Source organism: Pseudomonas sp. FW305-96 (genome assembly GCF_058783825.1).
On the sequence record NZ_JBYSYW010000019.1, the window covers coordinates 57,476 to 108,390 of the forward strand.

General features: G+C 64.0%; 41 protein-coding genes (1 of these 41 cut by a window edge). 23 read left to right on the forward strand and 18 right to left on the reverse strand.

Features of this window, described 5'->3' with window-relative positions; translation table 11 throughout:
* Together AC3WL2_RS15750 and rpoS are read left to right on the forward strand one after the other, a co-directional pair.
* A protein-coding gene (locus tag AC3WL2_RS15750) for a peptidoglycan DD-metalloendopeptidase family protein (protein WP_102684066.1) crosses the window boundary here: on the forward strand, positions 1–806 show its 3' portion. 49 nt of this gene lie to the left of the window's left edge; 806 of the gene's 855 nt are visible here — the last part of the coding sequence; the start codon falls outside the window, past its left edge; its stop codon occupies positions 804–806.
* Positions 807–911: 105 nt separating this feature from the next.
* On the forward strand, positions 912–1,919 hold the full coding sequence (rpoS, locus tag AC3WL2_RS15755) for an RNA polymerase sigma factor RpoS (protein WP_102684067.1): 1,008 nt from the start codon (positions 912–914) through the stop codon (positions 1,917–1,919).
* 124 nt (positions 1,920–2,043) lie between these two features.
* Here the strand turns inward: rpoS and lptF are convergent, their stop codons facing one another.
* The 3 genes from lptF to AC3WL2_RS15770 form a co-directional block, all read right to left on the reverse strand.
* The gene (lptF, locus tag AC3WL2_RS15760; protein WP_102684068.1) at positions 2,044–2,832 is read right to left on the reverse strand and encodes a lipotoxin F family OmpA-related lipoprotein LptF; all 789 of its coding nucleotides are present in this window, start codon (positions 2,830–2,832) and stop codon (positions 2,044–2,046) included.
* 49 nt (positions 2,833–2,881) lie between these two features.
* The gene (locus tag AC3WL2_RS15765) at positions 2,882–3,295 is read right to left on the reverse strand and encodes a DUF4398 domain-containing protein (RefSeq protein WP_102684069.1); all 414 of its coding nucleotides are present in this window, start codon (positions 3,293–3,295) and stop codon (positions 2,882–2,884) included.
* 255 nt (positions 3,296–3,550) lie between these two features.
* Complete coding sequence (locus AC3WL2_RS15770; RefSeq protein ID WP_102684070.1) at positions 3,551–3,895, reverse strand: pilin assembly protein; 345 nt, start codon at positions 3,893–3,895, stop codon at positions 3,551–3,553.
* Positions 3,896–4,038: 143 nt separating this feature from the next.
* Here AC3WL2_RS15770 and ppc point away from each other — a divergent pair, with 143 nt between their 5' ends.
* The 7 genes from ppc (at position 4,039) to AC3WL2_RS15805 (ending at position 11,185) form a co-directional block, all read left to right on the forward strand.
* Entirely contained in the window at positions 4,039–6,666 is a 2,628-nt protein-coding gene (ppc, locus tag AC3WL2_RS15775; protein WP_102684071.1) for a phosphoenolpyruvate carboxylase, read from the forward strand.
* Positions 6,667–6,924: 258 nt separating this feature from the next.
* Positions 6,925–7,575: an adenylate kinase gene (gene adk, locus AC3WL2_RS15780; RefSeq protein WP_102684072.1), complete on the forward strand. Its 651-nt coding sequence runs from the start codon at positions 6,925–6,927 to the stop codon at positions 7,573–7,575.
* Positions 7,576–7,664: 89 nt separating this feature from the next.
* On the forward strand, positions 7,665–8,339 hold the full coding sequence (gene tsaB / locus AC3WL2_RS15785) for a tRNA (adenosine(37)-N6)-threonylcarbamoyltransferase complex dimerization subunit type 1 TsaB (protein WP_102684073.1): 675 nt from the start codon (positions 7,665–7,667) through the stop codon (positions 8,337–8,339).
* A gap of 132 nt (positions 8,340–8,471) precedes the next feature.
* The gene (locus tag AC3WL2_RS15790) at positions 8,472–8,762 is read left to right on the forward strand and encodes a hypothetical protein (RefSeq protein WP_038707592.1); all 291 of its coding nucleotides are present in this window, start codon (positions 8,472–8,474) and stop codon (positions 8,760–8,762) included.
* Positions 8,763–8,765: 3 nt separating this feature from the next.
* Positions 8,766–9,635, forward strand: coding sequence for a DUF72 domain-containing protein (locus AC3WL2_RS15795; protein WP_102684074.1), 870 nt, complete (start codon positions 8,766–8,768; stop codon positions 9,633–9,635).
* Between the two features lie 23 nt (positions 9,636–9,658).
* The gene (locus AC3WL2_RS15800; protein WP_102684075.1) at positions 9,659–10,489 is read left to right on the forward strand and encodes an isocitrate lyase/PEP mutase family protein; all 831 of its coding nucleotides are present in this window, start codon (positions 9,659–9,661) and stop codon (positions 10,487–10,489) included.
* A gap of 6 nt (positions 10,490–10,495) precedes the next feature.
* Positions 10,496–11,185 carry an extensin-like domain-containing protein gene (locus tag AC3WL2_RS15805; protein WP_102684076.1) on the forward strand — a complete coding sequence of 230 codons (690 nt, stop codon included), beginning with the start codon at positions 10,496–10,498 and terminating at the stop codon, positions 11,183–11,185.
* Between the two features lie 3 nt (positions 11,186–11,188).
* On the opposite strand, the gene AC3WL2_RS15810 is transcribed toward AC3WL2_RS15805, so the two are convergent.
* Positions 11,189–11,809 carry a hypothetical protein gene (locus AC3WL2_RS15810; protein WP_046854420.1) on the reverse strand — a complete coding sequence of 207 codons (621 nt, stop codon included), beginning with the start codon at positions 11,807–11,809 and terminating at the stop codon, positions 11,189–11,191.
* Positions 11,810–11,905: 96 nt separating this feature from the next.
* Here AC3WL2_RS15810 and AC3WL2_RS15815 point away from each other — a divergent pair, with 96 nt between their 5' ends.
* The 8 genes from AC3WL2_RS15815 to AC3WL2_RS15850 all read left to right on the forward strand — a co-directional run bounded on the left by AC3WL2_RS15815 (position 11,906) and on the right by AC3WL2_RS15850 (position 19,636).
* Positions 11,906–12,688 carry a class I SAM-dependent methyltransferase gene (locus AC3WL2_RS15815; RefSeq protein WP_102684077.1) on the forward strand — a complete coding sequence of 261 codons (783 nt, stop codon included), beginning with the start codon at positions 11,906–11,908 and terminating at the stop codon, positions 12,686–12,688.
* A 137-nt stretch (positions 12,689–12,825) separates the two neighbouring features.
* Positions 12,826–13,921, forward strand: a protein-coding gene (prfB, locus tag AC3WL2_RS15820; RefSeq protein WP_102684078.1) for a peptide chain release factor 2 whose coding sequence is annotated in 2 segments (ribosomal slippage) — positions 12,826–12,897 and positions 12,899–13,921 — 1,095 coding nt in all. Because the reading frame shifts where the segments join, the coding sequence is not laid out codon by codon here.
* 93 nt (positions 13,922–14,014) lie between these two features.
* Entirely contained in the window at positions 14,015–15,517 is a 1,503-nt protein-coding gene (gene lysS, locus AC3WL2_RS15825; RefSeq protein ID WP_023630948.1) for a lysine--tRNA ligase, read from the forward strand.
* A 192-nt stretch (positions 15,518–15,709) separates the two neighbouring features.
* Positions 15,710–16,414 carry a TetR/AcrR family transcriptional regulator gene (locus AC3WL2_RS15830; RefSeq protein ID WP_102685168.1) on the forward strand — a complete coding sequence of 235 codons (705 nt, stop codon included), beginning with the start codon at positions 15,710–15,712 and terminating at the stop codon, positions 16,412–16,414.
* A 29-nt stretch (positions 16,415–16,443) separates the two neighbouring features.
* Positions 16,444–16,992: a LolA-like protein gene (locus tag AC3WL2_RS15835; RefSeq protein WP_102685169.1), complete on the forward strand. Its 549-nt coding sequence runs from the start codon at positions 16,444–16,446 to the stop codon at positions 16,990–16,992.
* A 145-nt stretch (positions 16,993–17,137) separates the two neighbouring features.
* Positions 17,138–18,415, forward strand: a complete 1,278-nt coding sequence (locus tag AC3WL2_RS15840; RefSeq protein ID WP_023632436.1) for a flavohemoglobin expression-modulating QEGLA motif protein — start codon at positions 17,138–17,140, stop codon at positions 18,413–18,415.
* Positions 18,387–19,310, forward strand: a complete 924-nt coding sequence (locus AC3WL2_RS15845) for an alpha/beta hydrolase (RefSeq protein ID WP_102685170.1) — start codon at positions 18,387–18,389, stop codon at positions 19,308–19,310. Before AC3WL2_RS15840 ends, AC3WL2_RS15845 begins: the two co-directional genes overlap by 29 nt.
* Positions 19,307–19,636 carry a PA3694 family proteiin gene (locus tag AC3WL2_RS15850; protein ID WP_023632434.1) on the forward strand — a complete coding sequence of 110 codons (330 nt, stop codon included), beginning with the start codon at positions 19,307–19,309 and terminating at the stop codon, positions 19,634–19,636. The genes AC3WL2_RS15845 and AC3WL2_RS15850 overlap by 4 nt, the downstream gene beginning before the upstream one ends.
* 64 nt (positions 19,637–19,700) lie before the next feature.
* On the opposite strand, the gene AC3WL2_RS15855 is transcribed toward AC3WL2_RS15850, so the two are convergent.
* From AC3WL2_RS15855 to AC3WL2_RS15865, 3 genes are all read right to left on the reverse strand, one after another.
* The gene (locus tag AC3WL2_RS15855; RefSeq protein ID WP_102685171.1) at positions 19,701–20,462 is read right to left on the reverse strand and encodes a siderophore-interacting protein; all 762 of its coding nucleotides are present in this window, start codon (positions 20,460–20,462) and stop codon (positions 19,701–19,703) included.
* Complete coding sequence (locus AC3WL2_RS15860) at positions 20,459–20,992, reverse strand: PadR family transcriptional regulator (RefSeq protein WP_102685172.1); 534 nt, start codon at positions 20,990–20,992, stop codon at positions 20,459–20,461. Before AC3WL2_RS15860 ends, AC3WL2_RS15855 begins: the two co-directional genes overlap by 4 nt.
* 103 nt (positions 20,993–21,095) lie before the next feature.
* Entirely contained in the window at positions 21,096–24,215 is a 3,120-nt protein-coding gene (locus AC3WL2_RS15865) for a biosynthetic peptidoglycan transglycosylase (RefSeq protein ID WP_102685173.1), read from the reverse strand.
* Positions 24,216–24,641: 426 nt separating this feature from the next.
* On the opposite strand from AC3WL2_RS15865, the gene AC3WL2_RS15870 reads away from it, so the two are divergent.
* Both AC3WL2_RS15870 and AC3WL2_RS15875 read left to right on the forward strand, forming a co-directional pair.
* Positions 24,642–26,060 carry an amino acid permease gene (locus AC3WL2_RS15870; RefSeq protein WP_102685174.1) on the forward strand — a complete coding sequence of 473 codons (1,419 nt, stop codon included), beginning with the start codon at positions 24,642–24,644 and terminating at the stop codon, positions 26,058–26,060.
* Positions 26,061–26,270: 210 nt separating this feature from the next.
* Entirely contained in the window at positions 26,271–27,779 is a 1,509-nt protein-coding gene (locus AC3WL2_RS15875; RefSeq protein WP_102685175.1) for a glycosyltransferase family 39 protein, read from the forward strand.
* Between the two features lie 13 nt (positions 27,780–27,792).
* Here AC3WL2_RS15875 and AC3WL2_RS15880 read toward each other — a convergent pair whose 3' ends face one another.
* A complete protein-coding gene (locus AC3WL2_RS15880) occupies positions 27,793–29,403 on the reverse strand; it encodes an FMN-binding glutamate synthase family protein (RefSeq protein WP_102685176.1) in 1,611 nt (536 codons plus the stop codon).
* 181 nt (positions 29,404–29,584) lie between these two features.
* On the opposite strand from AC3WL2_RS15880, the gene AC3WL2_RS15885 reads away from it, so the two are divergent.
* Positions 29,585–29,842 (forward strand): type B 50S ribosomal protein L31, encoded by a 258-nt coding sequence (locus AC3WL2_RS15885; RefSeq protein ID WP_102685177.1) that lies wholly within the window; start codon positions 29,585–29,587, stop codon positions 29,840–29,842.
* A gap of 11 nt (positions 29,843–29,853) precedes the next feature.
* On the opposite strand, the gene AC3WL2_RS15890 is transcribed toward AC3WL2_RS15885, so the two are convergent.
* Entirely contained in the window at positions 29,854–34,137 is a 4,284-nt protein-coding gene (locus AC3WL2_RS15890) for a DEAD/DEAH box helicase (RefSeq protein ID WP_102685178.1), read from the reverse strand.
* Positions 34,138–34,300: 163 nt separating this feature from the next.
* Between AC3WL2_RS15890 and AC3WL2_RS15895 the strand changes: the two genes are divergently transcribed.
* Positions 34,301–34,714, forward strand: a complete 414-nt coding sequence (locus AC3WL2_RS15895; RefSeq protein WP_102685179.1) for an NUDIX hydrolase — start codon at positions 34,301–34,303, stop codon at positions 34,712–34,714.
* Here the strand turns inward: AC3WL2_RS15895 and metR are convergent.
* Positions 34,698–35,615: a transcriptional regulator MetR gene (gene metR / locus AC3WL2_RS15900; RefSeq protein ID WP_102685180.1), complete on the reverse strand. Its 918-nt coding sequence runs from the start codon at positions 35,613–35,615 to the stop codon at positions 34,698–34,700. The two genes, AC3WL2_RS15895 and metR, sit on opposite strands and share 17 nt — an antisense overlap.
* A gap of 117 nt (positions 35,616–35,732) precedes the next feature.
* Positions 35,733–41,123 (reverse strand): DUF6543 domain-containing protein, encoded by a 5,391-nt coding sequence (locus AC3WL2_RS15905; protein WP_146022611.1) that lies wholly within the window; start codon positions 41,121–41,123, stop codon positions 35,733–35,735.
* A gap of 197 nt (positions 41,124–41,320) precedes the next feature.
* Between AC3WL2_RS15905 and AC3WL2_RS15910 the strand changes: the two genes are divergently transcribed.
* Positions 41,321–42,310, forward strand: a complete 990-nt coding sequence (locus AC3WL2_RS15910; protein WP_102685428.1) for an alpha/beta fold hydrolase — start codon at positions 41,321–41,323, stop codon at positions 42,308–42,310.
* Between the two features lie 17 nt (positions 42,311–42,327).
* On the opposite strand, the gene AC3WL2_RS15915 is transcribed toward AC3WL2_RS15910, so the two are convergent.
* The 7 genes from AC3WL2_RS15915 to AC3WL2_RS15945 all read right to left on the reverse strand — a co-directional run bounded on the left by AC3WL2_RS15915 (position 42,328) and on the right by AC3WL2_RS15945 (position 49,203).
* Positions 42,328–42,663, reverse strand: coding sequence for a GlpM family protein (locus AC3WL2_RS15915; RefSeq protein WP_102685429.1), 336 nt, complete (start codon positions 42,661–42,663; stop codon positions 42,328–42,330).
* A 27-nt stretch (positions 42,664–42,690) separates the two neighbouring features.
* A complete protein-coding gene (aauR, locus tag AC3WL2_RS15920; RefSeq protein ID WP_102685430.1) occupies positions 42,691–44,019 on the reverse strand; it encodes a two-component response regulator AauR in 1,329 nt (442 codons plus the stop codon).
* Complete coding sequence (gene aauS / locus AC3WL2_RS15925; RefSeq protein WP_102685431.1) at positions 44,016–45,920, reverse strand: two-component sensor histidine kinase AauS; 1,905 nt, start codon at positions 45,918–45,920, stop codon at positions 44,016–44,018. The genes aauR and aauS overlap by 4 nt, the downstream gene beginning before the upstream one ends.
* A gap of 68 nt (positions 45,921–45,988) precedes the next feature.
* Complete coding sequence (locus tag AC3WL2_RS15930; protein WP_038706667.1) at positions 45,989–46,723, reverse strand: amino acid ABC transporter ATP-binding protein; 735 nt, start codon at positions 46,721–46,723, stop codon at positions 45,989–45,991.
* A complete protein-coding gene (locus tag AC3WL2_RS15935; RefSeq protein ID WP_023629013.1) occupies positions 46,720–47,391 on the reverse strand; it encodes an amino acid ABC transporter permease in 672 nt (223 codons plus the stop codon). Before AC3WL2_RS15935 ends, AC3WL2_RS15930 begins: the two co-directional genes overlap by 4 nt.
* Positions 47,392–48,138 (reverse strand): amino acid ABC transporter permease, encoded by a 747-nt coding sequence (locus AC3WL2_RS15940; protein WP_102685432.1) that lies wholly within the window; start codon positions 48,136–48,138, stop codon positions 47,392–47,394.
* 147 nt (positions 48,139–48,285) lie between these two features.
* On the reverse strand, positions 48,286–49,203 hold the full coding sequence (locus AC3WL2_RS15945; RefSeq protein ID WP_102685433.1) for a glutamate/aspartate ABC transporter substrate-binding protein: 918 nt from the start codon (positions 49,201–49,203) through the stop codon (positions 48,286–48,288).
* Positions 49,204–49,542: 339 nt separating this feature from the next.
* Between AC3WL2_RS15945 and AC3WL2_RS15950 the strand changes: the two genes are divergently transcribed.
* Positions 49,543–50,915, forward strand: a 1,373-nt coding sequence (locus AC3WL2_RS15950; protein ID WP_368731135.1) for a dermonecrotic toxin domain-containing protein, incomplete at its 3' end; no start/stop codon positions are given.

Sequence of the window (50,915 nt, forward strand, 5' to 3'; positions counted from 1 at the left end):
TTCTGGTGATCGCGCTGGCCATGGGGACCCTGCTGGCTGGCTGTTCCAGCACCAGCTCGAACGGCGCCCGCGTGGTCGACCGCAACAACGCCGCGCCCAAGCGCCCGACCGTCACCTCGGGGCAGTACATCGTCAAACCCGGCGACACGCTGTTCTCCATTGCCTTCCGCTACGGTTGGGACTACAAGGAGCTGGCGGCACGCAACAATATTCCCGCCCCCTACACCATCCGCCCGGGCCAGCCGATCCGTTTCAGCAGCGGCGCGGGGGGCAGCACGACGGTCGTCGGCAGCGCTTCTTCATCGAGCCGGACCACCGTGATCCGCCGGCCGGTTGCCACTACGGCGCCGGCAACCAGCAATGGCAAAAGTGCCACAACTGCCCCTTCCACCACCTCGCAAACGGTTGCCCAGGTGCCCGCCGCAGAGCGCGCGGTTGGCGGTTGGACGTGGCCGGCGAACGGCGTGCTGATTGGAAAATTCGCTTCAAACGGTAGTTTGAATAAAGGCATTGATATCGCCGGTGATTTGGGACAGCCTGTTTTTGCTGCGTCTGATGGAGCGGTGGTCTACGCCGGCAGTGGCTTGAGGGGCTATGGCGAGCTCATCATCATCAAACACAGCGATACCTACGTCAGTGCCTACGGTCACAACCGCAGGCTTTTGGTTCGGGAGGGGCAGCAGGTCAAGGCAGGGCAGACGATCGCAGAAATGGGGTCCACGGGCACTGATCGGGTGAAGCTGCATTTCGAGATTCGCCGCCAGGGCAAACCCGTCGATCCTCTCCAGTTCCTGCCACGCCGTTGATCATTGTCCCGGCCTGTTCCTTGGATGTAGAGGGGACAGGCTCCAGCGCTGCCATGGAAGGGTGACGCTCGAGTCTGAGTTCGAACTCAGCAAAGGACTATAACAATGGCTCTCAGTAAAGAAGTGCCGGAGTTTGACATCGACGATGACCTGCTTCTGATGGAGACGGGCATCGTTTTGGAAACGGATGTGGTGTCAGACGAACCTGCTGTACCTTCGGTTCGGACCAAGTCGAAACAGGGCGCGTCGCTCAAGCAGCACAAGTACATCGACTACAGTCGGGCACTTGACGCGACCCAACTGTATCTCAACGAAATCGGCTTCTCGCCTCTGCTTTCGCCAGAGGAAGAAGTGCATTTCGCGCGCCTGTCGCAAAAAGGCGACCCTGCCGGGCGCAAGCGCATGATCGAAAGCAACCTGCGCCTGGTGGTCAAGATTGCCCGCCGTTACGTCAATCGTGGCCTGTCGCTGCTCGACCTGATCGAGGAAGGCAACCTGGGCCTGATCCGTGCGGTGGAGAAGTTCGATCCTGAACGCGGTTTCCGCTTCTCGACCTACGCGACCTGGTGGATCCGCCAGACCATCGAGCGGGCGATCATGAACCAGACCCGCACCATCCGCCTGCCCATTCACGTGGTCAAGGAACTCAACGTCTACCTGCGCGCCGCGCGTGAACTGACACAGAAGCTCGACCACGAGCCGTCGCCTGAGGAGATCGCCAGCCTGCTGGAGAAACCGGTGTCCGAGGTCAAGCGCATGCTTGGCCTGAACGAGCGGGTGTCCTCGGTGGATGTCTCGCTGGGGCCGGACTCCGACAAGACGCTGCTCGACACCCTCACCGACGATCGTCCTACCGATCCATGCGAACTGCTTCAGGATGACGACCTGTCGCAGAGTATCGACCAGTGGTTGGGCGAGTTGACCGACAAGCAGCGTGAGGTGGTGGTACGGCGTTTCGGCCTGCGTGGGCATGAAAGCAGTACCCTGGAGGATGTCGGGCTGGAGATCGGCCTGACCCGTGAGCGGGTGCGGCAGATCCAGGTCGAAGGCCTGAAGCGCCTGCGCGAGATTCTCGAGAAGAATGGCCTGTCCAGCGAGTCGCTGTTCCAGTAGTCACTGACGTGCGCCAGGCAAACGCCCCGACATGTTCGGGGCGTTTGCTTGAGTGGCTTGCATGATCGACAGGAATGAAAAAGCCCCGCCATCAAGGCGGGGCTTTCCGTTCAGATGGCAAGCGTTACTGGATCTGGCTGACCGAGCGTGGCGCCACCGGCTGGTTGTCGTTGGAGATGGTCACTTCCACCCGACGGTTCTGCGCACGGCCCGAGTTGCTGCCGTTGTCCGCTACCGGATACTCCTTGCCATAACCCTGGGCGACGATGCGCGCAGGGTCCACGCCGGCACGCACCAGTGCCATGCGCACCGCGGCGGCGCGACGTTCGGACAGGGTCTGGTTGTAGTTGGCCGAACCGACGCTGTCGGTGTAGCCCTCGACGATCACCTTGCGCTCAGGGTTCTCCTGGAGGAACTGGGCCAGCTTGGTGACATCCGGATAGGCGCTGCTCTTGAGTTCGGCCTTGTTGAAGTCGAACAGTACATCGCCGAAGGTCACCAGGGTGCCACGGTCGGTTTGCTTGGCGTTGAGGCTGTCCTGCAGTTTCTTGATCTGCGCATCGCGGGCGTCAAGTTTGGCCTGGGCGCGTTGTGCCGCGGCGTTTTTCAGTTCACCTTCCGCGGTGCGCAGCGCGATGGTCTGTTTGGCCACTTCGACGCGTTGATTGGTGAGGTAGGCGAGCTGGTCGACCTTCTTCTCATCCTCGCGATCCATGTAGGCCTTGTCGGCCTTGTTCAGCCAGTCCTGTGCGTCCTTGGTCTCGAGCGCGGCCACCTTGCTCGACTGCGGATCGCTCTGCAGGGCGGAGAAATTGGTGCGGGCCGACTCGAGGTTGGCGTTCGGGTCGTGGGAGCAGGCGGCAAGGCCGACGCTCAGGGCCAGCAGGGCGGGAATCATGACGTAGTTGCGCATAATGTTCATCCTTTGATCTTTAAACGAAGGCTATAGAGGCAGGGCAGGCTTATTCAGCGCTGCGCAGGCCTTCCTCACGTACGTCCCGGACGCCCTGGCGGGCATCCTGCACGGCCTTCTGGGCCTTGGCAGCCTGGGCTTTGCGCTCGGCAAGGCGGGCGTCCCATTCGGCCTGCTCGGCCAGCAGCTTGGCATCGTCATACTTCTTGTCGTGCATGGCGATTTCGGCCTTCTTGAACTTGTCCTGGGCAGCTTTCATTTCCACTGCTGCGAACTCGGTGCCACCGGCGCTGACCGCCGAGTTGACCGCCGATTGGGTCACGGCGTACTGCTCGGTAGGCGGCTTGCCCGCGCAGCCGGCCAGCACCAGGCTGCTGCCCAGGGCCAGCGCGGCCAGCTTGAGCCCGCGCAGATGAGTGGAGGAAGGTTGTGCGATGCGGGTCTTCATGGTGGTCAACTCCATTGGGTCACTCCTGTTAAACGACGATGCCACGCAGTGACAATCGCTGTTCCCCTGTTGCCAGCGTCGGGCGCAAAGGCCCGTGTTTACAGGGTTTTGCCGTGATGGCTATTGGCTGTGACCGAAGCGGTTTTTGAATAGTTCAGAAAAATTTGCACGCTAAAGGTATTTTTTTCTGACTAATCAGTCAGCGGATTTCGCCTGGAACTTCCGCTGCGAATGACGGTATGCCGGGCGGTGCCCGGCACCCGCAAGGGCTCAGTGCGAGGGGTCTTTCCGTACCCGGCCAAGGGCCTGCAGATGGCGCCTGGAAAGGGCCAGGAAGCGCGGCGTAGGGCCGATGTCCTCGTACAACGGGTCGCCTTCCTCGTCGGTGGCGATCACCTGCTGGCCCTTGACGTAGGGGAAGCTGGCCTCGAGCTCTTCCAGTGCCGCCGCCACCAGCTCGCCCAGGAGTTCCTCGGGGCTGCGCTTGGGGTACATGTCGATCAGCGCGGCCAGGCGCGCTTCTGCTTCCATGTCCAGGTGCAGGACATGGCCGGTGGGGCTCAGGCGGCCGGCGGCGTTCTGTTCCCAGTGCTGGGCGAGTTGGCGAATTTTCATGATGACCTCTGTCAAAGCCTGGAGTGGCATTGCTTCGGATGACCTGTGTTTACTTTAGTTGCTTTGGCGGCTCGCGGCTTGCCAGGGGCGGGCGCGAGTGGGCACTCTTGGGCGCATGCGGTTTCCTGGAGTGGAGAAGGCTGATGAGTGATATCGATCTGCGCTTGCGCGAGGATGTGCACCTTTTGGGAGAACTGCTTGGCGAGACCATCCGCCAGCAGCATGGCGAGGCGTTCCTGCAGAAGATCGAGGACATCCGCCACAGCGCCAAGGCCGACCGGCGCGAGGCGGGCGAGCAACTGAGCTCGACCTTGGGCGATCTGGCCGAGGAGGACCTGCTGCCGGTGGCGCGGGCGTTCAACCAGTTCCTCAACCTGGCCAACATCGCCGAGCAGTACCAGCTGATCCGCCGCCGTGACGCCGGCCAGCCCGAACCGTTCGAGGCCCGCGTGCTCCCCGAATTGCTGGCGCGCCTGAAGGCGGCTGGCCATGGCAACGATGAGCTGGCCCGGCAACTGGGCAAGTTGCACATCGAGCTGGTGCTTACCGCGCACCCCACCGAGGTGGCCCGGCGTACGTTGATCCAGAAGTACGACGCCATTGCCGCGCAGCTGGCCGCGCAGGACCACCGCGACCTCATCCCCGCCGAGCGCCAGCAGGTGCGCGAGCGCCTGCGTCGGTTGATCGCCGAGTCCTGGCACACCGAGGAAATCCGCAGGACCCGGCCGACGCCGGTGGACGAGGCCAAGTGGGGCTTCGCGGTGATCGAGCATTCATTGTGGCAGGCGGTGCCCAACCACCTGCGCAAGGTCGACACGGCACTGTTCGAGGCGACCGGGCTGCACCTGCCACTGGAGGCGGCGCCGGTTCGCTTTGCTTCCTGGATGGGCGGTGATCGTGACGGCAACCCCAATGTCACGGCGGCGGTAACCCGCGAAGTGCTGCTGCTGGCGCGCTGGATGGCTGCCGACCTGTTCCTGCGTGATATCGACTACCTGGCTGCCGAGCTGTCCATGCAGCAGGCCAGCGCCGCACTCAAGGAAAAGGTCGGGGACAGCGCCGAACCTTACCGGGCGCTGCTCAAGCAGTTGCGCGACCGCCTGCGTGCCACCCGCGCCTGGGCCCACGCCTCGTTGGCCGCGACGCAGCCGGCCAGCGCGGCGGTGCTGGTGGACAATCGCGACCTTATCGCGCCGTTGGAGCTGTGCTACCAGTCGCTGCATGAGTGCGGCATGGGCGTGATTGCCGACGGCCCGTTGCTCGACTGCCTGCGCCGGGCGGTGACGTTTGGTCTGTTCCTGGTGCGCCTGGATGTGCGTCAGGACGCTGCCCGCCATCGCGATGCGCTGTCGGAAATCACCGACTACCTCGGGCTCGGCCGCTATGCCGAGTGGGACGAAGAGCGACGCATCACCTTCCTCCAGACCGAGCTGAAGAATCGCCGCCCGTTGCTGCCGGCGCACTTCCAGCCCCAGGCCGATACCGCCGAAGTACTCGCCACCTGCCGCGAAATCGCCGCGGCCCCGGCGGCGTCGCTGGGTTCGTACGTGATATCCATGGCCGGCACGGCGTCCGACGTGCTGGCGGTGCAGCTGTTGCTCAAAGAGGCCGGGTTGACCCGGTCGATGCGCGTGGTACCCCTGTTCGAGACCCTGGCCGACCTGGACAACGCAGGCCCGGTCATGGAGCGCCTGCTCGGGCTGCCGGGCTATCGCGCCGGGCTGCAGGGCCCGCAAGAGGTGATGATCGGCTATTCCGACTCGGCCAAGGATGCCGGCACCACGGCGGCGGCCTGGGCCCAGTACCGTGCTCAGGAAAACCTGGTGCGCATCTGCCGTGAACACCAGGTCGAGCTGCTGCTGTTCCATGGCCGCGGTGGCACGGTGGGACGTGGCGGTGGCCCTGCTCACGCGGCGATCCTGTCGCAGCCGCCGGGCTCGGTGGGCGGGCGTTTTCGCACCACCGAACAGGGCGAGATGATCCGTTTCAAGTTCGGTCTGCCGGGCATCGCCGAACAGAACCTCAATCTCTACCTGGCCGCGGTGCTGGAGGCGACCCTGTTGCCACCGCCGCCGCCTGAGCCGGCCTGGCGCGCACTGATGGACCAGCTGGCCGCCGACGGCGTCAAGGCCTACCGCGCCGTGGTGCGCGAGAATCCGGACTTCGTCGAGTACTTCCGCCAGTCCACCCCCGAGCAGGAGCTTGGCCGGCTGCCGCTGGGCAGCCGCCCGGCCAAGCGCCGCGCCGGTGGCATCGAAAGCCTGAGGGCGATCCCTTGGATCTTCGGCTGGACCCAGACACGGCTGATGCTGCCGGCCTGGCTCGGTTGGGAGACCGCGCTGAACAATGCCCTGGCACGCGGGCAGGGGACGCTGCTGGCGCAGATGCGCGAACAATGGCCGTTCTTCCGTACCCGCATCGACATGCTGGAGATGGTCCTGGCCAAGGCCGATGCGCAGATCGCCGAGGCCTACGACGAACGTCTGGTGCAACCCGAACTGCTGCCGTTGGGCGCGCACCTGCGCGACCTATTGTCGCAGTCGTGCCAAGTGGTACTGGGGCTGACCGGGCAGTCGGTGCTACTGGCGCACAGCCCGGAAACCCTGGAATTCATCCGCCTGCGCAACACCTACCTGGACCCGTTGCACCGCCTGCAAGCCGAGTTGCTGGCACGCTCGCGCAGCCGTGAAGCCGCTCTGGACAGCCCGTTGGAACAGGCCTTGCTGGTGACGGTGGCCGGGATCGCGGCCGGGTTGCGCAACACCGGCTGAGTTAGGCCGAGGGTAGGCGCGGTGAGTGGCAGGGCTGGCCGTGGCCGCTCCTTCCATGGCCGGTTGCGCCCGGCGCAACCTGTCCCCCGGCAAGCTGCAAGTGGCGCATTCCTGCCACTTTGGGACGCTTGTCGGGGGGGCGGGCGCTGTGTATCTTGAGCAGCCTTTTGACCGATTTTGCGGTCTCGACCGATTTTTCCGGAGTTGGCCTTGTGCGCCGAATCCGTTGATTTGCATAAAAAATATGAGGAGCACAAGATGCGCGTAATTCTGCTGGGAGCTCCCGGGGCCGGTAAAGGTACTCAGGCAAAGTTCATCACCGAGAAGTTCGGTATTCCCCAGATCTCCACCGGTGACATGCTGCGTGCCGCCGTCAAGGCCGGTACCCCACTGGGCCTGGAGCTGAAAAAGGTCATGGATGCCGGCCAGCTGGTCTCCGACGAGCTGATCATCAGCCTGGTCAAGGAGCGCATCGCGCAGGCTGACTGCGCCAACGGCTGCCTGTTCGACGGCTTCCCGCGCACCATCCCGCAGGCTGAAGCCATGGTCGCTGCTGGCGTCGACATCGACGCCGTGGTCGAAATCGCCGTGGACGACGAAGAAATCGTCGGCCGCATGGCTGGCCGCCGCGTGCACCTGGCATCCGGCCGCACCTACCACATCCAGTACAACCCACCGAAAGTGGAAGGCAAGGACGACGTCACCGGCGAAGACCTGATCCAGCGCGATGACGACAAGGAAGAAACCGTGCGTCACCGCCTGTCGGTCTACCACAGCCAGACCAAGCCGCTGGTGCACTTCTACCAGAAGCTGTCGGCCGCCAACGCCGGCAAGCCGAAGTACAGCCACATCGAAGGCGTCGGTTCGGTCGAATCGATCACCGCCAAGGTACTGGCAGCCCTGAGCTGATCCGTCACCGTGCGTCACGACGGCCCGCTTGCGGGCCGTTGTCGTTTATACTGCCGCTCTTTTCCCCTGTCGCCTGGATACCTCGCTCGATGACCACCCTGCTGGCCCTGGATACCGCTACCGAAGCCTGTTCCGTCGCCCTGTTGCATGACGGCAAGGTGACCAGCCATTACGAGGTCATCCCGCGCATGCACGCGCAGAAACTGCTGCCGATGATCAAGCAGTTGCTGGCCGAATCGGGCGTGGCGCTGAGCGCGCTGGATGCCATCGCCTTTGGCCGTGGCCCGGGCGCTTTCACTGGCGTGCGTATCGCCATCGGCGTGGTCCAGGGCCTGGCTTTCGCCCTCGAACGCCCGGTACTGCCAACGTCCAACCTGGCGGCCCTGGCGCAGGGCGCCTTGCGTGAGCGTGGCGTGCAGCAGGTGGCCGCGGCCATCGACGCGCGCATGGACGAGGTGTACTGGGGTTGCTACCGCGCCGAACAGGGCGAGATGCGCCTGATCGGCCAGGAGGCGGTACTGCCGCCAGAGCGCGTGGCCCTGCCGCAAGGCCCGGGCGAGGCATGGTTCGGTGCCGGTACCGGCTGGGGCTACGCCGAGCGCCTGGCCGTGCAGGTTTCTGCCAGCGATGCGGCCGCGTTGCCTAGCGCCCTGGATATCCTCACCCTGGCCGGCTTCGCCTGGGCACGGGGCGAGGCGGTGGTCGCCGAACAGGCGCAACCGGTCTACCTGCGCGATAATGTGGCTACGCCCAAGGCGCGTTGAAGGCATTTCGTCGGCTATCGCCATTCACGATAAAACCTTTTGCGCGAACTGTGGTCCAGTTATCAGTTCGGGCATTAGCGAAGGATTCCTGATGCTGCTAAATTGCCATCATTGATCCTGAGTGCCTTTGTCATGCGTATCGACGGCTTCTCCTCACAGAGCTACCCCATCAAGCGTGCGCCACGCAAGGCGCCAGCGCGTGACGAAGCCATCGACGAAGCCGATGCCGAGATCATCGAGGACATCGACGCGCAGATCAGCCGCGCCAGCCGTCGCGGCGAGAACCTGCCCGCCCGCCAGCAGGACCTGATCTTCCCCCGCGCCCGCAACCGCCGAACCTCCACCGCCCTGGCCAGCTACCTGACCACCGCCGGCTTCACCGACTGGGAGATGGAAGTGCTGGGGCTGGACCTGTACATTTGATGGATGACGCCATCACCCCTCCCTTATTTCCTCGGTTGCCCGTCCTGGGCTGAAAACGCCTGGCGCGAGTACCTCTATCCCGCCGACGCCCGTAGCGGCGAGTTCCTCGGGCTCTACAGCCAGGTATTCAACGCCGTTGAAGGCAATACCACCTTCTATGCCCGTCCCGCGCCGGCGACCGTCGAGCGTTGGGCGCAGATCATGCCGTCGGGGTTTCGCTTCACGGCCAAGTTTCCGGGCGATGTAAGCCATGCCGGCGACCTGCGCGAACAACTCGATGCGGCCGTCGATTTCACCCGGCTGATGGCGCCCCTGGGCGAGCGCGTTGCGCCGTACTGGCTGCAGTTGCCGGCAATGTTCGGCCCGTCGCGCCTGGGCGAGCTGGCGTATTTTCTTGATGAGATCGGCGTGCCCCTGGCGGTGGAGGTGCGCAACGATGCCTTCTTCGCCCGGGGCGAGGAGGAGCGTCAGCTCAATCGCCTGCTGCATGAACGTGGAGTCGAGCGTATCTGCCTGGATCCGCGTGCGTTGTTCAGTTGCACCTCGCGCGAGCCCGCGGTGCTCCATGCCCAGGCCAAGAAGCCCAAGGTGCCGCCGCGCCCAGCGGCCTTCAGCCAGTCTCCGCAGGTGCGTTTCATCGGTCACCCGCAGCTCGAGGCCAACGAGACCTTCCTCACTCCTTGGATCGACAAGGTCGCTGCATGGATCGAAGAGGGCCGCAGCCCCTACGTGTTCCTGCATACTTCCGACAATCGCCTGGCGGCGGCGCTGGCCCAGCGTTTTCACCAGCGGCTTATGGCTCGCCTGCCGGGCCTTGCAGCGCTGCCTGAATTGCCCCGCGCCCCTGAGGTCGAACAACTGGGGTTACTTTGATCTGATTGCCGGGAGGTTGAACCATGGATGTGCAAACCCTGCGAGCCGAAGCCTTCAAGGCGCTGCATGAGCAAGATGGCGCGTTCGTCATCCCCAACCCGTGGGATGCCGGCTCCGCCCGGCTGTTGGCCAGCCTGGGATATGAAGCGCTGGCCACGACCAGCGCGGGGCTGGCGTTCAGCCTCGGGCGGCCGGATGCCGAGGGCGCGCTGACGCTCGAGGAAACCCTGGGCAACGCCCAGGCGATCGTCGATGCCACCCCATTGCCGGTGGCGGCGGACCTGGAAAACGGCTTCGGCGATTTGCCCGAGGACTGCGCACAGACCCTTCTGCGCGCCGCCGAGGCGGGGCTGGTGGGTGGTTCGATCGAAGATGCCAGCGGCCGCGCCGAAGCGCCGATCTACGACTTCGACCTGTCCGTGGCGCGTGTACGCGCCGCCGTGCAGGCTGCCCGCAGCCTGCCGTTCCCCTTCACCCTTTGCGCGCGCGCCGAGAACCTGCTGCACGGGCGTCTCGACCTGGATGACACCATTCGCAGGCTGCAAGCCTATGCCGAGGCCGGCGCCGATGTGCTGTATGCCCCGGGGCTGCGCAGCGTCGATGAGATCCGTGCGGTGGTGCAGGCCGTGGCGCCAAGGCCGGTGAACGTGCTGATGGGCATGGCGGGCGTGCCCTTGAGCGTGAACCAGTTGCAAGACCTGGGCGTCAAGCGCATCAGTGTCGGCTCATCGCTGGCGCGTGCCGCCCTGGGCGCTCTGCAGCGGGCCGCGCTGGAGATCCACGAGCAGGGTACTTTCAGTTATGGCGAGCAGGCATTGCCATTCGCTCAGCTCAATGACCTCTTCCGTCGCTGAGGCCGCATGGGCAAGACGTTGACCGTACTGGCCAGTCTGCTGCTGGCCGTGCTTGTTGCCTGGTGGCTCGGTTGGCGCCCGGCGGATGCCTGGAACCCGTGGGCGGTGCTGGATGTGCGGCAGCCGCCGAACCTGCTGACACCCTACAAGTTGTCGCGCCTGCGCGCCGACCCCGAGCTGTGCCGTCAGGCGTTGCAGACCTCGTCATTGCGCTATCGGCAGCAAAGCGACAGCCCGGTGACGGCCAACTGCCCGTTGCGCAACGTCTGGCGCGTCGAAGGCGGTCAGGCGCGGCTCAGCAGCAGCTTCCTCGCCAGTTGCCCGCTGGCCGTGGCCTATGCGCTGTTCGAGGTGCATGGGTTGCAACCGGCGGCGCAGCGGGTGTTCGGCCAGCCAGTGACCCAGGTTGATCACCTGGGCAGCTTTGCCTGCCGCAACGTCTACCATCGCAAGCAAGGGCGGCTCAGCCAGCATGCCAGCGCCAATGCCCTGGATATCAGTGGTTTTCGCCTGCAGGACGGCCAGCGTATCGTGTTGGCGCGGGACTGGCAGGGAGATGGGCGCAAGGCGGACTTCCTGCGCCAGGTGCAGGAGGCGGCGTGCGCAAGCTTCAGCACGGTGCTGGGGCCGGACTACAACGCCGCCCACCACAATCACTTCCATGCGGACATGGGCTTCTGGCAGATCTGCCGCTGAGGTTCAGGCGTGCAGGCGCACGTTGTTCAGCACTACCGGGCGGGCCCAGTGGATATCGAACTCCAGGTCGTTCTGCTGCTTGGCCAGCGTGCTGTCGTCGAAGGGCTCGGGCGCAGGGTCGAGCAGGCCGGTCTCGAACTCGGCGATGGGCAGGAACAGCGGGCGTGGCGTTGGGCCAGGGCCGGGCTCGGCGATGGGGTGGCCCTGGCTCATGACCACTGGACGCACCCAGCTGTTGTCGATGTCGAGCTGGCGTTGCTGCTCGATCAACTCGACGGTGTCGAAGGGCTCAGGGGCAGGGGGCAGCAGTTTGGCCTCGAGTTCCGCCTTGGGCAGGAACAGCGGCTCGGGTGGTGCCACCTCGGTGTCGTGTACCGGCAGGGCGCGCTGGGCATCGATCAGGGCCAGGGCACGGGCGCCGCCGATCGGTTCGCCGCTCTCCTGGTCGCACTGCATCAGCGCCTGGCTGAAACCGTCGACTTCGCCTTCCTGTTGCTCTGCCATGGCGCGGGCAAAGAAATCCTGCCACAGGTGGCTGACGCCACCCAGTGCCTGGGTATTCTGTCGACCGTAGTTGCCGACGGGCGACAAGTAGGTCAAGCCAATGGGAAGAGTGTCTGACATGGCAGTCGCGGGCGTTGTGCTCTGGCAGAATAGCGGGATATTGCCTGTATCGGCTCTGGCCGGGGTTACATTAATTTTTTTCGAGTGCGCGAATCGATGTTAGAGCAACAACAGGCGGCGGGTATCAGGGTCGAGGCGTTGGCCGCGCAATTCCAGGCGCAGGCCGAGGCATGGGCGCAGCGACTGGGCTTGCCGCTGGTTGACGAGGCGGCGGAGTTTGCCGTGCAACTGGGCGCCGAGGGCTTGCAGATCCAGCAACTGGGGCCGCAGGCGCCCGGGCCTGTGCGGGTGGATTTCGTCGAGGGGCAGGCGGCGCATCGAAGGCTGTACGGCGGTGGCAACGGGCAGATGATCGCCAAGGCGGTCGGCATCGCCCAAGGCGTGCGGCCGCGGGTGCTCGATGCCACGGCGGGGCTGGGCAAGGACGCGTTCGTGCTGGCCAGCCTGGGCTGCGAGATGACCCTGATCGAGCGCCAGCCGTTGATTGCCGCGCTGCTGGAAGACGGTTTGGCGCGGGCGCGGGGGGATGCCGAAATCGGCCCGATCGTCGCGCGCATGCAACTGCTGACGGGCAATGCCATCGAGCGCATGCGTGCGTGGGAGGGGGAGGCGCCGCAGGTGATCTACCTTGATCCGATGTTCCCGCATCGCGACAAGAGCGCGCTGGTGAAGAAGGAGATGCGGGTGTTCAGGCCGCTGGTCGGCGATGACCTCGATGCGCCTGCCCTGCTCGAGGCCGCCCTGGCGCTGGCCAGCCACCGGGTGGTGGTCAAGCGGCCGCGCAAGGCGCCGATCATCGAGGGGGGCAAGCCTTCTCACAGCCTCGAGGGCAAATCCAGCCGGTACGATATCTATCCCAAGAAGGCGCTGAAGGGGTGAAGGTCGGTCGTTGATTCAATCAGTGGGCAGTGACGGCTCCTGCGCCCGGCGATACCGCCCGGCGGGTCTGCCGCCGTGGCGCAGACTCGGTTATACTCGCGGGCTTTTCACCGAATTCGCACGAGAGCTGCCCGCCCATGGAAATCCAACCGATCCTGAACACCATCAAGGACCTCACCGAGCGTTCCCAGTCTATTCGGGGGTATCTTTGACTACGATCACAAACATGATCGTCTGGTCGAAGTAAACCGCGAGCTGGAAGACGCCGCTGTCTGGAACAAGCCAGAGTACGCCCAGGCCCTGGGCCGTGAGCGCGCGATGCTGGCGCAGGTGGTCGAGACGCTTGATAAGCTGGCCAACGGTCTGGCCGACTGCAAGGACCTGCTCGACATGGCTGTCGAAGAGGGCGATGAAGGCGCTGTCGGCGATGTCGAGACCGAGCTGCAAGGGCTGGAGGAATCCCTCGCCCTGCTCGAGTTCCGTCGCATGTTCAGCGGCGAGATGGACCCGAACAACGCCTACCTGGACATCCAGGCCGGCTCCGGCGGCACCGAGGCCCAGGACTGGGCCAACATCCTGCTGCGCATGTACCTGCGCTGGGCCGACAAGCGCGGCTTCGACGCCACCATCATCGAACTCTCCGAAGGTGAAGTCGCCGGCATCAAGGGCGCCACCGTGCACATCAAGGGTGAGTACGCCTTCGGCTGGCTGCGCACCGAGATCGGCGTGCACCGCCTGGTGCGCAAGAGCCCGTTCGACTCCGGCGCCCGTCGCCACACCTCGTTCTCGGCGGTGTTCGTCTCGCCCGAGATCGACGACAAGGTCGAGATCGAGATCAACCCGTCCGACCTGCGCATCGACACCTACCGCTCCTCCGGCGCCGGTGGCCAGCACGTCAACACCACCGACTCGGCGGTGCGTATCACCCACGTGCCGACCAACACCGTGGTGGCCTGCCAGAACGAACGTTCCCAGCACGCCAACAAGGACACCGCCATGAAAATGCTGCGGGCCAAGTTGTACGAGCTGGAAATGCAGAAGCGCAACGCCGCCTCGCAAGCCCTGGAAGACAGCAAGTCGGACATCGGCTGGGGTCACCAGATCCGCTCCTATGTACTCGATGACTCGCGCATCAAGGACCTGCGTACCGGTGTCGAGCGCAGCGACTGCCAGAAGGTGCTCGACGGCGACCTCGACGAGTACCTGGAAGCGAGCCTCAAGCAGGGGCTGTAAACCGCACACCACCGCCGCAATACCGGGCCTTTGCCCGGTTTTGCGTGCCCTGCCCGACAGGGGCAACGAATACCTGATGGAAAGAATGACGACATGAGCGACCTCAAGACCGAAGCGCAAGACCTGCAACAGGAAGAAAACACCCTGATCGCGCTGCGCAAGGAAAAACTTGCCGCCGAGCGCGCCAAGGGCAACGCCTTCCCCAACGACTTCCGTCGCGACAGCTACTGCAACGACCTGCAGAAACAGTACGCGGACAAGACCAAGGAAGAGCTGGAAGCAGCCGCCATTCCGGTCAAGGTTGCTGGTCGCATCATGCTCAACCGTGGCTCGTTCATGGTCATCCAGGACATGACCGGCCGCATCCAGGTCTACGTCAACCGCAAGACCCTGCCGGAAGAGACCCTGGCGGCGGTCAAGACCTGGGACCTGGGCGACATCATCAGCGCCGAAGGCACCCTGGCCCGTTCCGGCAAGGGCGACCTGTACGTCGAGATGACCAACGTGCGCCTGCTGACCAAGTCGCTGCGCCCGCTGCCGGACAAGCACCACGGCCTGACCGACACCGAGCAGCGCTACCGCCAGCGCTACGTCGACCTGATGGTCAACGAGGAAACCCGCCACACCTTCCGTGTGCGTTCGCAGGTGATCTCGCACATCCGCAAGTTCCTCATCGAGCGCGACTTCCTCGAAGTGGAAACCCCGATGCTGCAGACCATCCCCGGCGGCGCCGCGGCCAAGCCGTTCGAAACCCACCACAACGCGCTGGACATGGCCATGTTCCTGCGTATCGCCCCGGAGCTGTACCTCAAGCGCCTGGTGGTCGGTGGTTTCGAGAAAGTGTTCGAGATCAACCGCAACTTCCGTAACGAAGGCGTTTCGACTCGTCACAACCCAGAATTCACCATGCTCGAGTTCTACCAGGCCTACGCCGACTACCGCGACAACATGGACCTCACCGAGGAACTGTTCCGCGAGCTGGCGCAGCTGGTGCTGGGCAGCACCGACGTGCCGTACGGCGACAAGGTGTTCCACTTCGGCGAGCCGTTCGTGCGCCTGTCGGTGTTCGACTCGATCCTCAAGTACAACCCGGAGCTCACCGCTGCCGACCTGCAGGACGTCGACCGCGCCCGCGAGATCGCCAAGAAGGCCGGCGCCAAGGTGCTGGGCCATGAAGGCCTGGGCAAGTTGCAGGTGATGATTTTCGAAGAGCTGGTCGAGCACAAGCTGGAGCAGCCGCACTTCATCACCGAGTACCCGTTCGAAGTCTCGCCGCTGGCCCGTCGCAACGACGACAACCCGGCCGTGACCGACCGCTTCGAACTGTTCATCGGTGGCCGCGAGATCGCCAACGCCTACTCCGAGCTCAACGATGCCGAAGACCAGGCCGAGCGCTTCCTGGCTCAGGTGGCCGAGAAGGACGCCGGTGACGACGAAGCCATGCACTACGACGCCGATTTCGTCCGTGCCCTGGAGTACGGCATGCCGCCGACCGCCGGTGAAGGCATCGGCATCGACCGCCTGGTGATGCTGCTGACCAACTCGCCGTCGATCCGCGACGTGATCCTGTTCCCGCACATGCGTCCGCAGGCCTGAGTGATCTGAACAAGCCGCCTTTCGAGGCGGCTTTTTCTTGCCTGAAGCTTTATGTTGTCAGTACCGGCCCTATCGCGGCTGAAGCCGCTCCTACAGGTATCCGCTGTCCTGTAGGAGCGGCTTCAGCCGCGATAGGGCCGGTACAGGCAGCAGATGACTCGAACTATGAGGTACCGCCCCGTGACCCCCGCCATGCCCCACCAGGGCGCCGCCGGCATCGCCACCGCCGTCGCCGAAAGCGTGCAGTACCAAGGTCGCAAGACCGCCCGACAGGGCAGCGAGCAACGCCGTCAGCAGATCCTCGACGCTGCCATGCGCATCGTCGTGCGCGATGGCGTGCGCGGCGTGCGCCACCGCGCCGTGGCCGCCGAGGCCAGCGTGCCGTTGTCGGCCACCACCTACTATTTCAAGGATATCCAGGACCTGCTGGCCGACACCTTCGCCCAGTACGTCGAGCGCAGCGCGGCCTACATGGCCAAGCTCTGGACCAACACCGAAGGCGTGCTGCGCCAGTTGCTGGCCCAGGGCGACGGCAGCCACGAGGCGCGGGCGCACCTGGCCGATGAAGTGGCGCGCATGCTGGCCGACTACGTGCTGCGCCAACTGAACAACCGCCGCGACTTCCTCATGGCCGAACAGGCCTTCCGCCAGGAGGCGCTGCTGTGCCCGCGCCTGGCCGAACTGGTGCAGGCCCACGAGCAGATCCTGCTGCATGGCGCGCGCCAGATACTGCAGGTGGTCGGCTCGCGCCAGCCGGAGCAGGATGCCCAGATGTTGACGGCGATTATCGAGCAGATGGAATATCAGGGCCTGCTCAAGGATGCGAATGCGCAGGCCGATGAGCAGATGCTCGCTATCCTTGTCCGATACCTGCAGATGGTGCTGGCCTCGGCCTGAGTGGCGAACGATTTTTCAAGGAGAACCTGATGAAAGCCTGGCGTGTGGTGTTGTTGACCTTGTCATTCCTCCTGCTGGGCGGTTGTCTGGTGACCTTCGACGAACCGCTGCCGGCCAACCAGGCGGCGCCTAAAGCCTTGCTCGGCCAGTGGAGCAGCAAGGATGCCTGGGGCCAGCCACTCAAGCTGAGTATCAGCCGCGCCGGTGGCAATGCCTACAAGGCAGTGGCCCGTGCTCAGGGCAAGGCGCCCGAAGAGTACGTCTTCACCGTGGCCCGGCACGGCAACCGCTGGTACCTGTCGGCGGGCGTGCCCAAGCGGCTGGGCGGCAACTTCCTGATTGGCGGCTTCGAGGTGATCGACGGCAAGCAGCTGGTGGTCTACAACCTCGATGTCGAGCAGGTCCAGCAGGCAGTGGACGAGAAGGAGTTAAGCGGGCGCAGTACTGAAGTGCCGGAAGATAACGGCCAGGGCATTCTTATCGACAGCCCGACCGAGCGGGTTCTGGCCTATCTGGACGACCCGGCCAATTCGGACCTGTTTGTTGAAGTGGCGCGGTTCCAGCGTTCCGGTAAGTAGCGTGGACTGCGTTGGCTTCATCGCCGGCAAGCCGGCTCCCACATGTTGTGCAGCGTTTTCTGTGGGATCCGGCTTGCCGGCGAAAGGGCCGCAAGGCGGCCCCGGCTACGTTGGTTGCAAGGCATTTCGATTCAAGGAGTCCCCGGTGGACGAATACCAGCAAACTATCCGCAGCCTGTCCGATCGCATTGTCGCCACGCAGACGCCGATCCGCGTGCTCGACGCGGTGAAATGGGACGACGGCATCCGCCAGGGCTTCCTCAAGGCCAAGGGCAAGGAGCCGCCTGCGGTAGATCGCGCCTATTACCAGAACCGGCCGTTGTCGTTCGACTCCAGTGCGGTGAAAGCCGAGTTCCAGAGCATCGAGCGCGACATCACCCGACAACTGGGCCAGTTCAACCCGGTCGGGCAGATCATGCGGCGCATGTGCAAGGAGTACCGCATGGTGGTGCGCATGCTTGAGGCGCGAGGCACCGAGGATTTCGGCCTGATTTCCCAAGAGCTCTACGGCGCCGCCTCCGATGCCTTCCACGCCGGTGACCCGACCCTGGCCGACCTGGGCCTGATGCTCTCGGACTACCTGAACAACATCGACGGCCGCGGCGACTTGAAGGACGAGCCGAAGAACCTCACCGCCAAGGAAGCGGTGGAGATTCTCCAGCGTCGCCTGAACAAGGTGTTCGGCGAAGCCGAGGAAACCATCCGCGTGTTCGAGTCCGACGGTATCGTCGCCGACGCCGCGGCCGGCGCCGACTACATCAAGGTGCGCGCCGACGCCATGTTCAACAGCCGCGACGTACGAGCTCTGGAGGTGCACGAAGGGCTGGTGCATGTCGGCACCACCCTCAATGGCCTGAACCAGCCGATCTGCACCTTCCTGGCCAAAGGACCGCCCTCGTCGACGGTGACCCAGGAGGGCCTGGCGATTCTCATGGAAGTGATCGCCTTCGCCTCCTACCCCAGCCGCCTGCGCAAGCTCACCAACCGCACCCGGGCCATCCACATGGTCGAGGAAGGGGCGGACTTCCTGCAGGTCTTCGAGTTCTTCCGTGGCCAGGGCTTCGAGATGGGCCAGAGCTACAGCAACGCCAGCCGGGTGTTCCGTGGTTCGGTGCCCAACGGCCTGCCGTTCACCAAGGACTTGTCCTACCTCAAGGGCTTCATCATGGTTTACAACTACATTCAGTTGGCCGTGAAGAAGGGCAAGCTCGAGCAGATCCCGCTGCTGTTCTGCGGCAAGACCACCCTGGAAGACATGCGCACGCTGCGTCAGCTGGTCGAAGAGGGGCTGGTGGAGCCGCCCAAGTACCTGCCGGAACAGTTCCGTGACCTCAACGCGCTGTCGGCGTGGATGTGCTTCTCCAACTTCCTCAACCACCTGAGCCTGGACCGTATTGAAGCCGACTACGCGAACATTCTCTGACGCCTGCCGTCACCTCGCCTTCGGCCTCGGTTTGCTGCTGCTGGGGGGCTGCAGCAACCTGCTGTTCTACCCCGAGCCGGGCCAGCCGTTCACCCCGGCACAGGCACATTTGCAGTATCAGGACGTGAGCCTCACCGCCGCCGACGGCACGCGCCTGCACGGCTGGTGGATCCCGGTGCCGCAGGGTGTCGAGGTCAAGGGCACCGTGCTGCACCTGCATGGCAACGGCGGTAACCTGGCCTGGCATCTGGGCGGCAGCTACTGGCTGCCGAAAGAGGGCTACCAGGTGCTGATGCTCGACTATCGCGGGTACGGCCTGTCCCAGGGCAAGCCGACCCTGCCCGAGGTGTATGGCGACATCGGCGCGGCGCTGGACTGGCTGCGCACCGCTCCCCAGGTGCAAGGCAAGCCGCTGGTGCTGCTGGGCCAGAGCCTCGGCGGGGCGATGGCCATTCACTACCTCGCACAGTACCCTGAGCAGCGTCGCCGTTTCAGCGCTCTGGTTTTCGACGGTGTGCCGGCCAGCTACCGGGCCGTGGGACGTTACGCCCTGAGTACCTCGTGGATGACCTGGCCGTTGCAGGTACCGCTGTCGTGGCTGGTGCCCGACGGCGACAGCGCGATCCACTCGATCGAGCGCCTGGACAGTCCGCCAAAGCTGTTCTTCCACAGCATCGACGACAACCTGGTGCCGCTGGACAACGGCCTGCGCCTGTACCGGCATGCACCGCCGCCGCGGGTGCTGCAACTGACCCGTGGCGATCATGTGCAGACCTTCGCCGACCCGACCTGGCGCCAGGTGATGCTGCGCTTTTTGGACGACCCCTCGCACTTCAACGGCCTGCGCCGTCTGGCCGAAGTCCCCAACTACCCTGACGAGAAGAACAAGCAATGAGTGAAGAACGCAACGCCATCCCGCTGATCCTGACCGGTGTCGGCAGCATCATCGTGACGGTGGGAGCCCTCTGGTACTACGGCTACCTGCATTTCGCCAAGCCTGAGGACGCCCTGTTGCTGCAGGACTTCACCATGCTCAAGACCATTCCCGGCGAGGACTACAAGCTCTCGCTGACCCCGGCGCCGCAGGTGGCGCAATGCATCGACGGCGTGCTGGTGCTGTTCGATACCCAGCAGAAAGGGCTGACCGGCGTGCTGGTGGACAACCGCAAGCGTGCGGTGCGCTGCGCCGGACAGGAGACGCCGCAGCAGGAGCTGCAGTAACAGAAGGTACAGTAGCGGCACCCCCTGGCAACGGGCTTGCCCGCTGCCACAGGCCCGGCCGGCGTCATTCGTCGTCGGCAGTGCCGTCGGCCCGCCAGTAGGCGGCAGCCTTGAGGGCGTCTTCCTGCACGCCCTTTTCCAGCAGCAGCGCCTTGGCCTGCCGGGTCAGTGCCTTCTCCAGCGCCACCCAGCCATACAGCCGGCCCTGGGGCAGCGCCAGGCGCTTGATCTGCTCCAGCAGGTCTTCTGCATGCCGGCGCACCCAGATCACCTCGACCTGCGCCTTGCTGGCCAGTGCCTGGCGCTCATGCTCATCCTCGATCTGGATCACCGCCAGCACCTGGCGCCCCGCCGGCAATTCTTCAAGGCGCCGGGCGATGGCCGGGATTGCGGTTTCGTCACCGATCAGCAGGTAGCTGTCGAAGATGTCCGGTACCACCATCGAGGCGCGTGGGCCGGCAATGTCCAGGGTCTGCCCTGGCGCCGCCTGCGCGGCCCAGGTGGAGGCGGGGCCGTCGCCATGCAGGACGAAGTCGATATCCAGTTCAAGGTTCGCCAGGTCGATGCGCCGTGGCGTGTACTCGCGCATGGTCGGTCGGGCGCCGCCGTCGCGACCGAGGTTGCGGGCGTCGATGGCCTGCTGCTCTTCGGGCGTGCAGGCGAACAGCAGCTTGATGTGGTCGTCGCTGCCGACGCTGGCGAAGCCCGCCAGCTCCGCGCCACCCAGGGTGATGCGGCGCATGCGCGGGGTCAGGTCGGTGACCCGCAGCACGTCTAGGCGGCGTTGGCGGATCTCGTGGTTGACGCGATGGATCGTGGCACTCATGGGGTGTTCTCCGTAACAGGGATGGCCGGCCCGGAGGCGATGGCCTTGGCGGTGTCGTTGAGCAGGTCGCGCACCCGCTCGATCTCTTCGGCGCTCCAGCGGCCGCTGTGCATGTGCAGGGCATGGCGCAGGTTGCCGACGGCTTCATGGATTTCTGCGGGGCGGTCATGGCCGCGCAAGGCACGCTTGCTCACCTCGATGCGCATGCGCACGCCGTCGAGGGCGACGGCCTGTTCTGCCAGGGCGCTGCGACCGGCGTCGGTGATGGCGTAAAGGCGCTTGCTGCCCTGGATGGCGCCGGTGACCAGCTCGGCTTCCTCGAGGTAGCTGAGGGTCGGGTAGATCACCCCGGGGCTGGGGCTGTAGCTGCCGTCGAAGAGGCTCTCGATCTGACGGATCAGGTCGTAGCCGTGCCCCGGTTGCTCGGCCAGCATCGACAGCATCAGCAGTTTCAGGTCGCCCGGGGCGAATACCCGTGGGCCACGTTCGCCGCGGCCGGGGCGGCGTTCGAAGGGATCATGGTCACGCATGGAGAGGGCTCCGTCTGTTTAGATATATCGCAAGATATTACTCAAGATATATCTAAAGACAAGCCTTCAAATGCAGATGATTATCATCTGGTTTTTTGATGATTCACGACTGGCCCGCCACCTGTGGCGCCTTGCAGGCGGTTGGGTTGCCTGGTTCCAGGTACGGCATGAGGATCGGCGCCATGCCCTTGAGAACCTGCACCGGCAGTGCCGAGGTGAAGGTGAAGGCCTCGGCCGTGCGCCCCGGAACGAACGCGGTGAGGGTGCCGAAGTGGTTGTCGCCGAGGAAGAACACGAAGGTGGCGGTGCGGTTCAGCGAGCGCGAGCCGATCAGCCGGCCGCCGGCGCCGAAGCTTTCGATGCGGTTGTCGCCGGTGCCGGTCTTGCCGCCCATCACCAGTGGCGTGCCGTCGTGCAGTTTGAAGCTGCCGGAGATACGACGCGCGGTGCCGGCATCGACCACTTGCGACATCGCGCCCTTGAGCGCCCGGGCGACCTCGACGGGCAAGATCCGCTGACCGCGGTCCGGGTCGCTGATCAGTTGCGTCTCGTACGGGGTGTTCTGGGCGAAGTGCAAGGTGTCGATGCGCAGGGTCGGCAGGCGCACGCCATCGTTCTGGATGATCCCGACCAGTTCGGAGAGGGCGGCCGGCCGGTCGCCGGAGCTGCCGATGGCGGTGGCCAGCGACGGCACCAGGTGGTCGAACGGATAACCCACGCGCTTCCAGCGCTGGTGGATGTCGGTGAACGCCTCGATCTCGACCATGGTGCGGATGCGGCTGTCGCGGGCGCCCTGGTGGCGGCTCTTGAACAGCCAGCTGTAGACCTCCTGGCGTTCGAAGCGGCTGGCGTTGAGAGCGTCCTTGAGCGAGGCGCCCGGGTTTTTCAGCAGGTAGCCGAGCAGCCACAGGTCCAACGGGTGGACCTTGGCGATGTAGCCCTGGTCGGGCAGGTCGTACTTGCCTGGGCCATAGGCCTCGTACATCTCCACCAGGCGGCCGTCGGTGAGCTTGGCCATGGCCTTCTTGTCGTCCTTGCTGTGGGCGCGGACGAAGGCGTTGAAGGTTTCCTGGCCGGCCTCGGGGAACAGGTAGCGGTGCACCGCGGCCAGGCGCTGGGGGGTCACGCGCATGCTGTCGAGGAAGGTGTCCAGGCGCTGCTGCGAGGTCTTGCGCTGGTATTTCTTCCAGAAGCGCATGGTGTAGTTGGAGCCTTCGCGGTCGGCGAAACGCGCCAGGTATTCCTGGCGGCGCGGGTCGCTGTCGTCCCTTAGCAGCGGTTCGCGGTTGAACGGCTGCTGGTAGGTGACGTAGCGCACGATGTCGCGCATCAGGCGGATGAACGGCAGGTTGATCGATTCGCGCAGGGCGTCCTTTAGGGTCGGGTTACGGTTGTTGTCTTCCTTGCGGAAGTTGTTGAACACATGCATGCCGCCACCGGTGAAGAAGGCTTCGCCGGTGTTGGCCGAGTACTTGCGCTCAAGGGCTGCGTCGAGCATGGCGTCCAGGCTCTGGTTCTTGCCGTTCTGCATCAGCCATTCCAGTGACCACTGGCTGATGCGGTCGAGTTCGGCCACCGGGACTTTCTTCAGTTCGGCAGCGGGTTTGCCGGCGTACTTGTCGTGCAGCTCGGCAACGATTTCCAGGTAGGTGGTAAGCACCCGCAGCTTGGCGGTGGAGCCCAGTTCGAGCTTGCTGCCTTCGTTGATGTCGAAGGGCTGGTTGGTGCTGTCGGTCTGCACCCGCACCCGCGAGCCGTCGGCGGTGCGTTCGAACAGGGTGAAGCTGTAGCTGACCTGGTCGGTGGTCTTGCTGGTCAGCAGGCGTTCGCCGATCAGGCCGAGCTGTGCGGCGAACGCCGGGTCGGCGAGGTTCTTCAGGTACTGACTGACCTGCACCTGCAGGTCGGCCTGCAGGGTGCTGGTGGCCGACAGGTCGAGGCGGTCGAGGTCGTACAGCGGCCGGTTGAGCATCGCCGCCAGGCGGTTGCGGGCCAGGCTGATGCCCTTGTTGGTGATAATCGGCACGATGGTCGGTTGGGCTACCCAGTCGCGGTACACCGCCTTGCTGGCCAGGGCGGCGTCGGCCAGTGGACGGTCGATGACAGCGTTGGCGGCGAGTACCCGGATGTGCGAATCAGTCAGTTCCGCCAGTTCGATGCGGCCCTTGGACAGGTAATGCGAAGGGCGGCGCTGGGCGATCATCAGCGACAGCACCTGGCGCAGGGCCAGGCCGCGCTCGGCCATGCTCTTGTCATCGGTGGCCGTGGAGGTGAGCGCCTGGTTGACCTGATCGAAGTCGGCGCCGTACCACACCCGCAGGCCTTCGGCCATGCCGTGCACCTCACCGTGGCCAGGGACCGCCGACAGCGGCACGCTGTTGAGGTAGTCGCGCACGATGCGTTCGCGGGCCTCGGTGGTGTCGGGGCCGCCCTGGTAGGCGCGCACGCTGGCGGAGATCATCTGGCGGATTTTCTCGGCGCCGGAGACGGTCAGCCCGTCCGGCGAGTGGCGATATTTTTCCAGCTGGGTGGCAAGGGTGCTGCCACCGGCCGACTGGCCGGGCAGGGCCAGGTACTTGGCCACCTGGCTGTAGGCCGCCTTGGCGAAGCGTGGCCAGTCCACCGCCGGGTTGTTTTGCGGGTCCTTCGGGTCGAGCAGGTCGCGGTTCTCGATGAACAGCAGGCTGTTGACCATCACCGGCGGGATCGCTGCGAAGTTCGGGTACAGGTGCTGCGGGTAGTTGTACTGGTAGAGCATGTCGCCGCGGCAGTCGGTGATCGACAGGCCGGCCTGGATTTTTTCCACGTATGGCACGAACAGGCCGTGATCGACGTAGTTCATCAACGCCGGGGAAAAGCGCGCCTGCTGGTTGATCAGGTAGTCGCGCTTGAGCAGCCGTGGCAGGAACTCGCCCAGGGCGCTGTAGCCCAGGCGTTTGTCGAACGGGCCGTCGCCCGGGTAGACGATGGCATCGCTCGGGCCGGGCTCCAGGGCATAGGTCAGGGTACCGGCCAGGCGGCTGAATTCACGGGACTGCAGGCGCGAGGTCTGGAATTCGTCGTAGGCGGCCATACCTATCGCCACCAGTGCCACCAGCAGGATAAGCAGGATCAGGCGCCACCACAGACGGCGCTGACGTGGGGTCTTGGACAAGGGGGCTTCAGCCTGAGCTTCTTTGGGTGCTTCCGTTCTGGTTGGTTCCGATTGCCACAGTGCGCCCATAGTCTTGAGTCCGGCCAGGTGTTTTCGCGTTGCTTGTCTGAAGCTTAGACGGTGGCCGAGTTTGGTGAAAAATTTGTAAGAAGCTTCGGGGAATCACGCATGAACATGCGCCTTTGGTGCGGCTTCCATTCTTCGGCAATGTTGCTAAGGTAGCTGCCCCATTCCTGTGCATGGGCGGAGCGAGGCTAGGATGCCCCTCCGGTAAAGGCTATCTGGCCGAGAATTCTCGCCAAATTTCCTGCTGTATATAGTGAAAAGCCCTGCAAGCGGCTTCCTATACTGCTCGCCCCCTTCGACCCGTCGGCGCCCTTGGCCCCGGTGGACAGGCCGGTCCACAAGGCCGCCTGGCAAGACGACGCCCCGCCTATCGGCAGGGCCGGTGCTGCACGAAGGTCAAATCCAATAACAAAATGAGGTTGTATTGCTATGCCAGTCGGCAACCACCCTGCCCAAGGCGAGTCCGCCCAGGGCGGCCCGCTCAAGCGCGAGCTGGGCGAACGGCACATCCGTCTGATGGCCCTCGGCGCCTGTATCGGCGTCGGCCTGTTCCTCGGTTCGGCCAAGGCCATCGAAATGGCCGGCCCCGCCATCATGCTCTCCTACATCATCGGTGGCCTGGCCATCCTGGTGATCATGCGCGCCCTTGGCGAGATGGCCGTGCACAACCCGGTCGCCGGGTCGTTCAGCCGCTACGCCCAAGACTACCTCGGCCCGCTGGCGGGCTTTCTGACCGGCTGGAACTACTGGTTCCTGTGGCTGGTGACCTGCGTCGCCGAGATCACCGCGGTGGCCATCTACATGGGCATCTGGTTCCCCGATGTGCCACGTTGGATCTGGGCGTTGATGGCCCTGGGCAGCATGGGCGCGATCAACCTGATCGCGGTCAAGGCGTTTGGCGAGTTCGAGTTCTGGTTCGCCCTGATCAAGATCGTCACCATCATCGCCATGGTGCTCGGCGGCATCGGCATCATCGCCTTCGGCTTCGGCAACGACGGTGTGGCCATGGGCGTCTCCAACCTGTGGAGCAACGGCGGTTTCATGCCCAACGGCGTGACTGGCGTGCTGATGTCGCTGCAGATGGTGATGTTCGCCTACCTGGGCGTGGAGATGATCGGCCTGACCGCCGGCGAAGCGCGCAACCCGCAGAAGACCATCCCCCAGGCCATTGGCTCGGTGTTCTGGCGCATCCTGTTGTTCTACGTGGGCGCGCTGTTCGTGATCCTGTCGATCTACCCGTGGAACGAGATCGGCAGCCAGGGCAGCCCGTTCGTGATGACCTTCGAGCGCCTCGGCATCAAGACTGCCGCCGGCATCATCAACTTCGTGGTGATTACCGCGGCGCTGTCGTCATGCAACGGCGGCATTTTCAGCACCGGGCGCATGCTCTACAGCCTGGCGCAGAACGGCCAGGCCCCGGCCACCTTTGCCCGCACGTCGAAGAACGGCGTGCCGCGCAATGCGCTGCTGCTGTCCATCGCCGCGCTGCTGCTGGGTGTCCTGGCCAACTACCTGGTGCCGGAGAAAGTGTTCGTCTGGGTGACCTCCATCGCCACCTTCGGCGCGATCTGGACCTGGGTGATGATCCTCTTGGCGCAGTTGAAGTTCCGCGCCGGGCTCACCACCGCCGAGCGCAATGCGCTGAAGTACCGCATGTGGCTGTGGCCGCTGAGCTCGTACCTGGCGCTGGCGTTCCTGGTGCTGGTGGTGGGCCTGATGGCGTACTTCCCGGACACCCGCGTGGCCCTGTACATCGGCCCGGCGTTCCTGGTGCTGCTGACGGCGCTGTACTACACCTTCCGCCTGGCGCCTAAAGAGGCCGAGGGCGCGGTGAGTACCGCCTCCTGATGAACGAAGCCCCGGCCAGTGCCGGGGCTTCGTTTTTGTGGGCATCGCCGGGCAGGCTGTGCGTCAACTGGCATTTTTACCAGCAGAATAGTTTCCAGGTCCTGGCTAAGGTATCGGTCACGCTAGGTATACCCAACCTGTAGCGGGCGTGACCTGATGCCCCAGGCATGGTCAGCCTGAGCGGGGCCTGAAAGCGGGCAAGGACGAACAATGACTGTTTCGCTACGTTGGCACGGTGCTGCAAAGATCTGTGTGGTGCTGGCGATTCTGCTGATAGGTACGGCGGTACGGCTGCATCAGCTTACGTTGCCGGTTATCTGGCTGGATGAAGCGTTCAGTGTGTTACTCAGCCGCTTGTCACCTGGGCAGATTCTGTTTCACACCGCCCGGGATGTTCACCCACCTTTCTATTATCTGATTCTGCACTACTGGATGCACTGGTTCGGCAGTGAACCACTGGCGGTGCGTAGTCTCAGCGTTTGCGCGGGCGTCGCTACGGTCGGTATCGGCATGCTGCTAACCCGGCAGTTGGCGTCTTGGCGGGCCTCGGTGATCGCCGGATTGCTGTTGGCGCTGTTTCCGATAGGGGTGCGTTACAGCCAGGAAGTGCGGATGTACGCGTTACTTGGCCTGCTGCTGCTAACGGCCCTGTACATGTTGTGGCAATGGGTAAGCAGGCAGAAGAACATCTACCTGGTGGCCTACTGCTTGTTAATGGTCGCCGCCATGTACACCCATTATTTTTCAGCGTTGTGTGCGTTGGCCAACTGGCTTTATCTGTCGTTGAGCAAGGACGCGCAGGGACGGACGCTCGTATTGTCCCGCGTATGGTGGCTGGGACATTTGCTGATGGTCATTGCTTATCTGCCCTGGCTGCCGGTGTTGTATCAGCAACTGGGACATCGCGAGCTGGTAGGTTGGATCGTCAATTACCCCACCTCGGTAATCAGCATTCCGCAATCGTTCTGGAGAGCTTTCACCCTCAGTGTCGTCACTCGATACTCCGATGTTTTCAGCGTCGTGCTGGCGTTTTTCATTGTTCTGGCTTCGCTGCGTGTCCTGCGCCGTGTCGTGGCGCCCGGTCAGCCGAGTGTCCTGCTGCTCAGTTACTGCTTTGTCCCCATTTTCGTGCTGTGGCTGGCCTCGTATGTGATGCCGCTGTACATCAATCGCTATCTGTTTTTCGCCTTTTTGGGGCTGCCCCTGGTCATGGCTATCGCCATGGACATCGGGCCCAAGCCAATAGTGTCGTTGGCGCTTGTGGGGTGTCTGTTCGTTGAGTTCGTCGGGTTGGCCAATCTGTACAATTACCAGGCCAAGCCAGGCGGCGATCTGGGCGCCATCATGGCTCAGGTGAATGAGCGGTGGCGCCCTGGTGATGCAGTGATGGGGGACCGTAAAAGGGCTTATTTGTCTATCGATTACTACAACGCTACGGGGCAGCCCACTTTTTTCTTCACCCCTGTTGAACCCGATCCAAGCGGGCAGGCCGCAACGACGTTCGGTACGTTGACGTTGTTCTATCAACGTTCAAATGAGCTTTACATCGCCAAGCCACAGGATCTGCTACACCACTTCAAGCGCCTTTGGCTGATTACCCAGCCTGGGGCTGTGAATACGACACAGTTGCCGATTGATGAGTGGGTGAAAACGGATGAGATCGTCGAAGGTTCGTTCAGGGCACTGCTGTTCGTAGCGCCTGAACGAGCCAATCGCTAACCATTAAGCGGCGTCAGGCTGCTTGTGGTTCGAAACTGTCGGCCCGCGCCATCTGCCACATCCGCGAATAGAACTGTCCGTTGACCTCGCCGGTGAGCAACTCCCCCGGTTTGAGGAACACATGCATCTGCGAGAACAGCTTGATCTCGGTAGCCGAGATGCGCCGCACCAGGTGCTTGGCCTCCAGTTGCGCGGGGTGCTCCAGCCCCGCGGCGGCGAGCATTTCGGCCAGGGCGCGCAGGGTGTTGTGATGGAAGTTGAACACCCGCTGGGCCTTGTCCGGCACCACCAATGCGCGCTGGCGCAGGGCGTCCTGGGTGGCCACGCCGGTCGGGCATTTGTTGGTGTGGCAGCTTTGCGACTGGATGCAGCCGATGGCGAACATGAAGCCGCGCGCCGAGTTGGCCCAGTCGGCGCCGATGGCCAGCACGCTGGCGATGTCGAACGCGCTGACGATCTTGCCGCTGGCGCCGAGCTTGATCTTGTCGCGCAGGTTCAGGCCCACCAGGGTGTTGTGCACGAACAGCAGGCCTTCGCGCAGCGGCACGCCGATATGGTCGGTGAACTCCACCGGGGCGGCGCCGGTGCCGCCTTCCTTGCCGTCGACGACGATGAAGTCGGGCAGGATGCCGGTTTCCAGCATGGCCTTGGCAATGCCCATGAACTCCCACGGGTGGCCGAGGCAGAACTTGAAGCCCACCGGCTTGCCACAGGACAGTTCACGCAACTGGGCGATGAACTGCATCATTTCGACCGGCGTGGAAAAGGCGCTGTGACGCGACGGCGAAATGCAGTCCTCACCCATGAGGATGCCGCGGGTCTCGGCGATCTCCTGGGTCACCTTGTGCTTGGGCAGGATGCCGCCGTGGCCGGGCTTGGCGCCCTGGCTCATCTTGATCTCGATCATCCGTACCTGCGGGCTCTGCGCCTGGGCAGCGAAGCGCTCGGGGTCGAAACGGCCATCCGCGGTGCGGCAGCCGAAGTAGCCACTGCCCAGCTCCCAGACCAGGTCGCCGCCGTGTTCGCGGTGGTAGGGGCTGATGCTGCCTTCGCCGGTGTCGTGGTGGAAGTTGCCCAGCTTGGCGCCCTGGTTCAGGGCCCGGATGGCGTTGGCGCTGAGCGAGCCGAAGCTCATGGCCGAGATGTTGAAGATCGACGCGGAGTACGGCTGGGTGCATTGCGGGCCGCCGACCACGACGCGAAAGGCGGCCGGGTCGGCCAGCGGCGCGGGGCGCATGGAATGGCCGATGAACTCGAAGCCCGACTCGTACACATCGATCAAGGTACCGAAGGGTTTGTCCGAGGCCTCGTTCTTGGCCCGGGCATACACCAGCGAGCGCTGGGCCCGGGAGAAGGGCAGCGCATCGCTGTCGGACTCCAGCAGGTACTGGCGGATCTCCGGGCGGATGCCCTCGACCAGGTAGCGGATATTGCCGAGGATCGGATAGTTGCGGCGTACCGCGTGGCGCTGCTGCAGCAGGTCGAACACGCCGATCAGGCTCAGTACGCCGGTGGTCAGGGCGAACGGCCACAGCCAGTCGTGGGCGAGGAAGGGCAGGCTGGCGAAGGTGAACAGCACGCAGGCGGCGAAGAAGGCGTAACGGCTGAGAAGTGACAGGCTCATACGGGGTCCTTGCGGATGGCTCGGTCAGGCTCAGGGGCCTGGGCAAAGGCCGACCATAGCCCGGTTGGGCGGCGTTTTGCCAGCGTACCGGGCGGCACAAAAATGAAAATTCGGGTATCGAAAATCATTCGCGTTATGATATGTTATAAAGTATCTAATGTGCTTCCCAGGAGATTGCGTCATGAAAGCTGGCATTCATCCCGATTATCGCCCGGTGCTGTTCCACGACACGGCTGCCGATGTGTACTTCCTGATCGGCTCTACGGTGAATACCGACCGCACCCAGGTGCACAGCGATGGCCAGACCTACCCCTACGTCGCGCTGGATGTGTCCAGCGCTTCGCATCCGGTGTACACCGGGCAGCAGCGCAAGACCACGGTGGAAGGGCGGGTGGCCGGGTTCAACAAGCGCTTCGCCGGTTTTCAGGCCAAGGGCTGAACCGCCGCTCCCTAGGTTGCTGCATCGCGCAACAGAAGCTGGTGCCAATGGTCCTGTTCGCTGGCCGATGCTTCGACCGCAAACAGGTACTTCCCTGCCACGCGACTGGCGACTGGCACCCCATCGCGGTACAGCAGCCGATTGCCCGCCACTGCCGGCACTTTCGTTCCCGGCAACAGTGTGCCGACCAGGTTAAGGGGATCGCAGCCGCTGACCACCACCAGTTCCCCGCCCAGCGCGCGGTTGCGCACCTGGCGCAGCAATCCTACCGCTTCGGGCAGGGCGAACTGCTCGCCCGCCAGCCCGGCAATGAAGCGCCCCCCGCGGATCTCGCCTCGTGCCTCGAGACGCTGATAGCAGCGCAGCAGTGCGCGCCAAGCGGGCAGCACATCGCTCTCGCGCTCCAGCAGGCGCCAGCACACCACGCCATAGCGGCGCAGCAGGCTGCGGGCCACATGTTCCAGGCGCTGGTCGCTGTCGACCGTGGTGGCCGAGCGGCGCAGCAAGGCCCAGCGCCCGGCATGGACCATGCTGCTCGACAGCGCAGGGTGCCCGCGCCGGCTGGTGCGCGGTCTGCGCCTGGCCGCTGGGCTGATGAGGCTGCGCAGGCCGCTGAAACCGTCGGCGCTGGCCAGGCCCGAGCCCACCAGTTCCTGCAGCGCCGACTCTAGCTCGCTGGGCAACAGGCGGGCTTCATGGACCAGTTCGTCGAAGAACAGCGCGCCTTGCTCCTGCAAGGCTTGCAGGACTCGCTGCGCGCGGGCGCCCAGCTGTTCGAGGTCGGGCGCGGGGGTGAGGCTGCGCCACAACCCCAGGTGCTCGCGCGGCAGCAGCACCAGGGGCGTGCTGGCCAGGGTGCTGGCCGCCAGCGTCGCCGCCAGCCGACTCCAGGCCCACTGGCCGCTGCGACAGGCGTCATCGAGCCAGTGGGGGCTGTAGTCCTTGATCCGCGCCGGCAGCAGGTCGCTTTCCCAGGCCCCGGCGGCGGCGGGAAAGCCTTGCAACTGGGCGAGCACCTCGGGCACCGCCTGCGGCCCACGCAGGCGGGCTTCGCCGCTCACGTGCTGCCAGTCGAACAGGAAGCGCAGGTAGTCCTGCAGGCTGACCGGTTCGATCTCCTGGCGCAGGCGTTTGACCGTGTAGCGATGAATGCGCGCCAGCAGGTGCCGTTCGCACCATTGCAGGCGCGTCTGGCCGGGGCTGAAATGGCCACGCATCACGAGGCCCTGGCCCTCCAGGCGGGCCAGGGCCTGTTCGCAGTCGCCGGCCTTCAGCGCCAGAGGTGTCGCGATCTGCTCCAGCGTCATCGGGCCAAAGCCATCGAGGCGGCAGCGCAGCAGTTCCGTGAGGGCGGTATCGCTGTCGACGGGCACGTCATAGCCCGGCAATAGCGGCATGTCCGGTTCCAGGCGAGCATCCGGGTACAGCGTCAACAGGGCCTGCTGGCGCTCGCGGGCCAGCCACAGACGGTGTTCGCCCGTATCCAGCTGACAAGCCCGGCCCGCCTTGGCCAATTGCTGCAACAGGTCGCGCCAGGCGTCATTGGCATCTACTTCGTCCTCGGTCACGGCCCCCAGGCTCATCAGCGCCTCATGCATTTCGTCGGCGTTGCCGGCACGCGGCCAGGCTTCGGCCCGCACCGCGGCAATGGCGTCGGCGTCCAGCGCGCCCAGGTCGTCGGCGTTGTGCACGTCGCTCCAGCGTCGGTTGAGCACCGCCTGGGTGCGCCGTTCTTCCAGCGGCGCATCGTCGAGGAAGGTGTAGGGGCGGGCATTGAGAATCGCCGAGGCCAGCGGCGAGGGGGCTGGCAGGTCGCGGCTGAGCAGGTCTACTTCTCCGCGCTCCATGCGCCGCAGCAGCGCCAGCCAGCCTTCGCTGTCCATGGCCTCGTGCAGGCAGTCGTCGAGGGTCTGCTCGACCAATGGATGATCGGGGATCTGCCGCTCGCCGACGATGTTCTCCAGGCAGGCGAGCTGGTCGGGGAACACCGAGGCCACCAGGTCCTCGCTTTTCATGCGCTGGATCTGCGGCGCCACCTTGCGACCGCCCACGTAACGCGGCAGGGCCATGGCCACGGCGGCATTCCAGCGCCAGCGCACGCCGAACAGCGGGGCGTCGAGCAATGCCTGGATCAGGATCGCTTCGGCACTGCGGCTGTTCAGGTAGCGCCACACCTCGTCCAGGTCGAAACTGTGGCTGGTGGACAGTGACAGCACGATGGCGTCCTCGCTGGCCGCCGCCTGCAGTTCGAAGTTGAAGGTGCGGCAGAAGCGCTTGCGCAGGGCCAGCCCCCAGGCGCGGTTGATACGGCTGCCAAAGGGTGAGTGGATGATCAGTTGGGTACCGCCGGACTCGTCGAAAAAGCGCTCCATCACCAGTGTCTGCTGCGAGGGCAGGGCGCCGAGCACCTGCCAGGTGCGGCCGAGGTAGTCCAGCAGTTGGCTGGCGCAGGCTTCGTCCAGTTCATAAGTTGCCTGGAGCCAGGCCAGCACCTGTTTAGCGTCGCCGGCCTGCAATTGCTGGTCGATGCGCTGCTGCAGCCGGGCCACCGCGGCGGACAGCTCGTCGCTGCGCCCGGGCGCCTCGCCGAGCCAGAACGGGATGGTCGGCGGCAAGCCGTGGGCATCCTCGACCCGCACCCGCCCAGGCTCGACGCGCAGGATGCGGTACGATGCGTTGCCCAGCTGGAAGATATCGCCGGCAATGCTCTCGACGGCGAAATCCTCGTTAACGCTGCCGATGTTCAACGCCTGGGGTTCGAGCAGCACGGTGTAGTCAGCGGTTTCGGGGATGGTGCCGCCGCTGGTCAGCGCGGTCAGCTGGCTGCCGCGACGCCCACGCAGGGTGCCGTTCACCGCATCGCGGTGCAGGTAGGCGCCGCGCACCCCCTGGCGGCCGTTGTAGCCCTCGGCGAGCATGCGCAGCAAGGCCAGGTAATGGCTCTCGTCCAGCTCGGTATAAGGTGTGGCCTGGCGCAGCAGGTCGAACAAGGCGCGCTCGGCCCACGGCTGGTTGCTGACTTCGGCGACGATCTGCTGGGCCAGCACGTCCAGTGGCGCGTGGGGAATGTGCAGTGCGTCCAGCTCGCCCTGGCGCACGCAGTCGAGCAACGCCACGCATTCGATCAGGTCATCCCGCGAGGTGGGGAACAGGCGGCCTTTGGGGATGCCCTCGACCTGGTGGCCGGAGCGTCCGACCCGCTGCAGGAACGCGGCAATCGAGCCGGGCGAGGCGATCTGGCAGACCAGGTCGACATCGCCGATATCGATGCCCAGCTCCAGCGACGCGGTGGCCACCAGCACCTGCAGTTCGCCGGCCTTGAGCCGCTGCTCGGCAGCCAGGCGATGCTCCTTGGCCAGGCTGCCATGATGGGCGGCGACCGCGTCGTTGCCCAGGCGTTCACCCAGGTGGCGCGTCAGGCGCTCGGCCAGGCGTCGGGTGTTGACGAACACCAGCGTGGTGCGGTGCTCGCGGGCGAGGACCGCGAGGCGGTCGTGGACCAGGCTCCAGACATCGGTGGCCATCACCGCGCCCAGTGGCACGGGCGGCACTTCCAGAGCCAGGTCGCGTTTGCGGACATGGCCGATATCGACAATGGCGCAGGGCCGTTCGTGGCCAACTAGAAACTGCGCCACGCGCTCCACAGGCCGCTGGGTCGCTGACAGGCCGATACGTCTCAAAGGTCGGCCAGCGAGGGCTTGCAGGCGTTCCAGGGTCAGCGCCAGGTGGCAGCCACGCTTGTTGCCGGCCAGGGCGTGGATCTCGTCGACGATCACCGTGTGCACACTGGCCAGCCCCTGGCGGCCGGAGGCCGAGCCCATCAGCACATACAGTGATTCCGGCGTGGTCACCAGGATGTGCGGTGCCAGCTTGCGCATGGCGGCGCGGTCTTTCTGGGGAGTGTCGCCGGTGCGCACGGCGGTGGTGATGCGCGGGGCCTGGAGACCGAGCTGTGCGAACTGGTGGCTAATGCCCGTGAGCGGGGCGTCGAGGTTGAGGCGAATGTCATTGGACAGCGCCTTGAGCGGCGACACATAGACCACCTGGGTTTGCGCGGGTAGCGCGCCGCCGTGTTCCAACCCTTGGCGGAACAACTCGTCGAGCACCGCGAGGAAGGCGCTGAGGGTCTTGCCCGAGCCGGTCGGCGCGGCCAGCAGCATCGATTGGCCGGCATGGATCAGCGGCCAGGCGCCGGCCTGGGCCTCGGTGACCGTGGCAAAGCGCTGGCGGAACCAGGTGGCGACGGCGGGGTGGAACAGGTCGAGCACCGGGTGGAGCTGGGCGGGCAGGTTCATGGGTTGGTTATGGCGGGTAAGCAGAGGAATGACAAGGGGCCGTTCGTCTGCCTGTTCTGGCCCTGTCGAGTACTCGTGGGAGCAGCGGTTCGCCGCTGCGACTTGCCCCGCGACAGGGCCCTGTCAGGTATCCTGCGCAACCTCAGTAAACCGAGTGTCCAGCATGCCCAAGACCATTCGAATCGCCGCCGCCCTGCTCATCGACCCCCAAGGGCGGACGCTGCTGGTACGCAAGCGCGACACCCTGGCCTTCATGCAGCCGGGTGGCAAGATCGACCCGGGCGAGTCGCCGGCGCAGGCGCTGGTGCGTGAGCTGCACGAGGAACTGGGGTTGCATGTCGATCCCGCCCAGGCCATCCACCTGGGCCGCTTCAGCGCCCCGGCCGCCAACGAACCGGGATTTGAGGTCCAGGCCGAACTGTTCCGTGTCGAGTGCCGCGAGGCGGTGGCTCCGGCGGCGGAAATCGAAGAGGTCATCTGGCTGGCCCTCGACCAGACGAACACGCTGAACCTGGCGCCGCTGACCCGCGACCTGATCCTGCCGCTGTGGCGCGCAGGCCTCAACGCACCGCGCTGACCCCGTCGAGGGTGGCGAACGAGGTGTCCTTGGCGGTCAGCAGGAAGTCACGCATGTACGGCGCATCGAGCATGTCGGTGCGCACCGCTGCATAAAGCGTGGCAAACAACCCTTTGTCGCCCAGTCGCTTGCCCTTCACATAACCCCGCGAGCTGTACTCGTGCAGGGCCCAGTGCGGCATGCCGCATACGCCACGACCGCTGGCCACCAGTTGCATCATCATCACCGTCAGCTCCGAGGTGCGCACCGCGGCCGGCTCGATGTCGGCCGGCTCCAGGAAGCGGGTGAAGATGTCCAGGCGGTCGCGTTCCACCGGGTAGGTGATCAGGGTCTGGTCGAGCAGGTCCTCGGGCACGATGTAGGGCTTGCCGGACAACGGGTGCTGGTTGGCCACGGCGAGCATGGCTTCGTAGGTGAACAATGGCACGTAGGTGATGCCGGCCAGGTCCACCGGATCGGACGTCACCACCAGGTCGAGGTCGCCACGGGCCAGGGCCGGCAAGGGGGCGAAAGCAAAGCCCGAGGCCAGGTCCAGCTCCACTTCCGGCCAGGCGTCGCGGAACTGGTCGATGGTCGGCATCAGCCACTGGAAGCAGCTGTGGCACTCGATTGCCATGTGCAGGCGCCCGGCGGTGCCGCCGGCCAGGCGGGCGATATCACGCTCGGCGCCACGTAGCAGGGGCAGGGTGGCGTCGGCCAGTTGCAGCAGGCGCAGGCCGGCGCTGGTGAAGCGGATCGGCTTGGTCTTGCGCGCGAACAGGGGCAGGCCCAGGCGTTCCTCCAGTTCCTTGAACTGGTGGGAGAGCGCCGATTGCGTCAGGTGCAACCGTTCAGCGGCCTCCACCAGACTGTCAGCTTCGCGCAGGGCGTGAAGGGTTTTCAAGTGACGTATTTCCAGCACGGTGAAACTCCAACGATATTCGGGCGCAGACAGCTCAGAAATGTTGAGTTTCCCTCATGTTGATGGTGTCTGTCGATGTATGGCGCGAGGGGCCTGGGCCGGGCCCCTCGCGGTCGATCAGAACAATGCCGTGAAGTGCTTGCGAGCGATGACACGCGTCAGTTCACCGCGCCAGATCTGCTCGACGTGGCTGTTCTGCCATTCCCGCCCAAGGCGCCGTTGAGGGACGGTCTTCAAGTGCGCCTTGACGAAATCGTCGAAGGAGGGATTGGCCTTGTTGAAATGGAAGTGGGCATACCACAGTGGACGTGGCGGGATTTCACGGGTATCGAGTACCACGAACTCCTGCAGGAAGTCCCTGCGGCCCTCGCTGGTCTTGCGCAGCTCTACCAGTGCGCCCTCCCTCTCGATCCGGATCAGGCCCGCTTCGTGCAAATAATCAAGCTGCCCGCCATTCGGTTGGTGAGTACCCATGATGTAGCCGACGCGCAGTGCCTTGCCATGCCGCGTCGACTCTCGTGCCATGTCGCGCAACTGCTGTACCAGGCTGTCGTCATTTGCCTGCCCGGCGATTCGCGAGGCCAGGTTTTCCAGGTCGGTAGCCTTGAACTGCATGAGATCGTCTAGGCTCGCACCGTCCATGCCTTGGTTGGCGTACTGCTGCACCTTGCCTCGATACGCTTGCAGTTCGTCCAGCTGACGCCTGGCCTCGGCACGCAGCTCCTTCAGGGATACGGTACGGCCAACGCTGGGAGCGGTGTCCGGGTTGGTCAGGGTGAATTTTCCCGAGCGATCCTGAAGATAGATTTCGGTCCGCCCGTTGACCCCGGTGATGCGGTACACGTTGGGGCTATGCTGGTCTGGCTCACCGACAAGCAAGCGGTTGTCGATGGTCTCGAATACGCGGGGCTGGCGGGTACCCTTTTTGCTGGCCAGCGCTGCGGGCTTGGTTTTACTGAGCAGCAGCGCCTTGAAATGCGCTTCATAAGCTGTCAGTGACGATTCCAGGCGCTGCGCGGCAGCGGGGTCGATGTACGCCGCGTAGCTGCCCAGCCAGTATTTCAATTGATGACGAAAACGTTCGGAATGCTGTATCGACGCAGTCATGATAGTGGCACGTTGCGTGGCCGAGGCTTTTGTTTCGCCCAGCTGATGCAAGGCATACAGTGCGCGGTCCAGTGTTGTTCGCGGTTCTTTCATCAAGAATTGCAGGTGGATGCCGGTGCCGCTCATCGCCTGGCCCGGTTTGAGCAGCAGCGCCGTCAGTTGGCCGACAGCCATGTAGTTCAGGACGGGATCGCTGAAAGTCTTCAAGGTGCTGTCGATGGTTTCAAACAAATCCTTATGTTCGCCAATCTGCCGTACTTGCTTGCGCCAAGACCGAAGGTGGGCAACTTGCTCGCGGATATCATCCACAGCCGCCAGTGCATTTTGTCGGGCTAGGTTCATGCTGGCCCTCAGCGTGGACAATTGCTCGACGATGACCTGGAGCTGCCTCTCGTCAAGGTCCGACGAGAGTTCGGTGGATTTTTGCTGAAGACGTTGTTTGAGGCTCTCTATTTCATCCATCACGAGTGTGAGTTGGGTACGGCCTTCGCCGCTGAGGCGCTGACGACCATTGCAAATGAGTATGGCCAGGTCGTTCGCCTGATCCTGCGCCCTTTTGCGAATCCGCCCGGCGGCAACCTGCTGGAATGCTTCACAATCACGGTGAATGCGCTCTGCGTCGGCGATGGTGCTTTTCAGCGAAGCCTTCAGTGATGGGTCAAGCTTTCCCTGTTGTTCCAGAGCGCGCTTCATCTGCTGATTGAGCTCGTTGGCACGAGGTTGCAGTAACACTAGGTCGCGGCTAATGCTGTCGCGCAAGCGGTTGTGCTGGCGATATGCGTGGTCTCGCCACCAGCGTGGCAAGCGTTCGCGTATCGCCGCGGGCCAGAGTGGCTCGAGCGTATCGGCGACACGCCCAAGGGCTTGTCCGCCACCGACGCCTGCCCCCTGGCGGTGTACACCATAGAGCGCGAAGTGCGTATCCCAATGGCCGTGCTCGTCTTGCGCGATGGCGCGTTTCCACTTGTGGCGGGTGTTGCCATCCAGCTGCCAGGTGTGGGCGGTCGTGTCCCAGCTCACTTTGTAGGTTTGCTTGCCGACCAGGATGAAGTTGCCTTCGGTATGCCGATAGATGCCTCGATACTTGCCATGGGGGGCCGGTTGAAGTCCCTCCAGCAACAGTGGCTGCTCATACTCCAGCCCGGTGAAGCGGTCGAGGCTGCGTTGGGGCGATGAATCCTGGCGCAGGTGTACGGTCCCTTCACCCTGTCCACGGATACGACGCATCCTGGCCGCTCGACGCAGGGACGCGGTATTGAGGCCAATACCGACACCGAGAGCGTCCATTGCGACATCGACCAGCGAGACGATCAAGTCGTTGATAGCTTGCAGGACGTCACTGGACGAGCCTTTGGAAAGTGCTTTCACCACCTCGGTGGCACTGACGAATGCGTCGTAGGCGCTGATCGGCAGCCCCAGGAACGGGATCGCCCCCAGGGCGATCTTGAACCCTATCAGCACGCCAGCGCTCTGCCCGGCCAAATGCTCGAAGAACAGGTCCAGGTTGGAGCGCGACGTCGCGCGATGTTCCATCACCAGGCGCCCTCGATGGGCCTCGAGCAGGTGGGCGGCCAGTGAGGTGGTGGCGGGCCAGGCGGTACCTACACCTATCATGCGGTCGAAATGGCGAATGCGCGCTTCGCGCAGCCGTGTGCGATGGGCGCCAGGGTTTCCGATAAGTGCCCGGCTGACGAGGTAGTCGTCGCGCTCATCGAACAGCGCCAGCCGCGCCTGTTCGAGACTGTCGTACTGGCGCAGCCCGCGGGTCGGGTGATCGGGACGATAGAGCAAGGTGACCTTGCTGGCTCGGTCCTCGATGAACGTCACCCCCGACAGTGTCGTGGGTTGTTCGTCGGTATCCTTGCCGCCAGCCGTCAGCTGGGCGGGCAACAATTGAATGTCATGGCCGACGGCCTGGAAGGCCGATCGGCTGTCGGCATCGATTGCCACGCCAAGGATCGCGTGGCCGACGCTATCCAAGTCCCCTCGCTGGTGATACAGCAGGTTTTGCAACTTCAGCATCAAACGGTGAGGAGCTATCAGGCATTCTCGGCGATAGGCATGGGCATATTCTGACTCAGTGGGGTCGCTGAAGACGGCATGGAGCGCCGATTCGTAGCGCCCGGCAAGGTCCAGGCGGCGTGCCAGGTCGTGCAAGTAGGCGCGATCAAGGCCTTTCTCGATGGCCTGCCCTGGCGGCTGCCCATCGGCGCGCTTGGGTTTGACGAAATTCAGGCGTTCCAGCAGGGTGCTGTCGATGTTTTGCAACAGCAGGCTTTCCAGCGTGACCTCCTCGGTCTCAAGGCTTGCGGTCAGCACTGGCCGGGTCGGTGTTCCTGGAGCGCCACTGCCGACGACCGGATGATTGCGCCAGCTTGTCGATAGCGGGAGTTGCAGAAGAATCCGGCCACCGTCGAAACCATCGAAATCCTGTATCAGGGTTTTCGACACCCATTTCTGGCAGAACGCCTCGCGCTCCGGCAGGTCGCGATCCATCAGCGCCTGGCTGTCGCGCAAGGCTGCCAAGTAGTCATTGGCCATGGTCTTGAAAGAGGTGCGCACCTCTTCGGTCATCTTGGCGAAGGCGGTGGGTGAGCTGCCTAACCTGCTTGTAAGCTGTTGCTCCTCTTTCAGGTGGGAGAGCGCCGCCTCCCGCGTGCCCTGCCAGGAGACCTGCAGGTGTTGGCCCAGGGTCTGTCTTGCCTGCGGTAGTTCAGCGGCCGCGGCGTCGAGCCCTTTCTCGTTCTGCAGTGTCTGCCAGGCTTGGCGCGCATGCGTCAGTTGCGTGTCGAGTGCGTAGGCAAGGCTGTCGCCGACGATAGGCTCGAAGCGAAGCGACAGCTCTGTGCCATGTTGGAACAGATAACGAGCGAGTACGCCCTGGTCGTTGCACTGCAACAGCCCTCCGTGCCCACCGAGCCAGTAAATGGCGAAGGGTTGGCGGGTATCGGGAGTGTCCAGGAGCGTGCGCCTGGCGATGACAACAACGTCGTGCAGCACCTGTTCGCGAGGGCTGCCCGACGGGGTACTTGGGGCCGAGCGCAATACGGGTGAAGCCGTCAGCGCGCTGTCGTCCTGCGGGTTGAACAGTGATTCAACCAACGCGAGTACGTCAGGCGCCAGTTCGCCCAGCAACCGTTTCATTCGGGCATGGGCCAGCAGGGCTTGGCCGTGAGCCGCCAACAAAGCGGGTGGGGCTGTGACCGGGCGAGCGTCGGAGTGCCATTTCGCCGAGGCCAGGATGGCCTCTATCTGGGGCTGGGCGGCCCCACGCGCCTTGAGCAGAACACCTTGTTGGCGCTGGTATTCCTCAAGGTCTTGCTGGGAAAGCTCTGCCAACTTTTCCAGTTGTAGAGCGACCAACTGCACGCGCCTTGACCATTGTGCCTCAATGCCACAGGGGGCCAGCTCGAACAGTGAGTGGTCGCAGGGATCGTCGTCCTCTGCGGATTCAAGGGCAAACGGCATGGCGAAAACCGTTGGATGGCGCCAGTCGCTATACAGTTGATCAGCCAGCGCCAATGCTGTGGCTGCGTTGCCAAGGCTTTCGCCGGGGTCGTGGTCGAGCGTTGCCAGCAGGCGGCTCTCCAGATTATCGAAGAGGGTATCGAAACCTTTGTCGATCGAGTCCAGTGCGTTGTAGGTGGTATGCCCGAGCTTGGACTCCAGAGCCTGGCGTGACACGTGGTAACTGAGGGTTTCGCTGTTACCGGGGGAGTAGACGGTCAGCGCCGCTTCGCCTTCGATGCTGAAGATCAGCGCTCCTGGCTCGCAGGCGGGTGTTTCGATAAACAGTTGGCGATGATCGATCCGCAGCCACTGCGGATTGTCCATGGCACCTAGCACTGGACGGAGCGCCGCCGCCGAGGGATCAATGGCGAACGCGATATCGACGGTGGACTCGAAATGGCGTCGGTACTGTGCGCGTGCCTGTTCCTTTCGACTCATGGGCGTTCCCGCAGCCCGTTCCCCCCAGTAGCGGCTCCAGCACTGCCGAACGAGGCTGGGGAGATTCAGAGTTGCCAGATGTGCCACTAATTTGCTGGGTGGCCGGGGCAGCGCTCCAAGGTTGCCGGTGATGCGTGCGCAACGGTCAATCGTGGGATGTGTGGCGTGATGTCGGGCCCAGGCAGTCAACGCAACGAGATTGATACTTTGTGGTTGCTGCGCACTTTCAAGCACCAGGTCGACTTGCCCGGGGGCGATGGACAGTGTTTCTTTCAACCAAGTGCCAATGATCTGGCGAACGCCGGGCGCCTGGCGCAGCAGTGTATCGAATGTCCGTCGCTGGTCTTCGCACGCTTTACGTGCTCGATGAACAACCGGGACGTCCGGCGGCACGGCGTCCAGTGGCAGGGGCTTAAGGGCAAAGGGAGGGAGGGGGCGTGTCAGCTCGTGCATCGGTCGATCCTTCTTGAGAGTTGCCGGATACGGCAACGCCATTGAAGGAAAGGGGGGCGCTTGCTGGGTCGTAGTTAATTATCGTATCTCGCCATTCGGCAGGATTCATCAAACTGTCACTGTTTTGTGGCAGCGCGCTGGCAAGAGATTCATCAGACTCGCGCTCAATTGGGGATCTGCATTCTGGTGTTTCTTTCATGCGGGCGTTTTTATTTTTCTTCTTTTTACTGGTCGTGCCGGCGAGCTTTGCCGAGAGCCGTTGTGACGTCCATGTGCCTGTGCAACGGGCCGAGCTGGGTGAGTTGAGCCTGGTCTACCAGAGTGTCGGTGCGCCCCGCGATCCTGTGCTTCTGTTGGTGATGGGCCTGGGCGGGCAATTGATCCACTGGCCGGATGATGTGGTCGAGGCCTTGTGTCGCCAGGGCTTTCGGGTGATCCGCTACGACAACCGCGATGTCGGCCTGTCGCGCTGGAACCAAATGCCGGCTTCGGCGAGCCTGACCCTCGAATTGCTGCGCTACAAGCTGGGGTTGCCGGTTTCTGCACCCTACAGCCTGTCGGACATGGCCAATGATGGCGTGCGCCTCATGGATGCGCTCGAGGTTCGCCAGTTTCACGTGCTGGGGGTGAGCATGGGCGGCATGATCGCCCAGCATATAGCCGCGATGGCGCCGCAGCGGGTACGCAGCCTGACACTGGTTATGTCCAGTTCGGGCGCCGTTGGCCTGCCAGCCCCGGCCCCGGCCCTGGTACAACTGCTGGCGCGGCGCAGTGCACCGAGTCGTGAGGTGGCCATCGAGCAGCAAGCCGACTTGCTGGCGGCGTTAGGCAGCCCCGAGGTCCATGATGACCGCGCTGCCCTGATCGAGCAGGCCGCCTTGGCCTATGACCGGGCGTTCAATCCGGAAGGTGTGAAACGCCAGATCATGGCGATCCTCGCCGAACCCAGCAGGGTCGAGTTGCTGAACCAACTGCGGGTGCCGACATTGGTGGTGCATGGAACGGCCGACCCGTTGTTGCCGGTGATGCATGGGGTGCATCTGGCGGCGCACATCCAGGGTAGCCAGTTGCGGCTGATTCCGGGGCTGGCGCACCGGTTCCAGGAGCCGTTCAAGGCGCCGCTGCTGGGGGCGGTACTGCCTTACCTGCAGTCGAACCGGCAGGATACGCATATCGCCGGGCTTTAGAGCGAATCACGATGGCTTCAGTGCATCCGCACCCACAGGGTCACCAGCACGGTGGCCGCCACCAGCCAGGCCACCGTGGCCAAGGCCAGCGAGGCCTCCAGGCGCATGCGCTCGACCAGCAGGTACAGCGTGGCCAGGTACACGAAATAGGGAATGATCGACCACATCCCGAACAGGATGGTGGTCTTCAGGTCCGCCAGTGAGCGGCCCTTGCCGACGATGTAGTGGGCAATCAGGGCGAAGGTGGGGAACAGCGGCACCAGTCCGGCGATGTAGTAGTTACGGGTTTTCGACAGAATCGCCAGGAGCACCACCACGCCGGCGCCAAGGCCCGCTTTGAATACCAAGTCCACGTTGTCTTTCCAGGTTCGGGTTGCAGGTCAGCCGAGGCCGTATTTCTTCACTTTGTCGAACAGCGTGGTCTTGGCCATGCCCAGCTCCTGGCTGGCCTGGCTGAGGTTGCCGCCTGTGCGTTGCAGAGCATCGCTGAGCAGGTTGCGCTCGAATGCCTCCACCGCTTCGGCGAAGCCAAGCCCCTGGCTGGCGCCAGCACTGGTGCCCTTCTTGAATGCGGGCAGGCCCAGGGCATGGCGCTCGGCGACGTTGCGCAACTCGCGCACGTTGCCTGGCCAGTCATGGGCCATGAGCTGCGACAGGGTCTGGCTGTCGAGGGTCGGTGCTTCGCGGTCGAAGCGTAAGGCCGACTGCTGCAGGAAGTGTTCGAACAGCTGCAGGATGTCTTCGCGCCGCTCGCGCAGCGGTGGCAGCTCGAGGGTGACGACGTTGAGGCGGTAGTACAGGTCGCTGCGGAACTGGCCGCTCTGGCCCAGGGTGGCGAGGTCGGCCTTGGTCGCGGCGATCACCCGGCAGTCCACCGGGATGCTCTGGTTCGAGCCCAGGCGCTCAAGGGTGCGCTCCTGCAGCACGCGCAGCAGCTTGATCTGCAGGTTGATCGGCATGCTCTCGACCTCGTCGAGGAACAGTGTCCCCCCGTTGGCGTGCTCGATCTTGCCGATGCGGCGCTTGCCCGCGCCAGTGAAGGCGTTGGCTTCGTGGCCGAAGATCTCGCTTTCAAACAGGTTCTCCGGCAGGCCGCCGCAGTTCAACGCCACGAAGGGTTGGCCCTGGCGTCGGCTGAAGTCGTGCAGGCAACGGGCGACCAGTTCCTTGCCGGTGCCGGTTTCACCTTCGATCAGCACGTTGGCCGAGGTGTCGCCGACGTTGGCGATCAGCTCGCGCAGATGTTCCATGGCCGGCGAGCGGCCGATGATGCGACCTTCCAGGCTGCTCTGTTCGGCCAGCTGGCGGCGCAGCGCGAACACCTCGCGGGACAGCCCGCGTTGCTCCAGGGCGCGGCGCACCACATCGACCAGGCGCTCCGGCGAGAAGGGCTTTTCCATGAAATCGTAGGCGCCGTTGCGCATGGCGCCGACGGCCATTTCGATATCGCCGTGGCCGGTGATCAGCACCACCGGCAGGCTGCGGTCGCGGGCCTTGAGGCGGTTTAGCAGCTCCAGGCCATCGATGCCCGGCAGGCGGATATCGCTGACGACGATGCCGGCGAAGTCGTCGCCGATGCGCTCGAGGGCCTGTTCGGCGCTGCCGACGCCTTCACAGGCGATATCTTCCAGGGCCAGCGCCTGCTGGCAGCCGAGCAGCACGTGCGGGTCGTCTTCGACGATCAGGACGGTGAGAGGTGCTTGATTCATAGAGGCTCAGCCAATTCGCTAGGGGGCGTGACCAGGGGCAGGGCAAGGACGAACGCGGTGCCGCCACCGCTGGGGTGTTCGACGCTCAGTGTACCCTTGGCCGCGGTGGCAAGGCTTGCCGACAAGGTCAGGCCCAGGCCCAGGCCATGCTCGCCCGGTTTGGTGGTGAAGAAGGGTTCGAACAGGTGCTTGCGCGCCTCGGCGTCGATGCCGTGGCCATTGTCGAGCACCCGCAGGCGGTACTTGTCGCCCTGTGTTTCGCCTTCGAGCCACAGTTGCGGCAAGGGCTGGGTGGCCATGGCGTCGAGGGCGTTGCCGATCAGGTTGACCAGGATCTGTTCCAGGCGGGTCTGGTCGATGGCCAGCAGCGGGTCGTCGAACTGGCGGTGCAGTTGCAGGTGGCAGGCACTGATGCGGTTGGCCAGCACCTGTAACGTGGCTTCCACGGCCTTTTCCAACGAGGCCTGGCCGCTGTCGTCGCCGCGTCGGGCAAACGAGCGCAGGCTGGCGGTGATACGGCCCATGCGATCGATCAGGTCGTTCATGGTGCGCAGGTTGGTGCTGGCGGTTTCCAGCGCGCCACGCTCGAGGAAGCGTACCGTGTTGCCGGACAGGGTGCGCAACGCCGCCAGCGGCTGGTTGAGTTCGTGGGCGATGCTGGTGGACATCTGGCCGATGGCCGCCAGCTTGCCGGCCTGGACCAGCTCGTCCTGGGCGTGGCGCAAGGTCTGCTCGGCATGGCGGCGCTCACGGATCTGGCCCTTGAGGCGTTCGTTGCTGGCGCGCAGGTCGGCAGTGCGCTCGGTGATCTTGCGCTCCAGCTGGCTGTTGGCCTCTTCCAGTGCCTCGCGGGCCGCCAGGCGGGTGGCGATCACCTTGCGTCGCTCATTCCAGGCGATGGCCAGGATCGCCAGCAGGGCGAAAGCCACCCCGACCAGGATGCCCTGCACCATCGACTCGCGGCGCAGGTCCTGCAGGGGGGTGAGCAGGGTGAAGTGCCAGGGCGTGTCGGCCAGGCGGCGGGTCTGGGCCAGGTAGGAGACGTCGCGCTGCTTGCCGTGCTCGGTCTCGCTGTTGGCCGGAAAGGTCAGCTTCTCCACGCCATCGGCGAGGGTTTCCCGGGCCAGCGGCTGCAGCTCGTTGAGCGGCCACCAGTAGTACTGCAGGCTGCGCGCCAGGCGCTCCTTGATCTGTGGGTTAAGCGGGCGCACCGATTTCAAGCGCCGGGACGGGTCGCTGGAAAGGATGATGATGCCGTTCTCGTCGCTGACAAAAGCCTCCAGGCGGGCACGCTGCCAGCGCTCCTCGAGGGTGTCGAGGCGCACCTTGATCACGGCCACGCCGATGATCTTGCCGTGCTCCTCCAGGCCGTGGGCCAGATAGTAGCCGGCCTCGCCGGTGGTGCTGCCGATACCGTAGAACCGCCCGGGTTCGCCGCGCACGGCGACCTGGAAGTAGGCGCGGAATGCCAGGTCCTCGCCGAGGAAAGAGTCGGCGTCGCGCCAGTTGCTGGTGGCCTGGACCCGGCCATTGGTATCGAGGACGAAGATCGCCCGGCTGCGGCTGCGCCGGTTCAGACCTTCGAGGTATTCGTTGACGGCCTGGCGGTCACCGGCATCGGGGTCGGTGAGCAGGCGCGAAACACTGTCTTCCAGCTCGAGCAGGCTGGGCAGGTAGGTGTACTTGCTGATTTCGCTTTCGACGGTGCGCGCATGCAGCTCAAGCTGGCGCTCGCCGTTTTCACTGAGCGTGCGGATACCGTTGCTTTCGCTGATCAGGAAGCCAGCCATCCCTAAACCGACCATCAACAGGATGACCAGGGGGGGGACGAGCAATTGGCGAATCAGGCGGGTTTTCACGGTGGGCTGGGCGGGGCGAAGGAGCGAAGGGTCGCATTTCATCACAGTGGCCTTGTCACGACCAGCTTCCGCTGCCCGGCAGGTGGCCGGGCAGCGTCACTGTGGCCGACTTAGTGTTGCAGGATCTTGCTGAGGAAGTGCTGGGTACGCTCGTGGCGGCCTTCGGGGTTGCCGAAGAAGTCTTCCTTCTGGCAGTCCTCGATGATGTTGCCCTTGTCCATGAAGATCACCCGATTGGCGACCTTGCGGGCGAAGCCCATCTCGTGGGTCACGCACATCATGGTCATGCCTTCGTGGGCCAGTTCGACCATCACGTCCAGCACTTCGTTGACCATTTCCGGGTCCAGTGCCGAGGTCGGTTCGTCGAACAGCATGACGATCGGGTCCATCGACAGGGCGCGGGCGATCGCCACGCGCTGCTGCTGGCCGCCGGACAGCTGGCCGGGGTGTTTCTTGGCGTGGGCGCCGAGGCCGACGCGGTCGAGCAGGGCAAGGCCCTTTTTGGTGGCTTCCGCCTCACTACGACCGAGCACCTTGCGCTGGGCGATGGTCAGGTTCTCGGTGATCGACAGGTGCGGGAACAGCTCGAAGTGCTGGAACACCATGCCCACCCGCGAGCGCAGCTTGGGTAGGTTGGTCTTCGGGTCTGCGATGGAGGTGCCGTCGACCACGATGTCGCCCTTCTGGAACGGTTCAAGGGCGTTGACGCACTTGATCAGCGTCGACTTGCCCGAGCCGGACGGGCCGCACACAACCACCACTTCACCTTTCTTGACCTCGGTGCTGCAGTCGGTCAGTACCTGGAAGTCCCCGTACCACTTGTTGACGTTCTTGATGGAAATCATACGGCGATCCTTTTTTGCAGGCGCTTGACCAGCCAGGAAGCGGAGAAGCTGATGAGGAAGTAGACGACACCGGCGAAGATCAGGAACTCGTGGGAGCGCCCGATGATGTCGCCGTTGGCGCGGGCCGAGTTGAGGAAGTCGATCAGGCCGACGGTGTAGACCAGCGAGGTGTCCTGGAACAGGATGATGCTCTGTTGCAGCAGCAGCGGGGTCATCTTGCGAAACGCCTGGGGCAGGATGATCAGGCGCATGCACTGGCCGTAGCTCATGCCCAGCGCTTGCGCGGCGCCCATCTGGCCCTTGGAGATCGACTGCACGCCGGCACGCACGATTTCGCAGAAGTACGCCGCCTCGAACATCATGAACGCCACCACGCAAGAGGTGAACGCGCCCACGGGGGTGTCTTCACCGGTAATCCAGCGCAGCACGAAAGGCACCGCCAGGTAGAACCAGGTGATCACCAGCAGCAGCGGGATGGAGCGGAAGTAGTTGACGTAGGCGCCGGCGACGTTGGCCAGCAGCTTGCTCGACGACAGCCGCATCAGGGCCAGGACGGTACCCAGGGCGATACCGCCAACCACGCCCATGACCATAAGTTGCAGGGTCAGCAGCATGCCGTCCCACAGAGCGGGCAGCGCGGGGATGATTTCGCTGAAATCCATTTCCATTTACTTGCCCCCCACGGAAATCAGGCCAGGCACGGCGACTTTCTTCTCGACCATGCGCATGAGCAGCATCAGGCCCATGTTCAGGGTGAAGTAGATCAGCGTGGCCAGGGTGAATGCCTCGAACAGGTTGGCGGAAAACTCGGCGGTCTGCTTGGTCTGCGCCAGCAGCTCCATCAGGCCGATCAGCGAGGCCACCGAGGAGTTCTTGAATACGTTCAGGAATTCCGAAGTGAGCGGCGGAATGATGATCCGGTAGGCCTGGGGCAGCAGCACGTTCATGTAGATCTGCGGCAGGCTGAAGCCCATCGCGCGCCCGGCCGACTCCTGGCCGCGGGGCAGCGCCTGGATGCCGGTACGCACCTGCTCGCAGACACGGGCGGCGGTGAACAGGCCCAGGCAGATGACCACGCTGATCAGCGCCGAGGTGGTCGGGTTGAGGTCCTGCTTGAACCACTCCTGCAAGCCTTCGGGCAGCAGGTCCGGCACCAGGAAGTACCAGATGAACAGCTGCACCAGCAGCGGCACATTGCGGAATAGCTCGACGTAGGCGGTGGCGATCCCTGACACCAGACGATTGGGTACGGTACGCATCACGCCGAGCAGCGAGCCCAGCAGCAAGGCGATGATCCAGGCGGTGATGGCGATGGCGATGGTCCAGCCCAGGCCGGTGATGTACCAGTCCAGATAGGTTTCGCTGCCCACGCCGGTGGACTTGAAGAACACGCCCCAGTCCCAGTTGTAATTCATCGGGATTTCCCCTCAGACGGTTGTTTCACGGGCACCTCGATACATCCGGGGGCGTTCGACGCCCTCGGATGTAAAGGTTAGACACTAACTAAGTGGCCTGTCGGATGGATTCGCGCGGATGCGCTTCAGGCCACTATTTGCCGGAGATCAGGACTTCTTCTCGTCCGCTGCCTTGTCGGTCGGCTCGGCGATCAGCTTCTTCAGCTCGTCGCTCATCGGGAACTGCAGGTTCAGGCCCTTGGGCGGAATTGGCTGCTGGAACCACTTGTCGTAGCTCTTGTTGACTTCACCCGACTTGAAGTAGGCGACGATGGCTTCGTCGACCGCTTTCTTGAACGCAGCATCCTCCTTGCGCACCATGCAGCCGTAGATTTCGTACGACTGTGGCGTGCCGGTGATGACCCAGTCGCCAGGCTTTTTGGCCTTGGCCATTTCACCGGCCAGCAGGGCGTCGTCCATCATGAAGGCCACGGCGCGGCCGCCTTCGAGCATGTTGAAGGCTTCGCCGTGGTCCTTGGCGGAGATCACGTTCATCTTCATCTGCTTGTCGGCGTTCATCGCCTTGAGGATGCGCTCGGAGGTGGTCCCGGCGGTGGTCACCACGTTCTTGCCGGCGAGGTCCTGGAAGTCTTTATAGGAAGGCTCGCCATTCTTGACCTTGGTCAGCAGGCGGGTGCCGACTTCGAAGATGCCCACCGAGAAGCCGACCTGCTGCTGGCGTTCGACGTTGTTGGTGGTGGAGCCGCACTCAAGGTCCACGGTGCCGTTCTGCACCAGCGGGATGCGGGTTTGCGAGGTTACCAGGTTGTACTTGACCTTGATGTCGGTGCCCAGTTGCTTTTTCAGGGCTTCGACGACGGCCAGCTGGATGTCGTGGGAGTAACCGACCGGTGTGGTGCTGCCGGCCAGGTAGGAGAACGGAATGGAAGAGTCACGGTGGCCCAGGGTGATGGTGCCCGAATCCTTGATCTTCTTCAGAGTACCGGTCAGCTCTTCAGCCATGACCGGCGATGCGATGACTGCAGCCGCGATGGCGGCGCCCAGCAATTGACGAACGATACGCATCAAATTTTCCTCGACGTGTTTGTTTTTTTTATGGAGCCGTTGGCGGACTCTTTCGTTCAACGAATACAGCATGAAGCGGTGTGCATTCGGCTTCCAAGTGTAGAGCATGACTCGTGCCAAGCTCTGCCAATGATCATAACCCCCCGCAAAGCCTCGGCATGAACCCTATATGAAGGTTTTTCCGGTTTAACTTGTGGTCGGAACACCGAATGCGTGGGGTTTTTTCGTTCGGCAATCCGAATGAGGTCCGCCCGCTAGCCCTGTGCGTCAGCTTTAAGTAACACCTTGGCATGAACGGCAAATGTTGAGCTTGCTGCCTCATCATCAGGAGCTCATATCGTGTCCGTCATTCCCATCCCCTCCGACTCCGTCGATGCCTTCATTGCCCGCCAGCTTGCAGATTGGTTGAAAGGCGCCAATGTCGACCTTCTTCTGACATTGCACAGGGCGCTGCGTCATCAGCAGGCTGCTGCGGAAAATGTAAGAAACGCCTTGGCAGGCATTCCCAGCCTGGAGGCATTTGCCACGCCGCTGCTGGAGCAGGCATTGCGTGACCAGGGCCTGGCCGATGTCAATGTACGCACCATGCAGGTGTGCATCGAGCAAGATGTGCCGATGCCCAGCGCCGCGCCGCGCCTGCATACGCCCTGGAGAACCCTGCACAGCGTGCAACCCTTGCTGACAGCGGCGCTGCACAACTTTCACGAGAGTGAGACATCGCCGTCACTGCATCGGCGAGCGTATCTGCAAGACGCTGACAAGGTGAGACTGCCAATGGCGTTCGAGGCGTTTGCCCGGTGCTGCAGAACGCTGGATATCGGTGGGCAGTATCAGCAGCTGCTGCGTGCGCAACTGTTTCCGAAGAGCAGGCCTACGGCGCCGATGGATTTCGCTCGTGTGGCGGTGGAGCGCATGCTGGAAGAGAGTCTGCGTGCCAAGCTTGACGTTGCGGTGCGCATGGCAAGAATCAAGTTCGAGTTGGACGAAGGCGACTACCTGCGCTTGTTGTCTGTCATTGCAAGCAAACCCATCGTACCGGCGGTGCCCGGTATCGTCACACCTCGCCAGTTGTTCCTGTTGGGCAAGCGTATCCATGGGCTCGTCACTCTGGAGCTGCGCGAGAGCGCCGAGGGGCCGCTGGAGGGGATCATCTGCTGGGTACCGCAGGACCCGCATCGCCCGGTGGCCAAACACGCCTCGTGGGATGCCCTCTATCTGTCGTTGGCCAAAAAGCTCCGCGCGCCTCACTACCGATCCTTTTTCAGCCGCTTCATCAGTGAGCGTGACCGGCCGACCTTTACCGCCACCCTGGAGCGCCTGATCGAAGCCAGCAGCGTGCGAGCACCCGCTGTTCTGGATGGGCGTAACTTCGCCATCGAAACGCCGCTGTTCGCCTATCTGCGTGGCTTGCAGGTGGACAAGATGCTTGATGATGCAAGAATTCTTGCGGTACCTACTGCTGACGAAACCGCCATCGAACGCCATCAGTGGCTGGAAGCGCTCAAGAGCGCGGGGCTTGATGCGCTCAACCTGGCTGCACTGTTCATTCCGGTTCTGGGGGAGGTGATGTTCGCCGTGGCTGCGCTGGACGTGGTCAGCGAAGTCTACAAAGGCTATACCGATTGGCAGATTGGCGACCGCCAAGGGGCTCTGGACCACCTGTTTGGCGTGGCCGAGAACGTTGCTGTCGGAGCCCTGGTGGGTGTCGGGGT

Coding starts and splice junctions, on each gene's coding strand:
- rpoS (WP_102684067.1), top strand. CDS start 912: ATGGCTCTCAGTAAAGAAGTGCCGGAGTTTGACATCGACGATGACCTG.
- lptF (WP_102684068.1), bottom strand. CDS start 2,832: ATGCGCAACTACGTCATGATTCCCGCCCTGCTGGCCCTGAGCGTCGGC.
- AC3WL2_RS15765 (WP_102684069.1), bottom strand. CDS start 3,295: ATGGAGTTGACCACCATGAAGACCCGCATCGCACAACCTTCCTCCACT.
- AC3WL2_RS15770 (WP_102684070.1), bottom strand. CDS start 3,895: ATGAAAATTCGCCAACTCGCCCAGCACTGGGAACAGAACGCCGCCGGC.
- ppc (WP_102684071.1), top strand. CDS start 4,039: ATGAGTGATATCGATCTGCGCTTGCGCGAGGATGTGCACCTTTTGGGA.
- adk (WP_102684072.1), top strand. CDS start 6,925: ATGCGCGTAATTCTGCTGGGAGCTCCCGGGGCCGGTAAAGGTACTCAG.
- tsaB (WP_102684073.1), top strand. CDS start 7,665: ATGACCACCCTGCTGGCCCTGGATACCGCTACCGAAGCCTGTTCCGTC.
- AC3WL2_RS15790 (WP_038707592.1), top strand. CDS start 8,472: ATGCGTATCGACGGCTTCTCCTCACAGAGCTACCCCATCAAGCGTGCG.
- AC3WL2_RS15795 (WP_102684074.1), top strand. CDS start 8,766: ATGACGCCATCACCCCTCCCTTATTTCCTCGGTTGCCCGTCCTGGGCT.
- AC3WL2_RS15800 (WP_102684075.1), top strand. CDS start 9,659: ATGGATGTGCAAACCCTGCGAGCCGAAGCCTTCAAGGCGCTGCATGAG.
- AC3WL2_RS15805 (WP_102684076.1), top strand. CDS start 10,496: ATGGGCAAGACGTTGACCGTACTGGCCAGTCTGCTGCTGGCCGTGCTT.
- AC3WL2_RS15810 (WP_046854420.1), bottom strand. CDS start 11,809: ATGTCAGACACTCTTCCCATTGGCTTGACCTACTTGTCGCCCGTCGGC.
- AC3WL2_RS15815 (WP_102684077.1), top strand. CDS start 11,906: ATGTTAGAGCAACAACAGGCGGCGGGTATCAGGGTCGAGGCGTTGGCC.
- lysS (WP_023630948.1), top strand. CDS start 14,015: ATGAGCGACCTCAAGACCGAAGCGCAAGACCTGCAACAGGAAGAAAAC.
- AC3WL2_RS15830 (WP_102685168.1), top strand. CDS start 15,710: ATGCCCCACCAGGGCGCCGCCGGCATCGCCACCGCCGTCGCCGAAAGC.
- AC3WL2_RS15835 (WP_102685169.1), top strand. CDS start 16,444: ATGAAAGCCTGGCGTGTGGTGTTGTTGACCTTGTCATTCCTCCTGCTG.
- AC3WL2_RS15850 (WP_023632434.1), top strand. CDS start 19,307: ATGAGTGAAGAACGCAACGCCATCCCGCTGATCCTGACCGGTGTCGGC.
- AC3WL2_RS15855 (WP_102685171.1), bottom strand. CDS start 20,462: ATGAGTGCCACGATCCATCGCGTCAACCACGAGATCCGCCAACGCCGC.
- AC3WL2_RS15860 (WP_102685172.1), bottom strand. CDS start 20,992: ATGCGTGACCATGATCCCTTCGAACGCCGCCCCGGCCGCGGCGAACGT.
- AC3WL2_RS15865 (WP_102685173.1), bottom strand. CDS start 24,215: ATGGGCGCACTGTGGCAATCGGAACCAACCAGAACGGAAGCACCCAAA.
- AC3WL2_RS15870 (WP_102685174.1), top strand. CDS start 24,642: ATGCCAGTCGGCAACCACCCTGCCCAAGGCGAGTCCGCCCAGGGCGGC.
- AC3WL2_RS15875 (WP_102685175.1), top strand. CDS start 26,271: ATGACTGTTTCGCTACGTTGGCACGGTGCTGCAAAGATCTGTGTGGTG.
- AC3WL2_RS15880 (WP_102685176.1), bottom strand. CDS start 29,403: ATGAGCCTGTCACTTCTCAGCCGTTACGCCTTCTTCGCCGCCTGCGTG.
- AC3WL2_RS15885 (WP_102685177.1), top strand. CDS start 29,585: ATGAAAGCTGGCATTCATCCCGATTATCGCCCGGTGCTGTTCCACGAC.
- AC3WL2_RS15890 (WP_102685178.1), bottom strand. CDS start 34,137: ATGAACCTGCCCGCCCAGCTCCACCCGGTGCTCGACCTGTTCCACCCC.
- AC3WL2_RS15895 (WP_102685179.1), top strand. CDS start 34,301: ATGCCCAAGACCATTCGAATCGCCGCCGCCCTGCTCATCGACCCCCAA.
- AC3WL2_RS15905 (WP_146022611.1), bottom strand. CDS start 41,123: ATGCACGAGCTGACACGCCCCCTCCCTCCCTTTGCCCTTAAGCCCCTG.
- AC3WL2_RS15910 (WP_102685428.1), top strand. CDS start 41,321: ATGCGGGCGTTTTTATTTTTCTTCTTTTTACTGGTCGTGCCGGCGAGC.
- aauR (WP_102685430.1), bottom strand. CDS start 44,019: ATGAATCAAGCACCTCTCACCGTCCTGATCGTCGAAGACGACCCGCAC.
- aauS (WP_102685431.1), bottom strand. CDS start 45,920: ATGAAATGCGACCCTTCGCTCCTTCGCCCCGCCCAGCCCACCGTGAAA.
- AC3WL2_RS15930 (WP_038706667.1), bottom strand. CDS start 46,723: ATGATTTCCATCAAGAACGTCAACAAGTGGTACGGGGACTTCCAGGTA.
- AC3WL2_RS15935 (WP_023629013.1), bottom strand. CDS start 47,391: ATGGAAATGGATTTCAGCGAAATCATCCCCGCGCTGCCCGCTCTGTGG.
- AC3WL2_RS15940 (WP_102685432.1), bottom strand. CDS start 48,138: ATGAATTACAACTGGGACTGGGGCGTGTTCTTCAAGTCCACCGGCGTG.
- AC3WL2_RS15945 (WP_102685433.1), bottom strand. CDS start 49,203: ATGCGTATCGTTCGTCAATTGCTGGGCGCCGCCATCGCGGCTGCAGTC.